57 protein-coding genes, 1 pseudogene and 1 riboswitch (1 of these 59 cut by a window edge) are annotated in these 54562 nt (G+C 73.0%); of the genes and pseudogenes, 34 read left to right on the top strand and 24 right to left on the bottom strand.

The window, feature by feature from the left end:
- The 3 genes from KBY32_RS33550 to KBY32_RS33540 form a co-directional block, all read left to right on the top strand.
- Positions 1 to 3, top strand: partial view of a DedA family protein gene (locus KBY32_RS33550; protein ID WP_079033663.1) — the end only. 630 nt of this gene lie to the left of the window's left edge; 3 of the gene's 633 nt are visible here — the last part of the coding sequence; its start codon lies beyond the left edge, outside the window; it ends in the stop codon at positions 1 to 3.
- Between the two features lie 56 nt (positions 4 to 59).
- Positions 60 to 422, top strand: a complete 363-nt coding sequence (locus KBY32_RS33545; protein ID WP_210982729.1) for a DUF779 domain-containing protein — start codon at positions 60 to 62, stop codon at positions 420 to 422.
- A 72-nt stretch (positions 423 to 494) separates the two neighbouring features.
- Positions 495 to 1733: a phosphodiester glycosidase family protein gene (locus KBY32_RS33540; RefSeq protein WP_210982728.1), complete on the top strand. Its 1239-nt coding sequence runs from the start codon at positions 495 to 497 to the stop codon at positions 1731 to 1733.
- A 3-nt stretch (positions 1734 to 1736) separates the two neighbouring features.
- On the opposite strand, the gene KBY32_RS33535 is transcribed toward KBY32_RS33540, so the two are convergent.
- The 6 genes from KBY32_RS33535 to KBY32_RS33510 all read right to left on the bottom strand — a co-directional run bounded on the left by KBY32_RS33535 (position 1737) and on the right by KBY32_RS33510 (position 7044).
- Positions 1737 to 1931 carry a hypothetical protein gene (locus tag KBY32_RS33535; protein WP_055622327.1) on the bottom strand — a complete coding sequence of 65 codons (195 nt, stop codon included), beginning with the start codon at positions 1929 to 1931 and terminating at the stop codon, positions 1737 to 1739.
- A gap of 125 nt (positions 1932 to 2056) precedes the next feature.
- Positions 2057 to 2920, bottom strand: a complete 864-nt coding sequence (locus KBY32_RS33530; RefSeq protein WP_210982727.1) for a phosphatidylinositol-specific phospholipase C/glycerophosphodiester phosphodiesterase family protein — start codon at positions 2918 to 2920, stop codon at positions 2057 to 2059.
- A 221-nt stretch (positions 2921 to 3141) separates the two neighbouring features.
- The gene (locus KBY32_RS33525) at positions 3142 to 4224 is read right to left on the bottom strand and encodes an acyl-CoA dehydrogenase family protein (RefSeq protein ID WP_210982726.1); all 1083 of its coding nucleotides are present in this window, start codon (positions 4222 to 4224) and stop codon (positions 3142 to 3144) included.
- Positions 4221 to 5405 carry an acyl-CoA dehydrogenase family protein gene (locus KBY32_RS33520; RefSeq protein ID WP_210982725.1) on the bottom strand — a complete coding sequence of 395 codons (1185 nt, stop codon included), beginning with the start codon at positions 5403 to 5405 and terminating at the stop codon, positions 4221 to 4223. The genes KBY32_RS33525 and KBY32_RS33520 overlap by 4 nt, the downstream gene beginning before the upstream one ends.
- A complete protein-coding gene (locus KBY32_RS33515) occupies positions 5402 to 6379 on the bottom strand; it encodes an NADPH:quinone oxidoreductase family protein (RefSeq protein ID WP_210982724.1) in 978 nt (325 codons plus the stop codon). The genes KBY32_RS33520 and KBY32_RS33515 overlap by 4 nt, the downstream gene beginning before the upstream one ends.
- A gap of 89 nt (positions 6380 to 6468) precedes the next feature.
- A complete protein-coding gene (locus KBY32_RS33510) occupies positions 6469 to 7044 on the bottom strand; it encodes a helix-turn-helix domain-containing protein (protein WP_210982744.1) in 576 nt (191 codons plus the stop codon).
- 92 nt (positions 7045 to 7136) lie between these two features.
- Here KBY32_RS33510 and KBY32_RS33505 point away from each other — a divergent pair, with 92 nt between their 5' ends.
- From KBY32_RS33505 to KBY32_RS33485, 5 genes are all read left to right on the top strand, one after another.
- Complete coding sequence (locus KBY32_RS33505) at positions 7137 to 8069, top strand: NAD(P)/FAD-dependent oxidoreductase (protein ID WP_210982723.1); 933 nt, start codon at positions 7137 to 7139, stop codon at positions 8067 to 8069.
- Between the two features lie 131 nt (positions 8070 to 8200).
- On the top strand, positions 8201 to 9739 hold the full coding sequence (locus tag KBY32_RS33500; RefSeq protein ID WP_210982722.1) for an ATP-dependent DNA ligase: 1539 nt from the start codon (positions 8201 to 8203) through the stop codon (positions 9737 to 9739).
- Positions 9736 to 10209, top strand: coding sequence for an NUDIX domain-containing protein (locus KBY32_RS33495; protein ID WP_210982721.1), 474 nt, complete (start codon positions 9736 to 9738; stop codon positions 10207 to 10209). The genes KBY32_RS33500 and KBY32_RS33495 overlap by 4 nt, the downstream gene beginning before the upstream one ends.
- 75 nt (positions 10210 to 10284) lie before the next feature.
- Positions 10285 to 11679: an NADP-dependent succinic semialdehyde dehydrogenase gene (locus tag KBY32_RS33490; RefSeq protein WP_210982720.1), complete on the top strand. Its 1395-nt coding sequence runs from the start codon at positions 10285 to 10287 to the stop codon at positions 11677 to 11679.
- A 25-nt stretch (positions 11680 to 11704) separates the two neighbouring features.
- Positions 11705 to 11941, top strand: a complete 237-nt coding sequence (locus KBY32_RS33485) for a DUF6213 family protein (RefSeq protein ID WP_055622335.1) — start codon at positions 11705 to 11707, stop codon at positions 11939 to 11941.
- Positions 11942 to 11978: 37 nt separating this feature from the next.
- On the opposite strand, the gene KBY32_RS33480 is transcribed toward KBY32_RS33485, so the two are convergent.
- Entirely contained in the window at positions 11979 to 13205 is a 1227-nt protein-coding gene (locus KBY32_RS33480; RefSeq protein WP_055622336.1) for an acyl-CoA dehydrogenase family protein, read from the bottom strand.
- Between the two features lie 184 nt (positions 13206 to 13389).
- Between KBY32_RS33480 and KBY32_RS33475 the strand changes: the two genes are divergently transcribed.
- Positions 13390 to 14034 (top strand): TetR family transcriptional regulator, encoded by a 645-nt coding sequence (locus tag KBY32_RS33475; protein ID WP_055622337.1) that lies wholly within the window; start codon positions 13390 to 13392, stop codon positions 14032 to 14034.
- Positions 14035 to 14056: 22 nt separating this feature from the next.
- On the opposite strand, the gene def is transcribed toward KBY32_RS33475, so the two are convergent.
- On the bottom strand, positions 14057 to 14602 hold the full coding sequence (def, locus tag KBY32_RS33470) for a peptide deformylase (protein WP_055622338.1): 546 nt from the start codon (positions 14600 to 14602) through the stop codon (positions 14057 to 14059).
- Between the two features lie 113 nt (positions 14603 to 14715).
- Here def and KBY32_RS33465 point away from each other — a divergent pair, with 113 nt between their 5' ends.
- The 5 genes from KBY32_RS33465 to KBY32_RS33445 all read left to right on the top strand — a co-directional run bounded on the left by KBY32_RS33465 (position 14716) and on the right by KBY32_RS33445 (position 19178).
- Positions 14716 to 15954: a MurT ligase domain-containing protein gene (locus KBY32_RS33465; protein WP_055622339.1), complete on the top strand. Its 1239-nt coding sequence runs from the start codon at positions 14716 to 14718 to the stop codon at positions 15952 to 15954.
- Positions 15955 to 15980: 26 nt separating this feature from the next.
- Positions 15981 to 16709 (top strand): type 1 glutamine amidotransferase, encoded by a 729-nt coding sequence (locus KBY32_RS33460; protein WP_210982719.1) that lies wholly within the window; start codon positions 15981 to 15983, stop codon positions 16707 to 16709.
- A gap of 165 nt (positions 16710 to 16874) precedes the next feature.
- Positions 16875 to 17900 (top strand): 6-phosphofructokinase, encoded by a 1026-nt coding sequence (locus KBY32_RS33455; RefSeq protein WP_115509102.1) that lies wholly within the window; start codon positions 16875 to 16877, stop codon positions 17898 to 17900.
- Positions 17901 to 18011: 111 nt separating this feature from the next.
- Positions 18012 to 18962 (top strand): cytochrome c oxidase assembly protein, encoded by a 951-nt coding sequence (locus KBY32_RS33450; RefSeq protein ID WP_055622342.1) that lies wholly within the window; start codon positions 18012 to 18014, stop codon positions 18960 to 18962.
- Positions 18963 to 19007: 45 nt separating this feature from the next.
- Positions 19008 to 19178 carry a hypothetical protein gene (locus KBY32_RS33445; protein WP_107096765.1) on the top strand — a complete coding sequence of 57 codons (171 nt, stop codon included), beginning with the start codon at positions 19008 to 19010 and terminating at the stop codon, positions 19176 to 19178.
- A 3-nt stretch (positions 19179 to 19181) separates the two neighbouring features.
- On the opposite strand, the gene KBY32_RS33440 is transcribed toward KBY32_RS33445, so the two are convergent.
- The 4 genes from KBY32_RS33440 to KBY32_RS33425 are packed head-to-tail and all read right to left on the bottom strand — an operon-like array spanning position 19182 to position 23282.
- Positions 19182 to 20402: a sensor histidine kinase gene (locus KBY32_RS33440; RefSeq protein ID WP_055622343.1), complete on the bottom strand. Its 1221-nt coding sequence runs from the start codon at positions 20400 to 20402 to the stop codon at positions 19182 to 19184.
- Positions 20399 to 22111 (bottom strand): cation acetate symporter, encoded by a 1713-nt coding sequence (locus tag KBY32_RS33435; RefSeq protein WP_055622344.1) that lies wholly within the window; start codon positions 22109 to 22111, stop codon positions 20399 to 20401. The genes KBY32_RS33440 and KBY32_RS33435 overlap by 4 nt, the downstream gene beginning before the upstream one ends.
- A gap of 53 nt (positions 22112 to 22164) precedes the next feature.
- The gene (locus KBY32_RS33430) at positions 22165 to 22530 is read right to left on the bottom strand and encodes a hypothetical protein (RefSeq protein WP_055622345.1); all 366 of its coding nucleotides are present in this window, start codon (positions 22528 to 22530) and stop codon (positions 22165 to 22167) included.
- A 2-nt stretch (positions 22531 to 22532) separates the two neighbouring features.
- A complete protein-coding gene (locus KBY32_RS33425; RefSeq protein ID WP_055622346.1) occupies positions 22533 to 23282 on the bottom strand; it encodes a LytTR family DNA-binding domain-containing protein in 750 nt (249 codons plus the stop codon).
- Between the two features lie 89 nt (positions 23283 to 23371).
- Here KBY32_RS33425 and KBY32_RS33420 point away from each other — a divergent pair, with 89 nt between their 5' ends.
- The 6 genes from KBY32_RS33420 to KBY32_RS33395 all read left to right on the top strand — a co-directional run bounded on the left by KBY32_RS33420 (position 23372) and on the right by KBY32_RS33395 (position 31001).
- Positions 23372 to 23884, top strand: coding sequence for an Lrp/AsnC family transcriptional regulator (locus tag KBY32_RS33420; protein WP_055622347.1), 513 nt, complete (start codon positions 23372 to 23374; stop codon positions 23882 to 23884).
- A 115-nt stretch (positions 23885 to 23999) separates the two neighbouring features.
- On the top strand, positions 24000 to 24812 hold the full coding sequence (gene ddaH / locus KBY32_RS33415; RefSeq protein ID WP_055622348.1) for a dimethylargininase: 813 nt from the start codon (positions 24000 to 24002) through the stop codon (positions 24810 to 24812).
- Entirely contained in the window at positions 24809 to 26026 is a 1218-nt protein-coding gene (gene rocD / locus KBY32_RS33410) for an ornithine--oxo-acid transaminase (RefSeq protein WP_210982718.1), read from the top strand. The genes ddaH and rocD overlap by 4 nt, the downstream gene beginning before the upstream one ends.
- A 154-nt stretch (positions 26027 to 26180) precedes the next feature.
- Entirely contained in the window at positions 26181 to 28640 is a 2460-nt protein-coding gene (locus KBY32_RS33405; RefSeq protein ID WP_210982717.1) for a SpoIIE family protein phosphatase, read from the top strand.
- 93 nt (positions 28641 to 28733) lie between these two features.
- A complete protein-coding gene (locus tag KBY32_RS33400) occupies positions 28734 to 29960 on the top strand; it encodes a PP2C family protein-serine/threonine phosphatase (RefSeq protein ID WP_210982716.1) in 1227 nt (408 codons plus the stop codon).
- A 315-nt stretch (positions 29961 to 30275) separates the two neighbouring features.
- Positions 30276 to 31001: a 1-acyl-sn-glycerol-3-phosphate acyltransferase gene (locus KBY32_RS33395; protein WP_210982715.1), complete on the top strand. Its 726-nt coding sequence runs from the start codon at positions 30276 to 30278 to the stop codon at positions 30999 to 31001.
- On the opposite strand, the gene KBY32_RS33390 is transcribed toward KBY32_RS33395, so the two are convergent.
- The 7 genes from KBY32_RS33390 to KBY32_RS33360 form a co-directional block, all read right to left on the bottom strand.
- Complete coding sequence (locus KBY32_RS33390) at positions 30994 to 31776, bottom strand: urease accessory protein UreD (RefSeq protein WP_210982714.1); 783 nt, start codon at positions 31774 to 31776, stop codon at positions 30994 to 30996. The two genes, KBY32_RS33395 and KBY32_RS33390, sit on opposite strands and share 8 nt — an antisense overlap.
- Complete coding sequence (gene ureG, locus KBY32_RS33385) at positions 31764 to 32441, bottom strand: urease accessory protein UreG (RefSeq protein WP_115509092.1); 678 nt, start codon at positions 32439 to 32441, stop codon at positions 31764 to 31766. Before ureG ends, KBY32_RS33390 begins: the two co-directional genes overlap by 13 nt.
- 66 nt (positions 32442 to 32507) lie before the next feature.
- The gene (locus KBY32_RS33380; protein WP_210982713.1) at positions 32508 to 33182 is read right to left on the bottom strand and encodes an urease accessory protein UreF; all 675 of its coding nucleotides are present in this window, start codon (positions 33180 to 33182) and stop codon (positions 32508 to 32510) included.
- A 13-nt stretch (positions 33183 to 33195) separates the two neighbouring features.
- A complete protein-coding gene (locus tag KBY32_RS33375) occupies positions 33196 to 34917 on the bottom strand; it encodes an urease subunit alpha (RefSeq protein ID WP_210982712.1) in 1722 nt (573 codons plus the stop codon).
- Positions 34910 to 35221 carry an urease subunit beta gene (locus KBY32_RS33370; RefSeq protein ID WP_151782871.1) on the bottom strand — a complete coding sequence of 104 codons (312 nt, stop codon included), beginning with the start codon at positions 35219 to 35221 and terminating at the stop codon, positions 34910 to 34912. The genes KBY32_RS33375 and KBY32_RS33370 overlap by 8 nt, the downstream gene beginning before the upstream one ends.
- A gap of 8 nt (positions 35222 to 35229) precedes the next feature.
- The gene (locus tag KBY32_RS33365) at positions 35230 to 35532 is read right to left on the bottom strand and encodes an urease subunit gamma (RefSeq protein ID WP_055622481.1); all 303 of its coding nucleotides are present in this window, start codon (positions 35530 to 35532) and stop codon (positions 35230 to 35232) included.
- Between the two features lie 114 nt (positions 35533 to 35646).
- Positions 35647 to 36294 (bottom strand): TetR/AcrR family transcriptional regulator, encoded by a 648-nt coding sequence (locus tag KBY32_RS33360; protein WP_210982711.1) that lies wholly within the window; start codon positions 36292 to 36294, stop codon positions 35647 to 35649.
- A gap of 108 nt (positions 36295 to 36402) precedes the next feature.
- Here KBY32_RS33360 and KBY32_RS33355 point away from each other — a divergent pair, with 108 nt between their 5' ends.
- Positions 36403 to 37419, top strand: a complete 1017-nt coding sequence (locus tag KBY32_RS33355) for an ABC transporter permease (protein WP_210982710.1) — start codon at positions 36403 to 36405, stop codon at positions 37417 to 37419.
- Positions 37420 to 38025: 606 nt separating this feature from the next.
- Positions 38026 to 38236: riboswitch (cyclic di-AMP (ydaO/yuaA leader) on the top strand.
- 3 nt (positions 38237 to 38239) lie between these two features.
- A complete protein-coding gene (locus KBY32_RS33350) occupies positions 38240 to 38713 on the top strand; it encodes a C40 family peptidase (protein ID WP_055622360.1) in 474 nt (157 codons plus the stop codon).
- 112 nt (positions 38714 to 38825) lie between these two features.
- Here the strand turns inward: KBY32_RS33350 and KBY32_RS33345 are convergent.
- Positions 38826 to 39281: pseudogene (locus KBY32_RS33345) on the bottom strand (ATP-binding protein); the annotation flags it as partial.
- Between the two features lie 213 nt (positions 39282 to 39494).
- Here KBY32_RS33345 and KBY32_RS33340 point away from each other — a divergent pair.
- On the top strand, positions 39495 to 40361 hold the full coding sequence (locus tag KBY32_RS33340; protein WP_055622362.1) for a helix-turn-helix transcriptional regulator: 867 nt from the start codon (positions 39495 to 39497) through the stop codon (positions 40359 to 40361).
- A gap of 9 nt (positions 40362 to 40370) precedes the next feature.
- Positions 40371 to 40598 carry a DUF397 domain-containing protein gene (locus KBY32_RS33335; RefSeq protein ID WP_055622363.1) on the top strand — a complete coding sequence of 76 codons (228 nt, stop codon included), beginning with the start codon at positions 40371 to 40373 and terminating at the stop codon, positions 40596 to 40598.
- A gap of 54 nt (positions 40599 to 40652) precedes the next feature.
- Here KBY32_RS33335 and KBY32_RS33330 read toward each other — a convergent pair whose 3' ends face one another.
- A complete protein-coding gene (locus KBY32_RS33330; protein WP_210982709.1) occupies positions 40653 to 41780 on the bottom strand; it encodes an 8-amino-7-oxononanoate synthase in 1128 nt (375 codons plus the stop codon).
- A gap of 146 nt (positions 41781 to 41926) precedes the next feature.
- Here KBY32_RS33330 and bioB point away from each other — a divergent pair, with 146 nt between their 5' ends.
- The 4 genes from bioB (at position 41927) to KBY32_RS33310 (ending at position 46191) form a co-directional block, all read left to right on the top strand.
- Positions 41927 to 43156 (top strand): biotin synthase BioB, encoded by a 1230-nt coding sequence (bioB, locus tag KBY32_RS33325; protein WP_055622365.1) that lies wholly within the window; start codon positions 41927 to 41929, stop codon positions 43154 to 43156.
- A 16-nt stretch (positions 43157 to 43172) separates the two neighbouring features.
- Entirely contained in the window at positions 43173 to 44453 is a 1281-nt protein-coding gene (locus tag KBY32_RS33320; RefSeq protein ID WP_210982743.1) for an adenosylmethionine--8-amino-7-oxononanoate transaminase, read from the top strand.
- A gap of 1 nt (position 44454) precedes the next feature.
- Positions 44455 to 45171, top strand: coding sequence for a dethiobiotin synthase (gene bioD, locus KBY32_RS33315; RefSeq protein ID WP_210982708.1), 717 nt, complete (start codon positions 44455 to 44457; stop codon positions 45169 to 45171).
- 318 nt (positions 45172 to 45489) lie between these two features.
- Positions 45490 to 46191, top strand: a complete 702-nt coding sequence (locus KBY32_RS33310; RefSeq protein ID WP_210982707.1) for a class I SAM-dependent methyltransferase — start codon at positions 45490 to 45492, stop codon at positions 46189 to 46191.
- Positions 46192 to 46196: 5 nt separating this feature from the next.
- On the opposite strand, the gene KBY32_RS33305 is transcribed toward KBY32_RS33310, so the two are convergent.
- A complete protein-coding gene (locus KBY32_RS33305; protein ID WP_055622368.1) occupies positions 46197 to 46571 on the bottom strand; it encodes a hypothetical protein in 375 nt (124 codons plus the stop codon).
- 4 nt (positions 46572 to 46575) lie between these two features.
- A complete protein-coding gene (locus KBY32_RS33300) occupies positions 46576 to 46815 on the bottom strand; it encodes a hypothetical protein (protein WP_055622369.1) in 240 nt (79 codons plus the stop codon).
- Positions 46816 to 47026: 211 nt separating this feature from the next.
- Between KBY32_RS33300 and KBY32_RS33295 the strand changes: the two genes are divergently transcribed.
- The 6 genes from KBY32_RS33295 (at position 47027) to KBY32_RS33270 (ending at position 54295) form a co-directional block, all read left to right on the top strand.
- Entirely contained in the window at positions 47027 to 47875 is an 849-nt protein-coding gene (locus tag KBY32_RS33295; RefSeq protein ID WP_055622483.1) for an ABC transporter ATP-binding protein, read from the top strand.
- Between the two features lie 3 nt (positions 47876 to 47878).
- Positions 47879 to 50452 (top strand): FtsX-like permease family protein, encoded by a 2574-nt coding sequence (locus KBY32_RS33290; RefSeq protein WP_210982706.1) that lies wholly within the window; start codon positions 47879 to 47881, stop codon positions 50450 to 50452.
- Between the two features lie 65 nt (positions 50453 to 50517).
- Entirely contained in the window at positions 50518 to 50943 is a 426-nt protein-coding gene (locus KBY32_RS33285) for a GNAT family N-acetyltransferase (protein ID WP_055622371.1), read from the top strand.
- Positions 50944 to 51086: 143 nt separating this feature from the next.
- The gene (locus tag KBY32_RS33280) at positions 51087 to 52430 is read left to right on the top strand and encodes a hemolysin family protein (RefSeq protein ID WP_210982705.1); all 1344 of its coding nucleotides are present in this window, start codon (positions 51087 to 51089) and stop codon (positions 52428 to 52430) included.
- Positions 52427 to 53440 (top strand): hemolysin family protein, encoded by a 1014-nt coding sequence (locus KBY32_RS33275; RefSeq protein WP_210982704.1) that lies wholly within the window; start codon positions 52427 to 52429, stop codon positions 53438 to 53440. Before KBY32_RS33280 ends, KBY32_RS33275 begins: the two co-directional genes overlap by 4 nt.
- Positions 53441 to 53512: 72 nt before the next feature.
- On the top strand, positions 53513 to 54295 hold the full coding sequence (locus KBY32_RS33270) for an SGNH/GDSL hydrolase family protein (RefSeq protein WP_115509077.1): 783 nt from the start codon (positions 53513 to 53515) through the stop codon (positions 54293 to 54295).
- A gap of 68 nt (positions 54296 to 54363) precedes the next feature.
- On the opposite strand, the gene KBY32_RS33265 is transcribed toward KBY32_RS33270, so the two are convergent.
- Positions 54364 to 54562, bottom strand: a 199-nt coding sequence (locus tag KBY32_RS33265; protein WP_210982703.1) for an LPXTG cell wall anchor domain-containing protein, incomplete at its 5' end; no start/stop codon positions are given.

The raw sequence follows: 54562 nt of genomic DNA, 5'->3' as shown, positions 1-54562 counted from the left end.
TGACCCCGGCGGGACGCGCCGCAACCCCCTCGCAACGTTGTGTGTGCTGCGCTGGGCGCATGTATGAGGAGACCCCGCGCGTCGAACTCACCCCCGCCGCCGCCGATCTGCTGCGGCGGCTGCACGCGGTCCACGGGCCGCTGATGTTCCACCAGTCCGGCGGCTGCTGCGACGGCAGCGCGCCCATGTGCTACCCGGAGGGCGAGTTCCGCACGGGCGGCTCCGACGTGCTCCTCGCCGAGCTGGACGTCGAGGGGGTGGCGGAGCCGGTCACGTTCTGGATGTCCCGGAGCCAGTACGAGGCGTGGCGGCACATCCGGCTGATCGTCGACGTGGTCGAGGGCCGGGGCAGCGGCTTCTCCCTGGAGGCACCCGAGGGAGTGCGTTTCCTCATCCGTTCCCGCGTCGTCGGCGCTCGCTGACGCCGCAGGTCGTCGCCGTCTGGTGCACTTCCCCTGAGTCCTGCCACATTTGACGTGACCTCAGGGGGGATCGTGACGCTTCGTCGGAGGAGATTCCGCACGGCCCGGGCGGCGCTCACGCTGCTCACGGCACTCGGCTCGCTGGCCGGCGCGGCCCTGACGGGGGCGGCACCGGCCGGCGCCGCGCAGCGGGGCACACCGATCGCGCCGGGCGTGGTCTACGACCAGTTCGACATCGCGGCGGCCAGGGGCACCGCGCACGCCCATGTCCTCACCGTCGACCTGCGCGACCGGCGGGTGCGCCTGGGCCTGCTGCACGCCGGTGCGGTGGCCGCCCGGGCGACCGTCTCCCGGCAGGCGGCGGCCCAGGGTGCCGTGGCCGGGGTGAACGGCGACTTCTTCAACATCAGCGAGACGCAGCACCCCGGCGTCCAGGCGACCGGTGCGAGCGTGGGCCCGGCGATCGCGCGGGGCCGGGCCCTGAAGGGCGCGGTGCCCGACGGGCAGCGCTTCGGACCGGCGCTGCCGCCCGGCACCAGCACCGAGGACGTCTTCGGGGTGGGCGCCGACCGCCGGGCCCGGCTGGACCGGCTGCGGCTCACCGGGTCCGTGCGCACCCCCGAGGGCGTCCTGGCGTTACGCGGCCTGAACCAGTACGCGCTGCCGGTCGGCTCGATCGGGGCGTTCACCCCGACCTGGGGCAGCGCGTCGCGGGTGCGGGCCACCTGCGGCACGGACACCGACCGGGCGGCCCCGTGCAGCACGGACACCTACGAGGTGACGGTCCGTCGCGGCCGGGTCGTGTCGGCCTCGGACACCCCCGGCAGCGGCCCCGTCACGGCGGGCACGACGGTTCTCGTGGGGCGCGAGGAGGGGGCGCGGCGGCTGCGGAAGCTCTTCGTGGGCGAGCGGGTGGCGGTACGGCACCGGCTGGTGGCGGCGACGTCCCGGGTGCCGTACCGCTTCGCGCTCGGCGGCTATCCGGTGCTGGCGGGCGGACGGCCGCTGCCCGGCCTGGACGACCGGACGTCGGCGGTGCGCACCGCCGTCGGCATCGCGGACGGCGGCCGGCGCGTGGTGCTGCTCGCGCTGGACGGCGCGCCGCGGTACCGCACCGGTCTGACGATCGCGGAAGTGGCGGGAATCATGCGGACGTTGGGGGCGACGGCCGCCTTCAGCCTGGACGGCGGCGGTTCCTCGACCCTGGTCGCGCGTGAGCCGGGCGCACCGGCCGTCTCCGTGCGCAACCATCCGTCCGACGGCACGGAGCGCCCGGTCGCCAACGGCATCGGCGTGTTCTCGACGTCCTGACGCTCAGGGCCTGAGGCCGCTGACGATGTCCGCCGTGGCGGTCAGGCCGCTGTGGATGGTCGGCGCCATGCTGGTGCTGGCCAGATAGAAGCCCAGCAGCAGGCACACCAGCGCGTGGGTGACTTTCAGCCCGCCGTTGCGGATGAAGATCACCGCCAGAATGAACAGCAGCAGCACCACCGAGATGGAAATGGCCATCGTCAACCTCCTCCGCCACGCCGTATCGCCCGGTTCACGGCGTTCGGCCGCAAGTGTGGCGTAGCGAAGGGTTCGTCCGGGCGGCTGACCTGTCCTCCGAACGTGTGATGTTCCGCGTCGAACGGCTAGATACGGCGGTGGCTGTCGAGGAAGGCCTCCAGGCCGGCGAGGTCGTCGGTGTTGAGGTGGTCGACGCCGGCGGCGAGCAGTTCGGTCCAGAGGGCCTCGCGGGCGGGGCCGGGCGTGTCGGGGGTGGCCCAGAAGCGGACGCGCTGACCGCGGGAATGGGCGGCGCCGGTGAGGGCGTGCAGCTTGCGGCGCTCGGCGTCCGGGAAGGGACCGGAACCGAGCCAGGTGAAGTTGAGCGTCCAGTTGTCGCTGATCAGTGGGATGAGGGAGGCGGGCGCCGCGGTGCCGAGGTCGCTGAGCCGGCCGTCGTAGAAGGCGCGGCGGAACGTCTGGGCCTCCATCGGGGGCCGGGCCGCGCGGTCCCCGGAGATCACGGCGGTGACCGGGCCCGGGTGCACCCGTCCGTGGGCGTACGTCGTGAACAGGTGCCGGTGACGGGCGAGCAGCCGGTCGAGGGCGAGGTACGTCGAGGAGCCCTCGGTCTTGAGGTCGATCAGCAACTGGAAGGAGCGGCGGGCACCGGCGTACACGCGGCCGTGGTGGGCGCGGACGCGGGCGGCGAGCGGGTCGAGATACAGGGCCTCCAGGGTACGGGCGGGGTCGAGGTCCTCGGGGTCGTGTGCCACGAGGAGCCGGCCGTCGACGAGGTGGACGTCGGCTTCGACGCTGCCGAAGCGGTGGTCGAGGGCGTCGAGGAGGGGCCGCGGGTGCTCGTAGTCGTTGTGGGCGTGGGCCCGCCACAACGGCCGGGGGTGGTGCGGGTGTTCACCGGCCTGCGCGCGGGCCGCGGGGAGGGCGGCCGCGCCGGCGAGGGCGGCGCCGAGGGTGGTGAGGGCTCTGCGACGGGTGGTGAGGGCCATGCTTCGCCTCCGTGTCGGGCCGGACGGGACCGCAGTGAGTATGCGGTCCCGCGGGGCCCGAACAGCAGGGGCCGGGGCGGGAATTGGCCGAACCGCCGCCCCTCGTTCACTTCACCGGCGCAGCGCGCACGGAGAAAGTCCGCACGGAAAGGGTGCGCACGGAGAAGCCGAGAAGCCCACCCGTGGCCGGGTGGGCTTCTCGCGGGGTCCGCTCCGTCGCGTCAGGGTGCGCGGAGGTCGACCAGTTCGGCCAGCGCCTCCCGGTGGGTGCCCGCCGTGCCGTAGGCGAGGGAGTCGGCCTTGGCCCGCTTCAGATAGAGGTGGACCGGGTGCTCCCAGGTCATGCCGATCCCGGCGTGCAGTTGCAGGGCCTCCTCGGCGGCGCGGACCGCGACCGGTGCGGCGTAGGACTGGGCGACGGCGACCGTCACATCGGTGTCCTCGCCGGTGGCCAGCGCGTCGGCGGCCGCGCGGGCGGCGGCGCGCAGGTTGACGACCTCCAGCCACAGCTGGGCGAGCCGGTGCTTGAGCGCCTGGAAACCGCCGACGGGGCGGTTGAACTGCTTGCGCTCCTTCAGATAGCGGACCGTCTCCGTCAACGTCCACTCGGCCAGGCCGAGTTGCTCGGAGGCGAGCAGTCCGGCGCCTGCGCGCAGGGCACGCCGGACGGCGGGTTCGGCGTCGCCCAGCAGCCGCCCGGGGGCGCCGTCGAGGGTGACCGTGGCGACGGGCCGGGTCAGGTCCAGGGAGGGGCGCGGTGTGACGGTCACGGCGTCGGCGTCGACCGCGTACAGCCCGCCGTCGTCGGCCGGCACCAGCAGGACGTCGGCGGCGACGGCGTCCGCGATGCCGGTCAACTCACCGTGCAGCGCGCCGTCCTCTTGGCGTACGACCTTGTAGGCGCCGCCCGCCGCGGTGTTCAGGGAGAGCGCGAGGGCGGCGACGGTCGTCGCGGACGCCAGCCGGCCGAGCAGCTCGTCGTCCCCGCACTCCAGCAGCGCCTCGGTGGCCACGACGGCGCTGGTCAGATACGGCACCGGGGCGACGGCCCGCCCCAGTTCCTCCAGGACGACGGCGGCCTCGCGGTGTGTGGCGCCCTGGCCGCCCAGCTCTTCGGGGATCAGCAGACCGGCGAGGCCCATGGTGCCGGCGAGCGCCTTCCAGGCCGCGATGTCGTGCGGCGCGTCGGACTCGGTGCGGGCGATGACGCCGGGGGCGTCGCAGTGGTCGGCGAGCAGGTCCCGTACGGCGGCCCGCAGCGCCTCTTCCTCCTCGGAGTACAGCAGGTCGGGCTGTGTGCTCATCGGGCGAGGTCCTTCCAGGCGACGTCCTTGTCGGTGCGCGGCTCGGCGGGCAGGCCCAGGACGCGCTCGGCGACGATGTTCAGCAGGACCTCGCTGGTCCCGCCCTCGATGCTGTTGCCCTTGGAGCGGAGGTAGCGGTATCCGGCGTCCCGGCCGGTGAAGTCGACCAGCTCGGGGCGGCGCATGGTCCAGTCGTCGTACAACAGGCCCTCCTCGCCGCGCAGTTCGACTTCCAGGCCGCTGATCTCCTGGTTGAGGCGGGCGAAGGCGAGCTTCATGCCGGCGCCCTCCGGGCCGGGCTGCCCGGCGACGAGCTGCTGCCGCAGCCGTTCGGCGGTGAGGCGGGACACCTCGGCGTCCACCCACAGCTTCAGCAGCCGCTGGTGCAGGTCGTGGGTGCGCAGTTCGGGGCGTTCGCGCCAGGTCTTGGCGACCGGGCCGATCATGCCGCCCTCGCGGGGCAGCCGCATACCGCCGATGGCGACGCGCTCGTTGTTGAGGGTGGTCTGGGCGACCCGCCAGCCGTCGCCGACCTCGCCGAGCCGGCGGCTGTCGGGGATGCGGACGTCGGTGAGGAACACCTCGTTGAACTCGGCCTCGCCGGTGATCTGCCGCAGCGGACGGACCTCGACACCGGGGTCGGTCATGTCGCACAGGAAGTAGGTGATGCCCGCGTGCTTGGGCACGTCCGGGTCGGTGCGGGCGATGAGGATGGCCCAGCGGGCGAGGTGGGCGCTGGACGTCCACACCTTCTGCCCGTTGACGACCCAGGTGTCGCCCTCACGGACCGCGCGCGTGCCGAGCGCCGCCAGGTCGGAGCCGGCGCCGGGCTCGCTGAAGAGCTGGCACCAGACCTCCTCGCCGGTCCACAGGGGCCGCAGGAAGCGCTGCTTCTGCTCTTCGGTGCCGTACTTGAGGATGGTCGGGGCGGCCATGCCGAGACCGATGCCGATGCGGCGCGGGTCGTTGTCGGGGGCGCCGGCGGCCTCCAGTTCGGCGTCCACGACGACCTGGAGGGAGCGGGGCGCGCCGAGGCCGCCCAGCCCCTCGGGGTAGTGCACCCAGGCGAGGCCCGCGTCGAAGCGGGCGCGCAGGAAGTCCAGGCGGCGGTCGGTCGTGGCCGGCGGGTGCGCGGCCAGCAATTCCTGGGTGCGCCGGCGCAGTTCGGCGGCGTCGGTCATGCCGCTCCTCCTTCGGTGAGTCCCGGGACCACGGTGACGCGGCCGGTGGTGACGCCGTCGGCGACCCGCTGCACGGCGGCCGCCGCCCCGCCGAGCGGGACGCGCTCGCTCACCAGCGGCTTGACGGCGCCCTGGGCGGCCAGCTCGGTGAGCCGTTCGTGGCAGTGCTGGACCAGCTTGGGATTCTTGGTGTTGTACAGGCCCCAGTGCAGGCCGAGGATCGAGTAGTTCTTCACCAGGGCGTGGTTGAGGGCGGGGCTCGGGATGGTGCCGCTCGCGAAGCCCACGACGACGATCCGGCCCTCGAAGGCGACGACCTTGGCGGACTGGGCGTAGGCCGCGCCGCCGACGGGGTCGTAGACGACGTCGGCGCCGCGTCCGCCGGTGGCCTCCTTGACGGCGGCGATGACGTCCTCGGCGTTCCGGTCGACCACCACGTCACAGCCGAGTTCCCGGGCCACGGCCGCCTTGGCGGCGCCCCCGACGACACCGATGACACGGGCGCCGGCCGCCTTGCCGAGCTGGACGGCGGCGCTGCCGACACCGCCCGCGGCGGCGTGGACCAGCAGGGTCTCGCCGGCTTCGAGGCGCGCGCGGCGGTGCAGGCCGAACCAGCCGGTCTGGTAGCCGATGTGCAGGGCGGCGGCCTCGGCGTCGTCGAGGGCGTCGGGCGCGGGCAGCAGGGCGGCGGCGTCCGCGACCGCGTACTCGGCGAACCCGCCGTGCGGCAGCGCGGGGGTGGCGAGGACGCGGCGGCCGTCCTCGGTCTCGCCGCAGATCTCCACACCGGGCGTGAAGGGCAGCGGGGGCCGCACCTGGTACTGGCCCCGGCACATCAGCGCGTCGGGGAAGTTGATGTTCGCGGCACGCACCTTGAGCAGGACCTGGCCGTCGCCGGGCGTGGGCGTCCCGACGTCCTCGAGCCGCATCACCTCGCTCGGCTCGCCGTTCTCGTGCACTTGCCATGCCTGCATGCGGTGCCTCCACGGGGGACTGCGTCGTCTGACCGGGGTCGGTTCGCATACTAAGCGGTCGCTTGCCGATCAGGGAACCGTCGGATGCATCACGCCTGACGCGGGCGCGCCCGTACGTGCATCCGCTCGCCCTGCGGCCCGAAGAGGCTCAGGAACTCCACAGGCCCCTCCCCCGTCGAGCCGAACCAGTGCGGAACCCGGGTGTCGAACTCGGCGGCCTCCCCGGCCGTGAGCACCACGTCGTGGTCGCCCAGCACGAGCCGCAGCCGGCCGGACAGGACGTACAGCCACTCGTAGCCCTCGTGGGTGCGCGGCTCCGGCGTGCAGCTGCGCTGCGGTTCGAGGACCTTGAACGCCTGCAGGCCGCCGGGCTGGCGGGTGAGCGGCCAGTGCTTGCGGCCGTAGCGCTCGATCGGCTCGGTGGCGCGCACCCTCGGGTCGCCGACGGCCGGATTGCCGACCAGTTCGTCCAGCGGCACCTGGTGGGCGCGGGCGATCGGCAGCAGCAGCTCCAGGCTGGGGCGGCGCAGGCCGGACTCCAGCCGGGAGAGCGTGCTCACCGAGATGCCGGTGGCCTCGGACAACGCGGCGAGCGTCACCTCGCGCTCCTTGCGCATCCGGCGCAACCTGGGTCCCACACCGGCAAGGACGTCGTCGTCGCTCATGCTGTCGTCCGTCATACGGCCATTGCAGTTTCGGCAAACTTGTTTGTCAATCCCGCACCGCGCGCCGCACGGTGCGGGTGGAGGTGGTCATCGTGACCGAGACATACGAAGTGATCGTGATCGGCGGGGGCGCGGCCGGGCTGTCCGCCGCGCTCGTCGTGGGCCGCGCCCGGCGCCACACCCTGGTCGTCGACGCCGGGGAGCCGCGCAACGCGCCCGCCGCCCATATGCAGGGCTATCTGACCCGGGACGGCATGCCGCCCGCCGAGTTCCTGGCAACGGGCCGGGAGGAGATCGCGCGGTACGGCGTGGAGCTGGTCCGGGACCGGGCGGTGGACGTCTCCCGGGAGCGGGGCGACGGCGACTTCGCGGTCGAACTGGCGAGCGGGCGGACCGTGCGCGCCCGGCGGCTGATCGTCGCCACCGGCCTCAGGGACGAGATGCCGGACGTCCCGGGCGTCGCCGAGCGCTTCGGCACGGACGTGCTGCACTGCCCGTACTGCCATGGCTGGGAGGTCCGCGACCGGGCCTTCGGCGTGCTGGCGACCACGCCGCTGAGCGCCCACCAGGCGATCATGGTGTCGCAGTGGTCGAAGGACGTGACCTTCTTCCTGCACGAGGTCGCCGAGTCCGACCTCACGGACGACGATGTGCGCCGGCTCGCTGCGGCCGGTGTGAAGGTGGTCCCCGGCCGGGTGGCCGAACTGACGGTCGAGGACGACCGGCTCACCGGCCTCCGGCTGGCCGACGGCACGCCGCACGCGCGCGAGGTGCTGTTCGTCGCCCCGCGCCCGGTCCCGCAGACCGGCCTGCTGGAGAAGCTCGGCGCCGAGCTCCACGAGACCCCGTTCGGCTCCTACCCCGTGGTCGACGCCACCGGCCTCACCTCGGTGCCGGGCGTCTGGGCGGCGGGCAACGCGATGGGCTTCTCCGAGCAGGTGATCAACGCGGCGTCGGCCGGCTACCGCGCGGCGGCCACCCTCAACGGAGAGCTCCTCTTCACGGACCTGGACGCCGGATCATAGGAACGCCGCGCGCAGAAACACCCTGAAGGGGTGCGGGGAACCGCGCGACAAACCCCGACGGCGCCGCACCGAACCGACACACCGCAACCGCGCAGGTGTGAACCGGCGCCGAAAACCCCAGGATGGTTCGCATGCTGCTGACCCGTCTGGCCACCGTGTCCCAAGAGGTCGCCGCGACATCGGCGCGGTCCCGGAAGATCGCTCTGCTCGCGGAGCTCTTCCGGGACGCCGAGGCGGACGACGTCCCCCTCGTCATCCCGTATCTGGCGGGCCGGCTGCCCCAGGGGCGGCTCGGCGTCGGCTGGAAGGTGCTGAGCCGCCCGGTGCCCCCGGCCGCCGAACCGACCCTGACCGTGCGCGAGGTCGACGCCCGCCTCACCGCGCTCGGCAAGGTGTCCGGCGCCGGTTCGCAGGCCGAACGGACGCGTCTGGTCGGCGAGTTGATGGGCGCGGCGACCGAGGAGGAGCAGCGCTTCCTGCTCGGCCTCATCACCGGCGAGGTCCGCCAGGGCGCCCTGGACGCCGTGGCCGTGGAAGGGCTCGCGCAGGCCACCGGGGCGCCGCCCGCGGACGTACGGCGGGCGGTCATGCTCGCCGGTTCCCTGCAGAGCGTCGCGCAGGCGCTGCTCGCCGACGGCCCGGAGGCGCTGGCCGGCTTCCGGCTCACCGTCGGCCGGCCGGTGCTGCCGATGCTGGCGCACACCGCGTCCACCGTGTCCGAGGCGGTCGGCAAGCTGGGCGACTGCGCGGTGGAGGAGAAGCTGGACGGCATCCGCGTCCAGCTGCACCGCGACGGCGACACCGTACGGGCGTACACCCGCACCCTGGACGACATCACCGACCGCCTCCCCGAAGTCGTCGCGGCCGCACGGGAGTTGCGGGGCGAGCGGTTCATCCTCGACGGCGAGGTCATCGCGTTCGACGCCACCGGGCGGCCCCGCTCCTTCCAGGAGACGGCGGGCCGCGTCGGCTCCCGGGTGGACGTGGCGACGGCCGCCCGCGAGGTCCCCGTCTCCCCCGTCTTCTTCGACGCCCTGTCCGTCGACGGCCGCGATCTGCTCGACCTGCCGTTCACCGAGCGGCACGCGGAGCTGGCCCGGCTGGTCCCGGAGCCGATGCGGGTGCGCCGCGCCCTGGTGTCGGGGCCCGACGATCTGCCGCGCGCCGAGGAGTTCCTCGCCGAGACCCTGGAGCGCGGCCACGAGGGCGTGGTCGTCAAGGCGCTCGACGCCGCCTACAGCGCGGGCCGGCGCGGCGCGTCCTGGCTGAAGGTGAAGCCCGTGCACACCCTGGACCTGGTGGTGCTGGCCGCCGAGTGGGGGCACGGCCGCAGGACCGGCAAGCTGTCCAACCTCCACCTCGGGGCACGCACGGCGGACGGCGGGTTCGCGATGCTCGGCAAGACGTTCAAGGGCATGACGGACGCGCTGCTGGCCTGGCAGACCGAACGGCTCCAGGACCTCGCCGTGAGCACGCACCCGTGGGGGGTGACCGTGCGCCCCGAGCTGGTCGTGGAGATCGCGTACGACGGACTCCAGCGCTCCTCCCGCTACCCGGCCGGGGTGACGCTCCGCTTCGCGCGCGTGCTGCGCTACCGCGACGACAAGCGCCCCGAGGACGCGGACACCGTCGAGGCGCTGCTGGCCGCCCATCCGGGGGTCCGGCCGTGAGCCCGGCCCGCGAGCGGCGCAGCGCCGGGCTGCTGCTGTTCCGCCGCACGGACGCCGGACCGGAGGTGCTGCTCGGCCATATGGGTGGCCCGTACTTCGCACGGCGGGACGCCGGGGCGTGGACGGTCCCGAAGGGCGAGTACGCGCCGGACGAGCCCGCATGGGACGCGGCCCGCCGCGAGTTCCAGGAGGAGCTGGGGCTGCCGCCGCCGGACGGCGAGGCCGTCCCCCTGGGCGAGGTCAAGCAGGCGGGCGGCAAGACCGTCACCGTCTGGGCGGTCGAGGCCGACCTGGACCCGGCGGCCGTCGTACCGGGCACGTTCACCATGGAGTGGCCGCCGCGCTCGGGCCGTACGCAGGAGTTCCCGGAGCTGGACCGGGTGGCCTGGCTCCCCCTCGACCGGGCGCGTGAGCTGATCGTCAAGGCGCAGGCCGCGTTTCTCGACCGGCTCGCGGAGCACTCGTCCTGAGCAGCAGCACGCGTTGCGGGACCCACCGCGGCGCGGGAAGGTCGAAGCAACAGGTCGCTCCCCAGGAGGTCGGTCATGCCCATCGCGACGGTCAATCCGGCGAACGGCGAGACGCTCAAGACGTACGAGGCCATGGGCGAGGAGGAGGTCGAGCGCCGGCTCCAGCTCGCCGAGGCCACGTTCCGCACGTACCGGACGACGAGCTTCGCCGACCGGGCGCGTCTGCTGAACCGCGCCGCGGACCTCCTCGACGAGGACCAGAGCGACGTCGCCCGGATGATGACCACCGAGATGGGCAAGCCCGTCGCCCAGGCCCGCGCCGAGGCCGCCAAGTGCGCGAAGGCGATGCGCTGGTACGCCGAGCGCGCCGAGGGGCTGCTGGCCGACGAGGAGCCCGCCGAGTCGGACGTGAAGGACTCGGGCGCCTCCCGGGTGCGGGTCCGCTACCGCCCGCTGGGCCCGGTGCTGGCCGTGATGCCGTGGAATTTCCCGCTGTGGCAGGTGGTCCGGTTCGCCGCGCCCGCGCTGATGGCGGGCAACGTGGGTCTGCTCAAGCACGCGTCCAACGTCCCCCAGACGGCCCTGTACCTGGAGGATCTGTTCCATCGTGCGGGCTATCCGGAGGGCTGTTTCCAGACGCTGCTCATCGGCTCCGCCCAGGTGGACGACATCCTGCGCGACGACCGCGTCAAGGCGGCCACCCTCACCGGCAGTGAGCCGGCGGGACGCGCGGTCGCCTCCACCGCCGGCGAGATGATCAAGAAGACGGTGCTGGAGCTGGGCGGCAGCGACCCGTACGTCGTGATGCCGTCGGCCGACCTGGACCGGGCCGCGAAGGTCGCGGTGACGGCGCGGGTGCAGAACAACGGGCAGTCCTGTATCGCCGCGAAGCGGTTCATCGTGCACACGGACGTCCACGACGCCTTCGCCGAACGGTTCGTGGCGGGTATGAAGGCGCTCGTGGTCGGCGACCCGATGCAGGAGAACACGGACGTCGGTCCGCTCGCCAGCGAACAGGGACGCACGGACCTGGAGGAACTCGTCGACGACGCCACCCGCAGCGGGGCGACCGCGCTGTGCGGCGGGCACGCGCTGCGCCGGCCCGAACTGCCGGGCTGGTACTACCCGCCGACCGTCCTCACGGGCATCACCCGCGAGATGCGCATCCACCGCGAGGAGGCGTTCGGGCCGGTCGCGACGCTGTACCGGGCGGCGGACCTGGACGAGGCGGTGCTGATCGCCAACGACTCGCCGTTCGGCCTGAGTTCGAACGTCTGGACGCGCGACGACGCCGAGGTGGAGCGCTTCGTACGGGATCTGGAGGCCGGCAGCGTGTACGTCAACGGCATGACGGCGTCCCATCCGGCGTTCCCGTTCGGCGGGGTGAAGCGGTCCGGGTTCGGCCGTGAGCTGTCCGGGCACGGAATCCGGGAGTTCTGCAACATCACTACGGTTTGGCAGGGCGCGTGAGCGCAGCGCGACTACGATCCCAGCTGTGAACCGCGAAGTTACTCTGCCGCTGATCGTCGACGACCGGGGGACCTTGCAGGTGGCCGCCGCCGACGTGAGCAAGCTGCTGCGCACGGTGGGCGGCCGGTGGCTGCACCTCGTGGAGGCCGGCGCGGACGGGCTCGACGAGGACACGGTCGCGGCGCTGACCATCGAGCTGGCCAAGCTCGCGGACCGCATCGACGTGGCCTGCATCGCCCACAGCAGCGGCACCACGCCGTAGGGGCCCGCGCCACCCGCGCGGGCCCCCGTCAACCCCTCTAGCGGATCGGCATGCCCGACAGCGTGCGGGCGATCACCAGCCGCTGGATCTCGCTCGTCCCCTCGAAGATCGTGTAGATCGCCGAGTCCCGGTGCATGCGCTCCACCGGGTACTCCCGGGTGTAGCCGTTGCCGCCCAGGATCTGGATGGCCTGCGCGGTGACCTTCTTCGCCGTCTCGCTCGCGAACAGCTTCGACATCGACCCCTCGGCCGCCGTGAACGGCTTGCCGTTGATCGCCATCCACGAGGCCCGCCACACCAGCAGCCGCGCCGCGTCGACCTGGGTGCGCATGTCGGCGAGCTGGAAGGCGACGCCCTGGTTGTCGATGATCGGGCGCCCGAACTGCTCACGCGTCGTCGCGTAGTCCAGGGCGACCTCGTAGGCGGCGCGGGCGGTGCCGACGGCCATCGCGCCGACCGCCGGCCGGGACGCCTCGAAGGTGGCCATCGCGGCGTTCTTCACCCGCTCGCCGCCCGTCCTGGCCCGCTCACGGGCCCGCGCGAGGCGCTCGTCGAGCTTCTCCTTGCCGCCGAGCAGGCAGGAGCCGGGCACGCGCACGTTGTCGAGGATGACCTCGGCGGTGTGCGAGGCGCGGATGCCGTGCTTCTTGAACTTCTGCCCCTGGGACAGGCCCGGCGTGTTCGGCGGGACGATGAAGGAGGCGTGGCCCTTGGAGCCGAGCTCGGGGTCGACGACGGCGACGACGACGTGGACGTTGGCGATGCCGCCGTTGGTCGCCCAGGTCTTGGTGCCGTTGATCACCCACTCGTCCTTGGCCTCGTCGTACACCGCGCGGGTGCGCATGGACGCGACGTCGGAGCCGGCGTCGGGCTCGGAGGAGCAGAACGCCGCGAGCTTGACATCGTTGGCGTCGCCGTACATCTGGGGCACCCAGGTGCCGATCTGTTCCTCGGTGCCGTTGGCGAGGACGCCGACGGCCGCGAGGCCGGTGCCGACGATCGACAGGGCGATGCCCGCGTCGCCCCAGAACAGCTCCTCCATCGCCATGGGGATGCCGAGGCCGGTCTGGTCGAAGTACTGCTGGGCGTAGAAGTCGAGCGAGTAGATGCCGACCTTCGCGGCCTCCTGGATGACCGGCCAGGGAGTCTCCTCACGCTCGTCCCATTCGGCGGCCGCGGGGCGGATCACATCGGCCGCGAAGCCGTGCAGCCAGTCCCGGACCTCCTTCTGTTCGTCGTTGAGCTCCATGGTGAACTCGGCCATGACCCCTCCAGCGGCGTACGCGCATGCCCGCTGCATGCTTGTTACTAGCGGTAACATTAGTTTGTTACCCGTCGGTAGGTAAAGTCAACCCGTGATGCGCCCTCGGCAGCCCGTTCGAGGGTCATGCCTGGTTGAGTGTTACTTTGCGCAGGCGTCACCGAACCAGTACGGGTGGGGAGAGCTCATGGACACCACGCAGCGGACGGATCAGCAGCGGTCCGCCGACCGACGTCGGCGCGAGCTGCTGGAGGCCGCCGACAGAGTGGTGCTGCGGGACGGCCCGCAGGCCTCGATGAACGCCATCGCGGCGGAGGCGGGCATCACCAAGCCGATCCTGTACCGGCACTTCGGCGACAAGGGCGGCCTCTACGCGGCCCTGGCCAAGCGGCACACGGACGCCCTGCTGGACTCGCTGCGGGCCGCCCTGGACGCGCCCGCCGACCGGCGCGAGCGGGTCGAGTCCACGCTCGACACCTATCTGGCCGCCATCGAGGCCCGCCCCCAGGTCTACCGGTTCCTGATGCATCCGGCGGAGGGCGGCCACACCGGCGACCAGGGCTTCGACGTCGGCAAGCACTCCGCCCCGCTGCTGCGGCGGATGGGCGAGGAACTGGCCACCGTCATCGAGGAGCGTCTCGACCTCGGCCCCGGCAGCCAGCAGCTGGCCCGGGTCTGGGGCCACGGCATCGTCGGCATGATGCACGCCGCCGGGGACTGGTGGCTCGGCGAGCGCCCGTGCTCCCGCGCGGAGTTGGTGCGCAGCCTGGCCGACCTGCTGTGGGGGCGGCTCGCCGCGGCGGGCGACAAGATCGGCGGACCCGGCTTCTGACGCCGAGGCCGCCCGCGGACGGTCAGCCGGACCGGTGCCAGGGGGCCCGTGCCACCTGGCGCATCAGCCGCCGGTGGCGCAGCCCGCTCAGCCGGTCCGCGTACACCCGGCCCTCCAGGTGGTCGCACTCGTGCTGGAGGCAGCGGGCGAAGAACCCGGTGCCGTGCACGGTGACCGGCTCGCCCGTCATCGTGAACCCCTCGACCACCGCGTGGTCGTACCGCTCGGTGCCCGCCTCCAGGCCCGGCAGGGACAGACAGCCCTCCGGGCCCCGGACGACCACGCCGTCCGCCTCGACCAGCCGCGGGTTCACCACATGGCCGAGATGGCGGACGTCCTCGTCGTCGGGGCAGTCGTAGACGAAGACCCGCAGGGACTCCCCCACCTGGTTCGCCGCGAGGCCCACGCCCTGCGCGGCGTACATCGTCGCGAACAAGTCCTCCACGAGATCCGCGAGTTCCGGTCCGAATGCGGTGACCTCCGCACAGGGTGTGTGCAGGACGGGGTCGCCGAGCAGGGTGAGGGGCCGGACTCGCCCACGGGTGCCCGGAATGGAGCTGTTGCGCATGGCCGCAAGGGTACGGCGATTCGGGAGTGCGATTGGATCTCGAATAGGCTGACCACCACCACGTTGCCGTTGGGCTTCAGGCGCGGCGCGTACGCAAGGAGGATCGAGATCTGATGGCAGGCAACTCGGACCCGCTCTCGCCGCGGGCCAAGCTGGCCGTGACCGCGGGCAAGGCGGTCGCGGCTGCATCACGCGCCGCAGGGCGCGGCAGCGGTTCGGTGATCGGCGGCCGGGTGGCGCTCAAGCTCGACCCCGACCTCCTCGCCCGGCTGGCGCAGAACCTGGACGTGGTCCTGGTGTCCGCCACCAACGGCAAGACCACGACCACCCGGCTGATCGCGGAGGCGCTGCGGGCCGCCGGGCCGGTCGTCTCCAACGCGCTCGGCGCCAATATGCCGGCCGGCATCACCTCGGCGCTCGCCGGCGGCTCGGACTCGCGCTACGGCGTCATCGAGGTCGACGAGAAGTACCTCGCCGGAGTCGCCCGCGACACCGACCCGAAGTGCATCGCGCTGCTCAACCTCTCGCGCGACCAGCTGGACCGGGCCGCCGAGACCCGGATGCTCGCCGAGAACTGGCGTGAGGGCCTGGCCGGTTCGAAGGCCGTGGTCGTGGCCAACGCCGACGACCCGCTGGTCGTGTGGGCCGCGTCCTCCTCCCCCAACGTGATCTGGGTCGCCGCCGGGCAGATGTGGAAGGACGACGCCTGGTCCTGCCCGTCCTGCGGCGGTGTGATGCAGCGGCCGGGCGACGACTGGTTCTGCGGCGAGTGCGGCTTCCGCCGGCCGACGCCGAGCTGGGCGCTCTCCGGCGACCATGTGCTCGACCCGCACGGTTCGGCGTGGCCCATCCGGCTGCAGCTGCCCGGCCGGGCCAACAAGGCCAACGCCGCCTCCTCGGCCGCCGTCGCCGCCGTCTTCGGGGTGCCCCCGCAGGTCGCCCTGGAGCGGATGTACAGCGTGCAGGCCGTCGCCGGACGGTACGACGTGGTGCAGTTCATGGAGCGGGACCTGCGTCTGCTGCTGGCGAAGAACCCGGCGGGCTGGCTGGAGACGTTCTCCCTGATCGACCCGCCGCCGACCCCGGTGATCCTCTCGGTGAACGCGCGCGGCGCCGACGGCACCGACACCTCCTGGCTGTGGGACGTCGACTACACGCGGCTGTCCGGCCACCCGATCTGCGTCGTCGGTGACCGCCGGCTCGACCTCGCGGTGCGTCTGGAGGTGGCGAACCAGCAGTTCCAGGTGTTCGACACCCTCGACGAGGCCGTGCGGGCCTGCCCGCCGGGCCGGATCGAGGTCATCGCCAACTACACCGCGTTCCAGGACCTGCGCCGCCGCGTCGGCAACTGAGCCAAGAGACTTTCAGGGGACTTCAAGTGAGCGACAACCAACTGCGGGTCGTCTGGATCTACCCGGACCTGCTCAGCACCTACGGCGACCAGGGCAACGTCCTCGTGGTGGAGCGCCGGGCGCGGCAGCGCGGCCTCGACGTGGCCCGTCTCGACGTGCGCAGCGACCAGCCGATCCCGACGTCCGGCGACATCTATCTGATCGGCGGCGGTGAGGACCGCCCGCAGCGACTGGCGGCCGAGCGGCTGCGCCGGGACGGCGGTCTGACCAGGGCCGTGGAGAACGGCGCCATCGTGTTCTCCGTCTGCGCCGGCTACCAGATCCTCGGCCACGAGTTCATCAACGACCTCGGTCAGCGCGAGCCCGGCCTCGGACTGATCGACGTCGTGTCCGTGCGCGGCGAGGGCGCGCGGTGCGTCGGTGACGTGCTCGCCGACATCGACCCGCGCCTCGGTCTGCCCCCGCTGACCGGCTTCGAGAACCACCAGGGCGTCACCCACCTCGGCCCGACCGCCCGCCCGTTCGCCCAGGTCCGCTTCGGCAACGGCAACGGCACGGGCGACGGCACCGAGGGCGCGTACAACGACACCGTCTTCGGCACGTACATGCACGGCCCGGTCCTCGCGCGCAACCCGCAGATCGCCGATCTGCTGCTGAAGCTGGCGCTCGACGTGAACGCGCTGCCCCCGACCGACGACCGCTGGTACGAGGCGCTGCGCGACGAGCGCATCGCGGCCGCGCAGCAACCCGCCTGACCGGGGCGCGGCAGCCCGTCTGACGGCCTCTCCGCACAGGTGAGCGGGGCCGTCCAGCAGGCGGACGCACGGTTCGGCCCCGCCCCCCTGTGCCGCTAGGGTGGCGGGGATTCGAGCCGGACAGCGTGGTCCGGTCCCGGCCCACGTGGAGAAGGTTTTCGGGCTATGCGCATTGGTGTCCTCACGTCCGGCGGCGACTGCCCCGGCCTGAACGCCGTCATCCGGTCCGTCGTGCACCGCGCCGTCGTCGACCACGGCGACGAGGTCATCGGCTTCCGGGACGGCTGGAAGGGCCTCCTGGAGTGCGACTACCTCAAGCTCGACCTCGACGCGGTGGGCGGCATCCTCGCCCGCGGCGGCACCATCCTCGGCTCCTCCCGGGTCCAGCCCTCCCATCTGCGGGACGGCGTGGAGCGGGCCAAGGGCCATGTCGAGGAGCTGGGCCTGGACGCGATCATCCCGATCGGCGGCGAGGGCACCCTCAAGGCGGCCCGGCTGATGTCGGACAGCGGTCTGCCGGTCGTCGGGGTGCCGAAGACCATCGACAACGACATCGCGGTCACCGACGTCACCTTCGGTTTCGACACCGCCGTGACCGTGGCCACCGAGGCCCTGGACCGGCTGAAGACCACCGCCGAGTCCCACCAGCGCGTCCTGGTCGTCGAGGTCATGGGCCGGCACACCGGCTGGATCGCGCTCCACTCCGGCATGGCGGCCGGCGCGCACGCCATCGTCGTCCCGGAGCGCCCCTTCGACATCGACGAGCTGACCCGGCGGGTCGGCGCCCGGTTCGAGGCGGGCAAGCGGTTCGCGATCGTCGTCGCCGCGGAGGGGGCCAAGCCGGCGCCCGGCACGATGGCCTTCGACGAGGGCGGCAAGGACGTCTACGGCCATGAGCGCTTCGCCGGGATCGCCCGCCAGCTGTCGATCGAGCTGGAGCACCGCCTCGGCAAGGAGGCGCGTCCGGTGATCCTCGGGCATGTGCAGCGCGGCGGCACCCCGACCGCGTACGACCGGGTGCTGGCGACGCGGTTCGGCTGGCACGCGGTGGAGGCCGTGCACCGCGGCGAGTTCGGGCACATGACGGCGCTGCGCGGCACGGACATCGAGATGGTGCCGCTGGCGGAGGCCGTGGAGACGCTGAAGACGGTCCCCGGGGACCGCTACGAGGAAGCCGAGTGCGTCCTGTAGGGACACCGCGCTGATCTGACGAGTCTGCCCCCGGCCGCGAGCGCGGCCGGGGGCAGTTCTAGTCTGTGTGCGGACAGAAATGCACAACCCCCACGAAACAGGAGCCGTCGGATGGATCACAGCGGCCACGGCACGATGTCGGATCTGCCGCCGTTCACGCTGGAGCGAGGGCTCGCGTGGTCCACGGACCCGTTCTTCCTCATCGCCTGCCTGGTGGGGCTCGGCCTGTACGCGTGGGGTGTCGTCCGGCTGCGGCGGCGCGGGGACGCCTGGCCGGTGACCCGGACCGTGTCGTACGTCGTCGGTGTGCTGACCGTGCTGCTGGTCATGTGCACCGGGCTGAACGACTACGGCATGGTCATGTTCAGCGTGCACATGGTGCAGCACATGGTGATCAGCATGCTGTCGCCGATCCTGATCCTGCTCGGCGCGCCCGTCACCCTGGCGCTGCGCGCGCTGCCGCCCGCGGCCCGGGGCAGCAAGGGGCCGCGCGAGCTGCTGCTCGCGCTGCTGCACAGCCGGTACATGCGGATCGTGACGCACCCGGCGTTCACCATCCCGATCTTCGTCGCCAGCCTCTACGCGCTGTACTTCACGCCGCTGTTCGACACCCTGATGGGCTCGAAGACGGGGCACACCGCGATGATGGTGCACTTCCTCGCGGTGGGCGTGGTGTTCTTCTGGCCGATCATCGGCGTGGACCCCGGACCGCACCGGCCGGGCCATCTGATGCGGATGCTGGAGCTGTTCGCGGGCATGCCGTTCCACGCGTTCTTCGGCATCGCGCTGATGATGGGGTCTGTCCCCATGGTGGAGACGTTCAAGAACCCGCCGGCCTCCCTCGGTATCGACGCGCTCTCCGACCAGGGCGCGGCCGGCGGTATCGCCTGGGCCTTCAGTGAGATCCCGTCCGTGCTCGTGCTGATCGCGCTGCTGTTCCAGTGGTACCGCTCCGAGCAGCGTCAGGCCCGCCGCAAGGACCGCGCCGCCGACCGGGACGGCGACAAGGAACTGGAGGCGTACAACGCCTATCTCGCCTCATTGAACGCACGCGGGAACTGATATCGGGGCACCATGGAGGGAACCGAACCTTAGGAGGGTGTCGCGATGCCCGGTTCCGCGGACGGTTCCACCAAGGCGATGGGGGCGCTGACGGTAGGCGCCCTGGTGATGGTGACGGCGTACACGGTCGCCCTCGGGAGCAACGGCTGGCTGTGGTTCGGGTGGGTGGTGCTGGGCCTGATCACGCTGGGGATGGTCGTCAGCCGCAGCACCTGAGTCTCAGGGGGCGGTGAGCCGTCCGCCGGAGTGCACGCCCGGCTGGTACTTCGGGAGCCGGGCGGTGATCTTCATGCCCGCGCCCGGGGCGGTCTCGATGACGAGCCCGTACTCGTCGCCGTAGACCTGCCGCAGCCGGTCGTCGACGTTGGACAGCCCGATGCCCCCGGACGGGCTGACCTCGCCGGCGAGGATGCGGCGCAGCGCGTCGGGGTCCATCCCGGCGCCGTCGTCCTCGATGACGACGAGGGCCTCGGCGCCGGCGTCCTGGGCGGTGATGCCGATCCGGCACTTCGCGGACGCCGACGACGCCCCCTTGCCCTCCAGGCCGTGCTTGACGGCGTTCTCCACGAGCGGCTGGAGGCACAGGAAGGGCAGGGCCACCGGCAGGACCTCGGGGGCGATCTGGAGGGTGACGTCGAGGCGGTCGCCGAAGCGTGCCCGCACCAGCGCCAGATAGTGGTCGATGGCGTGCAGCTCGTCGGCGAGGGTGGTGAAGTCGCCGTGCCGGCGGAACGAGTAGCGGGTGAAGTCGGCGAACTCGAGCAGCAGCTCGCGGGCGCGCTCGGGGTCGGTGCGCACGAAGCTGGCGATCACGGCGAGCGAGTTGAAGATGAAGTGCGGGGAGATCTGGGCGCGCAGTGCCTTGATCTCGGCCTCGATGAGCCGGGTGCGGGACCGGTCGAGGTCGGCCAGCTCCAGCTGTACCGACACCCAGCGGGCGACCTCGCCGGCCGCGCGTACCAGGACGGCGGACTCGCGGGGCGCGCAGGCGACGAGGGCGCCGTGCACCCGGTCGTCGACGGTGAGCGGGGCGACGACCGCCCAGCGCACCGGGCAGTCGGGGCTGTCGCAGTCGAGCGGCAGCGCCTCGCCTCGCCCCGACTCCAGGGGCCCGGCGAGCAGCTCCATGATCTGGGTGCGGTGGTGCTGGCCGACGCCGTCCCAGACCAGGACGTCGGTGCGGTCGGTCAGGCACAGCGCGTCGGTGCCGAGCAGGGAGCGCAGCCGGCGGGCGGACTTGCGGGCGGTCTCCTCGGTGAGTCCGGCGCGCAGCGGGGGCGCGGCGAGGGACGCGGTGTGCAGGGTCTCGAAGGTGGCGTGCTCGACCGGGGTGCCGAGGTCGCCGAGGCTCTGCGGGCGGGCGGTGCGCCGGCCCAGCCAGAAGCCCGCGGCGAGCAGCGGCAGGATGGCCACGCACAGGCCCGCGACGAAGCCGCTCATGCCTTGACCTCCGCTCTCAGTTCCTCGGGCAGATGGAAGCGGGCGAGGATCGCCGCGGTGCCGGGCGGCACCCGGCCCGGGGTGGCCAGGGACACCAGGATCATGGTGAGGAAGCCGAGCGGCACCGACCAGAGGGCGGGCCAGGCGAGCAGCGCGTGCAGCGCCCCGGCCTTGGGGAAGCCGGCCATGGTGGCGGCGACGGCGAGCAGGGCGGAGCCGCCGCCGACGAGCATCCCGGCGGCCGCGCCGGGCGGGGTCAGCCGGTGCCACCAGATGCCGAGGACGAGCAGCGGGCAGAAGGAGGACGCCGACACGGCGAAGGCCAGGCCGACGGCGTCGGCGACGGGCAGCCCGCCGACCAGGGCGCTCGCGGCGAGCGGGACGACCATGGCGAGGACGGTCCCGAGCCGGAAGTGCCGTACGCCCCGGGAGGGCAGGACGTCCTGGGTGAGGACTCCGGCGACGGCCATGGTGAGACCGGACGCGGTGGACAGGAACGCGGCGAAGGCGCCGCCCGCGACGAGCGCGCCCAGCAGTTCCCCGCCGACACCGCCGATCATGCGTCCGGGCAGCAGCAGCGCGGCGGCGTCCGCGTCGCCGGTGAGGGTGAGCTCGGGGGCGTAGAGCCGGCCCAGGGCGCCGTAGACCGGGGGCAGCAGGTAGAAGGCGCCGATCAGGCCGAGCACGGCGACCGTGGTGCGGCGGGCGGCGACGCCGTGGGGGCTGGTGTAGAAGCGGACGACGACGTGCGGCAGCCCCATGGTGCCGAGGAAGGTGGCGAGGATCAGCCCGTACGTGGCGTACAGCGGGCGTTCGCCGCGGCTCTCGGCCTGCGAGGGGGACAGTCCGCCGCCGGTGCCGTGGTCGCGGGCGGGGACCTCGTCGCCGCGGGCGAAGGTCAGCCGGGTGCCGTTCTTGACGCGGTGGGCCCCGGCGTCGAGCCGTACCCGGCGGTCGTCGTGGACGCGGCCGTCGACGGTGCCGTCCACGGTGACCGTCAGCGGGCTGTGCAGTCTGATCGTGATGGTGTCGTCGACGCGGACGACGCGCTGCTCGCGGAAGGCGGCGGGCTCGTCGAACGCGTGCCGGGGCGCGCCGTCGCCCTGCCAGGCGAGGATCAGGAAGAGGGCGGGGACGAGCAGCGCGGTGAGCTTGAGCCAGTACTGGAAGGCCTGCACGAACGTGATGCTGCGCATGCCGCCGGCGGCGACGATGGCGACGACCACGACGGCGACGACGAGCCCGCCGAGCCAGTCGGGTGCCCCGGTGAACACGGTGAGGGTCAGCCCGGCGCCCTGGAGCTGGGGCAGCAGGTAGAGCCAGCCGGTGCCGACGACGAAGGCGCCCGCGAGCCGCCGTACCGCCTGGGAGGAGAGCCGGGCCTCGGCGAAGTCGGGCAGCGTGTAGGCGCCGGAGCGGCGCAGCGGGGCGGCGACGAACAGCAGCAGGACGAGATAGCCGGCGGTGTAGCCGACCGGGTACCAGAGCATGTCGGGGCCCTGGACGAGGACCAGCCCGGCGATGCCGAGGAAGGAGGCGGCGGAGAGGTACTCGCCGCTGATCGCGGCGGCGTTGAGGCGGGGCCCCACGGTGCGCGAGGCGACGTAGAAGTCGGAGGTGGTGCGGGATATGCGCAGGCCGAAGGCGCCGACGAGCACGGTCGCCAGGGCCACGAGGGCGACGGCGGGGACGGCGTAGCTGGAGTTCACGGCCGGATCGGTTCCTGGTCTCGGGTCTCGGGTCGACGGGCTGGTGCGCCGGGCTAGCGGTCCTCGACGAGCCGTACGAAGTCCCGTTCGTTGCGTTCGGCGCGGCGGACGAACCAGCGGGCCAGCAGCACGAGCGGCGCGTACAGGCCGAAGCCGAGGATCGCCCAGACCAGGTGGCGGGCGTGCGGCATCGCCGCGAAGAGCAGCGGCAACGGGCCGACGAGCAGGCCGAGGACGGCGAGCACGGCGAGGGCGGTGCGCAGTTGGGTGCGCATCAGGGAGCGGACGTAGGTGTGGCCGAGGGTGGTCTGCTCGTCGATCTCGGTGCGGGGCCGGTAGTAGCCGGAGACACGGCGGGTCCGGGCGCGCCGGGGCGGGCCGGTGACGACGACACGGCGGTCGGCGGGGCTGCTGGGCATCGTCACGGCCTCCGCATCAGCAGGTCGCGCAGTTCGCGGGCGTGGCGGCGGCTGACCTGGAGTTCCTCGGAGCCGACGACGACGCTCACGCTGCCCGCGTCGAGCCGGAGTTCGCCGATGTGCCGCAGGGCGACGAGATGACGGCGGTGGATGCGGACGAACCCGCGGGAGCGCCAGCGCTCCTCCAGGGTGGACAGGGGGATGCGCACGAGGTGGCTGCCCCTGCCGGTGTGCAGGCGGGCGTAGTCGCCCTGGGCCTCGACATGGGTGATGTCGTCGACGGGGACGAAGCGGGTCACCCCGCCGAGCTCGACCGGCAGATGGTCGGGGTCGGGTTCGCTGACGGGTATCCGGGGGGTGGCGCCGCGCTGTTCGGCGGCCCGGCGGACGGCTTCGGCGAGGCGTTCCTTGCGGACGGGTTTGAGGACGTAGTCGACGGCCTTGAGGTCGAAGGCCTGGACGGCGAAGTCCTCGTGGGCGGTGACGAACACGACGAGCGGCGGTTCGGCGAAGCCGGTGAGCAGCCGGGCCAGGTCGAGGCCGTCGAGGCCGGGCATGTTGATGTCGAGGAAGACGACGTCGATGGCCTCCGCTCCGCCGGGGCCCGACTCCAGCGCGCGGTTGATGCGGCGCAGCGCCTCGGTGGCGTCGCCGGCGCCCTCCGCGCTGCCGATCCGCGGGTCGGCGTTGAGGAGGTACAGCAGTTCCTCCAGCGAGGGGCGTTCGTCGTCGACAGCCAGCGCGCGCAACATGGAACGGGAGTGTAGGAGCAACGAGCGCCGCTGGACATGTGCCGGGAGGCGACGTTCGCGCTGGGTGCCCGGGCGCTTACAGTGCCCTCATGAACAGCGGCGCGGCTTCTTTCGACGATCTCGACCGGAAGATCATCACCGCTCTGATGGCGAACGCCAGGACGAGTTTCGCCGAGATCGGCATGAGCGTCGGGCTGTCGGCGACGGCCGTCAAGCGGCGCGTGGACCGGCTCCGGGAGACGGGCGTGATCACCGGGTTCACGGCCACGGTCCGCCCGTCGGCGCTGGGCTGGCGCACGGAGGCGTACGTCGAGGTGTACTGCGAGGGCGCGGCGCCGCCGCGGCGGCTGGCGGAGGTGGTCCGCAACCATCCGGAGATCACCGCGGCGATGACGGTGACGGGCGGCGCTGACGCGCTGCTGCATGTGCGGGCGCGGGACGTGGAGCACTTCGAGGAGGTGCTGGAGCGCATCCGTGTGGAGCCGTTCATCCGCAAGACGATCAGCGTGATGGTGCTGTCCCATCTGATCCCGGAGAGTCCGGAGGCGGGCGCGAGCCAGCCGGCACCCTCCGACGCAGCACTCCTGCGTGAACCGCAATAAATGCGCAGCATCGCTGCGTGGACACGCAATTCCCGTTTCTTGTCGCTCGTCGGCGTCGGTTTCTACCGTTGGAGTCAATCCTCATCGACACCGTAGGAAGCGGAGGAACCCCTTCGTGCCCGAGACCCGTGTGCCGCGCCGGCGGCGCTTCCTCGTCTGCGAACCCAGACACTTCGCCGTGCAGTACGCGATCAACCCCTGGATGCGGCCGGATGTCCGCGTCGACGTCGACCTGGCGCGGGAGCAGTGGCACACACTGATCAGCGCCTACCGTTCGCACGGTCACGCGGTGGACGTCGTGGAGCCGGTCGCCGGTCTCCCCGACATGGTCTTCGCCGCGAACTCTGCGGTCGTCGTCGGCGGCCGTGTCTTCGGCTCCCTCTTCCACGCGCCCGAGCGGCGCCCCGAGTCCACGCACTACGACATGTGGTTCAAGGCGGCGGGCTTCGACGTCCACCGTCCGGAGTCGGTGTGCGAGGGCGAGGGCGACCTGGTCTGGACGGGCCGGTACGTGCTCGCCGGGACCGGTTTCCGCACCACCCGGGAGGCGCACCGCGAGGTGCAGGAGTTCTTCGGCCACCCGGTGATCAGCCTGACGCTGGTGGACCCGTACTTCTACCATTTGGACACGGCGCTGTTCGTGCTGGACGACGACAACATCGTCTACTACCCGGAGGCGTTCTCGGCCGGCAGCCGCGAGGTGCTCGAGCGGCTCTACCCGGACGCGGTGCTCGCCACCCGGGAGGACGCGTCCGCGTTCGGGCTGAACTCCGTGTCCGACGGCCGTCACGTCTTCATCGCGCCGCAGGCCGAGGCCCTGGCGGCCCGGCTGGACGACCGCGGCTATGTCCCCGTCCCCGTCGACCTGTCGGAGTTCCGCAAGGCCGGCGGTGGCATCAAATGCTGCACTCAGGAGATCCGCTCATGACCGCGCCCGCGCAGACCCGTTCGTCCGCCGATCTGATCCGCGCCGAGGAGCCGGTCCTGGCGCACAACTACCATCCGCTGCCGGTGGTCGTCACCCGTGCCGAGGGCAGCTGGGTCGAGGACGTGGAGGGCCGCCGCTACCTCGACATGCTGGCCGGCTACTCGGCGCTGAACTTCGGCCACCGCCATCCGGCGCTGACCGAGGCCGCCCACCGCCAGCTCGACCGGCTGACGCTGACCTCCCGCGCCTTCCACAACGACCGGCTCGCCTCCTTCGCCGAGCGGCTGGCGGCGCTGACGGGCCAGGACATGGTGCTGCCGATGAACACGGGCGCCGAGGCCGTGGAGAGCGGCATCAAGGTGGCCCGCAAGTGGGCGTACGAGGTGAAGGGCGTCCCCGCCGACCGGGCGACGATCGTGGTCGCGGCGGACAACTTCCACGGCCGGACGACGACGATCGTGTCGTTCTCCACGGACGAGACCGCGCGGGCGGGCTTCGGGCCGTTCACGCCGGGCTTCCGGATCGTGCCGTACAACGATCTGCCGGCGCTGGAGGCGGCGGTGGACGAGACGACGGCGGCGGTGCTGATCGAGCCCATCCAGGGCGAGGCCGGGGTCGTCATCCCGGACGAGGGCTATCTGGCCGGGGTGCGCGAGCTGACCAGCAGGAAGGGCTGTCTGTTCATCGCCGACGAGATCCAGTCGGGTCTCGGCCGCACCGGGCGCACGCTGGCCGTGGAGCACGAGTCGGTCGTGCCGGACCTGGTGCTGCTGGGCAAGGCGCTGGGGGGTGGCATCGTGCCGGTCTCGGCGGTCGTCGGGCGCCGGGACGTGCTCGGCGTGCTGCGGCCGGGTGAGCACGGCTCGACGTTCGGCGGCAACCCGCTGGCGGCCGCGGTCGGCACGGCGGTGGTGGAACTGCTGGAGACCGGTGAGTTCCAGCGCCGGGCCACCGAGCTCGGCGTGGTCCTGCGGGGCGGTCTCGCGGCGCTCGTCGGCAAGGGTGTCGTCGGCTACCGTGCCCGCGGCCTGTGGGCGGGTGTCGACATCGACCCGGCGTTCGGCACCGGCCGGGAGATCGGTGAGCGGCTGATGGCCGAGGGCGTCCTGGTCAAGGACACCCACGGCTCCACGATCCGGCTGGCCCCGCCGCTGACGATCACGGCGGACGAGCTGAGCGGCGCGCTGGGCGCCCTGGAGAAGGTGCTCGCCTAGCCCTCCCCCGTACGGCTGCCCGGGTGGTCCCGCCCGGGCGGCCGTGCGGCGTCGTTCCCACACGCACGGCCCCCGCGAAGAGGCACGGGTGCGGGGAAGGGCGAAGATGGGGACAAGTGGTGGTAGACCGCTCTCAGCGACAGAGAGGTCGGCCGTGGGTTCGGATGACGAGCGGAGCGTGGCCCGGCAGGGGTTCGACGTGGCGGACGCCGTGCCTGTACTGCTCGACGCCCGGGGCGTGGTCACCGGGTGGACCCGGGAGGCCGAGCGGCTGCTGGGGTACAGCGCCGAACGGATCGTGGGCCGCGATGTCGCCTCGGTGCTCGCAGCGCCGGACGCGGACCGGGTGCCGGAGCTGATGGAGCGGTGCCGCCGGGAAGGCGGCTGGGCGGGGCTGCTCTCGGCGGTGCGCGCCGACGGGACACGGCTGCGGCTCATGGCCCGCGTCACGCAGGCCCTGGACGCCGGCGGTTCCACACGCCGGCTCATGCTCCTGTCGGAGCTCGCGGAGGCGCCGGGCTGGGACATGAGCCGGCAGGTGCTGGAGCAGATGGTCACCCGCTCCCCCGTCGGGGTGGCCGTCGTCGACACCGACCTGCGGTTCGTCTGGTCGAACCCCGCCCTCACCCAGTTCGGCGGCGGGCCCCCGAGCACCCGGCTCGGGCTGCGGCTGGGGGACATCCAGCCCGGCCTGGACGCCGAGAACATCGAGACGCAGATCCGCCGGGTGCTGCTCACCGGCGAGCCCGTCGTCGGCTACGAGCACGTCGGGCAGGTCCGTTCGGCGCCGCTGCGGGAGACCGCGCACATGATGTCGTTCACCCGGCTCGACGACGGCAACGGCAACCCGATGGGCGTGTACTACACGGTCGAGGACGTCACCGACCGGCACCGCACCCGCCAGCGTCTGGCCCTGCTCGACCGGGCGGGAGAGCGCATCGGCCTTACGCTCGACGTCACGCGCACCGCGCAGGAGCTGGCCGACGTGGCCGTGCCCGGGCTCGCCGACGTGGTCGCGGTGGACCTGCTGGAGTCGGTGCTCAGCGGCGGCGAGCCGTCGGACGAGCCTGCGGGCGAGGCGGGCCGGGTGCCGCTGCGGCGCGCCGGGTACCGCTCGGTCAGCCGGCGCGCGCCGGAGGCCGTCGTCGACATCGGCGAGGTGGTCACCTATCCGGCCGGGTCGCCGCCGATCCGCACCCTCAGGACGGAGCGGTCCTGGCGGGAGCCGAAGCTGGACCCGCTGGGCGAGGCGTGGGCGGAGCACGCCCAGGGCGGCGGGACCGCCATCTTCCTGGAGCTCGGGCTGCAGAGCGCGATGATCGTGCCGATCCGCGCGCGGGGCGTCACCCTCGGCCTGACCACGTTCTTCCGGCGCCACCGTCAGGAGCCCTTCGAGGAGGGCGACCTCAGCCTGGCCGAGGACCTGGTGTCCCGGGCGGCCGTCTGCATCGACAACGCCCGGCGCTACACCCGGGAGCGGGACGCGGCGCTGGTCCTGCAGCGCAGTCTGCTGCCGCACCGGCTGCCGGAGCAGGACGCCCTGGAGGTGTCCGCCTGCTACCGCCCGGCCGACGAGCTGACCGGCCTCGGCGGCGACTGGTACGACGTGATCCCCCTGTCGGGCGCGCGCGTGGCCCTCGTCGTGGGCGAGGTGCCGGGGCACGGCATCGACGCCGCGGCGGCCATGGGGCGGCTGCGGACGGCCGTACGGACGCTGGCCGCGCTGGACCTGCCGCCCGACGAGGTGCTGGCCCATCTCGACGACCTGGTGGCGCGGGCGGCACGGGAGGAGGGCGTGGAGTCGCGGACGGCGGAGGCCGACAACACGCTGGGGGTCGGCTCCGGGTGCGTCTACGTGGTGTACGACCCGGTGGACGGGACGTGCACGATGGCCGCCGCGGGGCATCCGGCACCCGCGGTGGTGATGCCGGACGGGCATGTCGCCTTCGTGGACCTGCCGCAGGGTCCGCCGCTCGGGGTGGGCGGCTCGCCCTTCGAGTCGGTGGAGCTGGCGCTGGCGGCGGGCAGCACCCTGGCCCTGCACACGGACGGGCTGCTGGCCGCCGGGGCGCGCTGGACCGTGGACGCCGACCGGCAGCGGCTGCGGCAGGCCCTGGAGAAACGGGCCGACTCCCTGGAGCTGCAGTGCAGGACCGTCGTGGACGCGCTGGTCCCGGACCGGCCGTACGACGACGTGGCCCTGCTGATGGCGCGCACCCGGGTGCTCGGCGACGGGCAGGTCGCCGAGTGGGATCTGCCCGCGGACCCGGCCGGGGTGGCCGACGCCCGCCGGACGGCGTCCCGGCAGCTGGCGGAGTGGGGCCTGGACGACCTGGCGTTCACGACGGAGCTGGTGGTCAGCGAGCTGGTCACCAACGCCATCCGGTATGCCACGGGCCCCATCCGGCTGCGCCTGATCAAGGAGCGCGCGCTGTTCTGCGAGGTCTACGACGGGGGTGCGACCGCGCCGCATCTGCGTCATCCGCGCACCACGGACGAAGGGGGGCGCGGGCTGCTGCTGGTGTCGCAGTTCACCCAGCAGTGGGGGACCCGGTTCGTCCCCGAGGGGAAGATCATCTGGGCCGAGCAGTCGCTGACGGACGCCCCGCCCTGACCTGCCGGACCGGACCGGACCGGATACGGAACATCGGCACATATGGCGTATGACGTGCGAAACTGGTCTGATCACGGCGGTGAGGCGGGTGCCATGGACGAGGTCGACTACAAGGCGGTCTTCCAGGCGCTGCCCGGCATGGTGGCCCTGCTGGACACCGATCTGATCTACGTCGACGCCAACGACGACTTCCAGCGGCTGTCCGGGCGCAGCAGGGAGCAGCTCGTCGGCCGCTACATCTTCGATGTGTTCCCGGACAACCCCGACAACCCCGCCGCGACCGGGATGAGCAACGTGCGGGCGTCCATGCTGCGCGTGACGGAGACCGGCGAGCGCGACGCCATGGCGCTCCAGCGCTACGACGTGGAGGACGCGGGCAACCCGGGGCACTGGGAGGAGCGGTACTGGAGCCCCGTCAACGCGCCCGTCGCCGGCCCGGACGGAAAGGTCGCGTACATCCTGCACCGGGTGGAGGAGGTCACCGAGCTCATCCGGGTGCGGGGCGGCGCGGGCGGCGACAGCCGGGCGCGGATCCTGGAGGCCGAGCTGTACACGCGCGCCCGGGAGCTCCAGGAGCTCAACGAACGGCTGCGGCAGGCCCACGCCCGTGAGCGCGAGGTGGCGCTGGCCCTCCAGGAGGCGATGCTGCCCGCCGGCCGGCAGGTGGGCGACCACCGCACGGCCGTCCGCTACCGGCCCGCGGTCGGCGCGCTCAACGTGTGCGGCGACTGGTACGACCTGGTGGACCTGGTCGGCGGCAACCGCATCGGGGTCTCGGTGGGCGACGTCGTCGGGCACGGACTGCGGGCGGCGGGCGTCATGGGGCAGCTGCGCAGCGCGCTGAGCGCCTCGTCGCGGGTGGCCGACGGCCCGGCGCAGGCGCTGGACGTGCTCGGACGGTACGCGCACGTCGTGGACGGGGCCGAATCGGCCACCGCCGTCACGACGTTCATCGACTTCGACGCCCGGACGATCGCCTACAGCAGCGCCGGCCACCCCCCGCCCGTCCTGGTGCACGCCGACGGCCGGGTGGAGTTCCTCGACCAGGCCACCGACACCCCGCTGGACGCCCGGCCCGACCCGATCCGGCGTCCGCAGGCCGCGACGGCGTACGGGGACGGCGCGACGCTGGCGCTCTACACGGACGGTCTGATCGAGCGCCGGCGGGAGGACATCGACGTCGGACTCGGCCGGCTCGCCGACGCGCTGGTCGAGCACCGCACCGACACCCCCGAGGAACTGGCCGACGCCGTCCTGCTGGAGCTGCTGCCGCCGGGCGGCGCCACGGACGACACGGCCCTGGTCATCGTGCGGCTGTGATGCGGGTCGGGCGGCTCCGGTACGGCCGGGCGGGTCCGCCGCTCAGACACCCCCCGGCCGCCGTGATCACGCCAAAGCCCAGGATCGGCTTGCCGCGCGCGGGCCCCGGGGACGAGGCTGGTCCGGCGGTCCTCCCCACCCGCGACACCCGCCGTCCGTCCGCCTGCTGACGTGCCGTCATGTGCCGGGACGCCGCCGGTCCGCGCCGGTTCCGGCGGTCCGGCCCGGCGCCTACACTGACACCCCCACGGCACGCTGGCTGACCTGCCAGTACATGGCGGCCCGAGCTGATCCACCCGAGTGAGGAGCGCCCCTTTGTTCTACTACGTCCTCAAATACGTGTTGCTGGGCCCGTTGCTGCGACTGGTGTTCCGGCCTCGTATCGAGGGTCTGGAGCATGTGCCGAGCACGGGCGCGGCCATCGTCGCCGGTAACCATCTGTCCTTCTCGGACCACTTCCTGATGCCTGCGATCCTCAAGCGGCGCATCACGTTCCTCGCCAAGAAGGAGTACTTCACCGGCCCCGGCATCAAGGGCCGGCTGACGGCGGCCTTCTTCCGCAGCGCCGGGCAGATCCCGGTCGACCGCACCGGCAAGGAGGCCGGCCAGGCCGCGATCCGCGAGGGTCTCGGGGTGCTGCGGAAGGACGAACTGCTCGGCATCTACCCCGAGGGCACCCGCTCGCACGACGGCCGTCTCTACAAGGGCAAGGTCGGCGTCGCCGTGATGGCGCTGAAGGCCGGGGTGCCGGTGATCCCGTGCGCGATGATCGGCACGTTCGAGGCCCAGCCGCCGGGCAAGGTCATCCCGAACATCCACCCCGTCACCATCCGCTTCGGCGAGCCGCTCGACTTCTCCCGCTACGCCGGGATGGAGAACGAGAAGGCGATCCTGCGGGCCGTCACCGACGAGATCATGTACGCCATCCTGTCGCTCTCCGAGCAGGAGTACGTCGACCAGTACGCCGCCGTCGCGAAGGCCGAGGAGACCGCCGCCAAGGCCGAGCAGGGCCGGCGCTTCCCCCGGCTGCCCCTCAGATGACCGGGGGCGCCTGACCGAGCAGGGCCAGGGCCTCGTCGAGCGTCCCGCGCAGCCGCAGCGCGTCCGGCGCGACCGCGCTGACCAGGACCGCCGGTCCGGCCAGCGGCAGGACGGCGGCGCTCTCCCCCAGCACCCGGGGCGCGACCGGAGAGGCGGCGAACTCGGGCCGTACGACGATGAGTTGCCCGGCCGCGCGGTGGCCGCCGAGACCGGCGGGCCCGTCCCAGCCGCTCGGAGCGGCGGGGCCGCACTCCAGCTCCTGGTCGAGGACGACCCGCCCCGCGACCCGCACCCGGATCCGGCTCGCCAGGCGCCCCGGCTCCTCCCCCACCCGTCCGAGCACCTGCTCCTCGCGCAGCACGAGCCGTCCCGTGGCACCGACGTCGACCTCGGTCGTCACGGTCAGGTCGCTGCCGCGTGCGCAGATCAACTGTTCCGGCAGCCACCGCAGTTCGGCGTCGTCGGCCACCGAGAGACGGACGTCGTAGCGGGCGCCGCCCTTGCCCTGCCCCGGCAGTGCGAGGGTGGCGGCCGCCGAACCGACACGGAGGCTCGCCCCGGCCAGTACCTCCGCGCCGACGGTGAAGTGGTCGCCGCCGAGCGGCCCGCTCATCGCGCCGACGATCAGCACGCGCGCCTCGCCGCCTGCGCCCCGCGTCCGCCGCGGCGCGAGCGGCCCGTCGCCGTCGAGGACCGGCAGGGCGGTGCCGCCCCGTCCGTCCGGCCGGGCGACGATCCGGGCGCGGGCCCGTACCCCGGCGCTCACGCCGTCCACGCGGCGAGCCGCGCCCGCACCCAGTCGGCGACGTCCCGGACCCCCGGCTCGCTCCTCAACGACTGGAACACGACGGGGAGTTCGGCCCGCTGCGCCTTGGCGTCCGCCGCCATCCGCGCCAGGTCGGAGCCGACGTACGGGGCGAGGTCCGTCTTGTTGACGACGAGCAGGTCGGCCGTGGTGACGCCGGGGCCGCCCTTGCGGGGGATGTCGTCGCCGCCCGCCACGTCGATCACGAAGATCTGGGCGTCCACGAGCCCCTTGGAGAAGGTCGCGGTGAGGTTGTCCCCGCCGGACTCCACGAGGATCAGGTCGAGCGGACCGACCTCGTCCTCCAGGTCCTCCACGGCCTCCAGGTTCGCGGAGATGTCGTCCCGGATGGCGGTGTGCGGGCAGGCACCCGTCTCGACGGCGGTGATCCGCTCCGGCGGCAGAACGGCCTCGCGCAGCAGGAACTCGGCGTCCTCGCGGGTGTAGATGTCGTTGGTGACGACGGCGAGGGACAGCTCCTCGCGCAGCTCCCGGCACAGGGCGGCGACCGTGGCGGTCTTGCCCGAGCCGACGGGACCGCCGAGACCGAGGCGCAGGGCGCGGCGGGAGCCGTCGGGGCGGCGCGCGTCGGCGCTGAGGGCGGCGGGGCCGTCGTGAGTGTGGTCGAGGTGCATGGATCACGGCTCCTGTGGGTGGGGCGGCCCGGGTGCGGAAGGGCCGTCGGGTCGGGAACGGTCGGGTCAGGAGGCGAAGAGGCGGACCGGCCAGGCCGCGTGGGCCTCCGCCGCGATCTCCAGCAGGGGCGCGGAGGCCGCGGGCAGGGCGTCGACGCCTTCGTCCGCCGCGCGCCGGGCCGCCTCCACGGCCCGGTCCGCGACGCGGTCCAGCTCCGGGGCGAGCCGCGCCAGCACGGCCGTGGCCTCGAAGGGGTCGAGGCTGAGCAGCCGTACGACCGCCGTGGCGGCCCCGCTCACGCCCTCGTACGCCGCGCAGTACGCCGCGTCGGGCGCGTCGAGACCCGCGGCGCGGGCGACGGTGCCGAGGACCACGGGCTGGTGCGCGCCCTTGGGGAACCGGGCGGCGAGCGCGTCGAGTTCGGGTGACGGCCAGGTCGCGCGGCCGGCCCGCAGCAGTTGCCGGCCGAGCCTGCGCGCGGCGGTCCGCAGCGCCGGTGACGGCGTACGGGCGTCGGCCGCCGCGTCCAGCTCCACCGGGTCCAGTCCGGCCGCGGCGGCCGCCGCGAGCGCGGCCGAGACGAACCCGGCCGTGTGCAGCCGGCCCTGGCAGAAGTCCTCCAGGCTCGCGGCGCCGGTGATCCGCCCGGCGCGGACGGCCGCCTCGGCACCGCCGGAGTGGGCGTGTCCCCCGGCGGGGAAGCGGCCGTCGGCCAGGACGAGAAGCGTGGCGCGTGTCATCGTCGGCCGGCCCTCAGAAGAGGAAGTAACGCTGGGCCATGGGCAGTTCGGCGGCGGGCGCGGCCTCCACCAGCTCGCCGTCGATGTGCACGGCGAAGCTGTCCGGGTCGATGCGGACGTCGGGCCGGGCGTCGTTCTCGCGCATGTCGGCCTTGGTGACGCCGCGCGTCGACTCGATGCCCATGAACCGCTTGCCGAGCGCGAGGCGTTCGGGGAGCCCGTCCTCGAGGGCGAGCGGGGCCACGAAGTTGACCGAGTTCGCGGCCGGTGCCCGGCCGGTCGCGCCGAACATCGGTCGGGGCAGGATCGGCTGCGGCGTCGGGATGGAGGCGTTGGCGTCGCCCATCTGCGCGTAGGCGATCTGCCCGCCCTTGATGACGAGGAGCGGCTTGACGCCGAAGAAGGCGGGTTCCCAGAGCACGAGGTCGGCGAGCTTGTCGGTCTCGACGGAGCCGATCTCGCGGGCGAGGCCCTGCGCGAGCGCGGGGTTGATCGTGTACTTGGCGACATACCGGCGTACGCGGTGGTTGTCGGCGCGGCCGTCGCCGGGCAGGGCGCCCCGCCGTCGCTTCATCACATGCGCGGTCTGCCAGGTGCGCAGGACGACCTCGCCGACGCGGCCCATGGCCTGGGAGTCGGAGGAGATGATCGAGATGGCGCCGAGGTCGTGCAGGACGTCCTCGGCCCCGATCGTGGACGGCCGGATGCGGGACTCGGCGAAGGCCAGGTCCTCGGGCACGGCCGCGTTCAGGTGGTGGCACACCATCAGCATGTCGAGGTGTTCCTCGGCGGTGTTGACGGTGTAGGGGCGGGTCGGGTTGGTGGAGCTGGGCAGGACGTGCGGCTCGGAGACCACGGTCATGATGTCCGGCGCGTGCCCGCCGCCCGCGCCCTCGGTGTGGTACGCGTGGATGCCGCGTCCGCCGATGGCGGCGAGGGTGTCGCCGACGAAACCGGCCTCGTTCAGGGTGTCCGTGTGGATGGCGATCTGGACGCCGGTCCGGTCGGCGACGGTGAGGGACGCGTCGACGACGGCCGGGGTCGAGCCCCAGTCCTCGTGGAGTTTCAGCCCGACGGCGCCGCCCCGGATCTGGGAGAGCATCGCCTCGTGCGAGACGGTGTTGCCCTTGCCCAGCAGACCGATGTTGAGCGGGTACTGCTCCATCGCCTCCAGCATCCGGGCCAGATGCCAGGGGCCCGGCGTGACGGTCGTCGCCTTGGAGCCCTCGGCGGGGCCGGTGCCGCCGCCGACGAGGGTGGTGATGCCGGAGGCGAGCGCCTCGTCGGCGATCTGCGGGCAGATGAAGTGGACGTGCGCGTCGATGGCGCCGGCGGTGAGGATCCGGCCGTTGCCCGCGATGATCTCGGTCTCGGGACCGATGACGAGGTCCGGGTGGACGCCGTCCATGGTGTCGGGGTTGCCGGCCTTGCCGATGCCGGTGATCCGGCCGTCGCGGATGCCGAGGTCGGCCTTGACGATCCCCCAGTGGTCGACGATCACCACTCCTGTGATCACCGTGTCCGGGGTGCCGTCCGCGCGGGTGGCCCGGGACTGGCCCATGGACTCGCGGACGACCTTGCCGCCGCCGAACACGGCCTCGTCACCGGCGCGTCCGGGGCCGCCGGAACGATCCTCCTCGATCTCGATCAGCAGATCGGTGTCGGCTAGCCGGATGCGGTCACCGGTGGTCGGCCCGAACAGGTCGGCGTAGGCGGCGCGGGAGATCTCAGGCATCGAGGGCACCTCCGGTCTCCCCGCGCAGTCCGGGCACCACACGGGCGCCGGCGAGGGGGACGAGTTCGACGTCGACGGGGATGCCGGGCTCGAAGCGCACGGCGGTGCCGGCCGCGACGTTCAGCCGCTTGCCGCGGGCCGCGGCGCGGTCGAAGCGCAGGCCGGGGTTGGCCTCGGCGAAGTGGTAGTGGGAGCCGACCTGGACGGGCCGGTCGGCGGCGTTGAGGACGGTCAGCCGGGTGATCTCGCGGCCCTCGTTGTATGCGATCGGGCCCTCGGCGAACAGGACTTCCCCAGGAATCATGGCCGCCCTCAGACGATCGGGTCGTGGACGGTGACGAGCTTGGTCCCGTCGGGGAACGTCGCCTCGACCTGGACGTCGTGGATCATCTCGGGGATGCCCTCCATGACGTCGTCCCTGGTGAGCAGGGTCCGGCCGGAGGACATCAGCTCGGCGACCGTACGGCCGTCGCGGGCGCCCTCCAGGATGTGCGCCGTGATGAGGGCGACGGCCTCGGGGTGGTTCAGCCGGAGCCCGCGGGCCCGGCGCCTCTCGGCGACGTCGGCCGCCACATGGATGAGCAGCCTCTCCTGCTCGTGCGGGGTCAGTTGCACGGCGTCCCACCTCACAGTCCTCGCTCCGGACCTGCGGGGTCCGGTTGCCGACGCCCTCGGGCGGGGGCCCGACGACGTGGGTCGGCAGGCTAGTTGGACCGCGTTTCGGGCGCGTTAACCCCGCGCGGGGCCGGAGGGGGCGGCGTCGTCGTACCGCATGCTCATCAGGGCGCGCAGACCCTGCTGCAGGACGTCCACGGGCGCGGGCCCGAACAGGGACTGCTGGGCGATGAAGCCGAGCACGGAGGCGATCATCGTGCGGGCGACATGGTCCGGGTCCACGTCCTTCCGCATCAGCCCGGCCTCCTGGTAGCCCTCGACGATCCGGGCCCAGGCGGCGCGCACCGAGCCGTAGCCCTCGCGCAGGATGGCGGCGAGTTCGTCGTTGCGCAGGGTCTCCGTCCACACCTGGACGACGAGCCGGGGGAAGGCGGGCCTGCCGTCGACGACCAGGGACTCGCGGGCGGCGAGGGTGTGGCCGAGGACATAGGCGACGAGCTCGTCCGGCGGTGGGGGCGGGCTCTGCCGGGCGGCCTCCTCGAACGCCGCGCGGACCGAGCCGAGCACCTCGGCGACGATCGCGCCGATCAGCTCCTCCTTGCCCTTGAAGTAGCGGTAGACGGCCCCCGCCGAGAGGTCGGCCTCCTTGAGCACGTCCTGCATCGAGGTGGCGTGGAAGCCGTTGCGGGCGAAGCAGAGGGCGGCGCCGTCGAGGATCTGGCGGCGGCGTGCGTCGAGGTGTTCCTGGGATACGCGGGCCATGTCCTCAAGCTAAAACGAACATTCCTTCTTGACAAGCGCCGACATCGGGGAGCACGGTGGGATCACCAAAAACGAACGATCCTTCTTTTTGAGATCACGGGAGATCCCATGTCCTCGCCGTCCGCCACACCGCCCAGGAAGCCCGCACCCCGGCGCCTGGTCGCGGTGGTCGTGCTCGTCCCCGTACTGGCCGCCCTCGCGCTGTGGGCGTTCGCCTGGCCGGCCGCCCGCACCGCGCCGCGCGACCTCCCGCTCGGCGTGGCGGGGCCCGCCGCGGCCGTGACGCAGGTGGAGCGGCAGCTGTCCGCCCACGACGGCGCGTTCGACGTGCACCGCTACGCCGACGAGCCGGCCGCCCGCGAGGCCATCGAGGACCGGGACGTGTACGGCGCGGTCGTGGTGACGCCCCAGGGGCCGAAGCTGCTGACCGCGTCCGCCGCGAGCCCGGCCGTGGCCCAGCTGCTGCAGCAGGCGGTGGCCGGACAGGCGGCCGCCGAGGGGACGCAGGTGGAGACCGTCGACGTGGTGCCCGCGCCCGAGAAGGACCCGCGCGGCGCGGCCCTGAACTCCAGCGTGCTGCCGCTCGCCCTCGCCGGCCTGGCGGCGGGGGCCGCCGTCACCCTGCTGGGGCTGCGCGGTCCGGGCGCCGCGGGCGCTCTCGTGGGCGTGGCCGCCCTGATCGGCCTGATCGCCGCCGCGCTGGCGCACAGCTGGCTGGGCGTGATCACCGGTGACTGGTGGGCGGAGGCCGGGGTGTTCGCGCTGATGGCCCTCGCCGTGAGCGCCGCCGTCGCCGGGCTCGCCGCCCTCCTCGGCCCGGCGGGCATCGGCTTGATGGCCGCCACCGTCATGCTGATCGGCAACCCGTTCTCCGGGGCGGCGTCGGCGCCCCAGATGCTGCCGGAGCCGGTCGGCACGATCGGCCAGTGGCTGCCGCCGGGCGCGGGCACGACCCTGCTCCGGTCGGTGTCCTTCTTCGACGGCGCCGCGGCGGTCGGCCCCGCCCTCACCCTGACCTGGTGGGCCGCCCTCGGCCTCGGCGCGGTCCTCCTCGGAGCCCGTCTGAAGGCCGACGCCACCAGCCCGGAGCCGGCCCCCGCCCGGGAACCGGCCACCGCCGCCTGACCCGGCCCCGCGAACCGGCCGTGCGCCCCCGCTGTAGCGGACGGGGGCGCACGGCCTCGGCGTTTCCCGCGGCGTGACCACGCGAACGGCCGTACGTCCCGGTTCCGGCGGACGAGTTGATCGGCCGTCACCCGGGGGGCGCGCCGGCGCTGACGCGCCGTCGGGCGGGACGGGACCGTGCGCACGGGCGCTGGAGCGTGCGCCGCGCGTCCCGGACGGGCGGCGCCGCGCGGCTCGTGCCACGCCGGTGCCGCGCTCCGACAGTTGACGGCGCCACAGCCGCGTCCGGGACACGCCGCCCGGCTCCGAACGTCCGCCGACACGCCGAAACGGACCGAATGGCGTACCCCCCATCGGCGTATTCCGCACTCCGTCCACGCGCTCGAACGGCTTGCGTCAGGGACGGGACGCGCAGCCCGGGTTGAGCCTTCCGCCGCTGGTCCGGGGCTCATCGGGTATCCGTCGCCGTCCTCGAACGCAGTAGCGTCCACCCGAACGGGTGAGTGGTGAGTAACACCACAAATCCCCGGTTCCGTTGGGATTTTCGTTCTTCCGTGCGCCAAGATCCCTGACTGACGACAAGACCCCGCCGCAGCGGCGGGGCGATCCGGGCGGACGCCGAGTCCTGCCGCCGCCCGGATGACCGGTCGACAGGAGTGGATCGGCAGGAGTGGAGGACCCGAGCAAGACGGGTCGCCGGTACGGACGTTCGTTCGAACCGAGCAACCCTTGGGGTGAAGCCGCGACATTGCGGCCGGGCAACTTCGCCAGCCCGAATCCGACAGGTCATCCTTCACAGGCGGCTGACGAAGGGTTGCGCATGACTGCGCTCAATCGTGTCCCGTCGCTCATGGCCAGGGCCGGTACGGCCTCGGCCCTCACTCTCGCCGCGGTGGGCGGCTCGATCGTGACGCCCGGTCTCGCCTCGGAGGCGGAGGCCGCCACACCGGCGACGAAGGCACTTCAGATCGCGGCCTCGAAGAAGGGCTCCCCGTACAAGTGGGGCGCCACGGGGCCGAACCGGTTCGACTGCTCCGGGCTCACGCTGTACTCGTTCAAGAAGGCCGGCAAGAAGCTGCCCCGCACGGCGGCCCAGCAGTACAACAAGACCCGCCACATCTCCGCCTCGAACCGCAAGGCGGGGGACCTGGTGTTCTTCCACTCGGGGTCGTACGTCTACCACGTGGGCATCTACGCGGGTAAGGGCAAGATCTGGCACTCCCCCAAGAGCGGTGACGTGGTCCGGCTGCAGAAGATCTGGACCAGGAGCGTCTGGTACGGCCGGGTCAAGTGACCCTCGTGGGGGCGCCGACGGCGCCCCCACCCCCGCCGGCACCCTCCCGGGGCCGACGGGGGCGGAGCGGGCCGCGGGGCGCCCGGTGGGGCGCCCCGCGGGGCTGTGAGGGGGGGTCCTGCGGCGTCGCGACCGTGACCGGCGAGGCCGGTACGGTCCACGGCAGCTCGATGGAGACCGTCTTGCCGCCCTCACGGGTCGGCCACACCCGGAGCCGGCCGCCGCACTCGGCGGTCAGCCAGCGAATGATCACCATGCCCCGGCCGTTGTCCTGCTGGACGGCGGCCGGAAGCCGTTTGGGGAACCGGGGATGACTGTCGGTCACCCCGATGCGCAGCTGCTCGTCACGGTCGAGCTCGAGGTCCACCGTGAAGGTGGGCGACTGCCCGAGGGTGTGCTGTACCGCGTTGGTGGTGAGTTCGGAGACGATGAGCCGGATGGTGTCCGCCGTGTCCGTGTCCGACGGCAGTCCCCACTCGGCGAGTGTGGTGACCACATAGGACCGGGCCGCGGAGACCGAGGCGGGATCGCTCGGCAGAGTGACGGATGCTTCCAGATGGTCTGCCATGGCGACGTCGTCCCTTTCCCACGGGACCGCAGTCCGACACGGAGCGGAGGGTTCGAGTACGGTCCCGGACTGGTGCTTCGCCGCCAGACTGCCATCACCGCGGCGGTCACGGGTGGCGATCCGCCAAGATATGCATATATCTGTCGCTCGAAGCGGTGAACTCTGCGACGGCAGACCGTATTTGGGCGGCCCGGTCGGAGTAAGGAGTTGCCCATGCAGCACGGCCCGGCGGTACGCCGCCGGAAACTGGGCGCGGAACTGCGTGCGTTACGCACCGGGACCGGGCTCACCAGTGGGGAGGCGGCCCGCCTGGTGGGCTGGCACCAGTCCAAGGTGAGCCGTATCGAGACCGGTGCCAGCGGGGTGAAACCGGCCGATGTGCGCTTGCTGCTCGACGCCTACGGTGTCCGGGACGCGCGGCTGCGGGAGGTGCTGCTGGCGCTGGCCGGCTCCGACGCCGCCGGGCGGCACCACTGGTGGCACGCCTACCGGGGCGTCCTGCCGCCGGCGTACCGGGATTTCATCAGTCTGGAGTCCCAGGCGAGCGCGATGCGCACGCTGGAGACGTCCGTGGTGCCCGGCCTGTTGCAGACGCCCGAGTACGCGCGGGCGGTGACCCGGGCGGCGACGGGCGGGACGGACGACGGCACCGACGACCGGATCGACGCGCTGGTCGCGGTGCGGCTGGCCAGGCAGGAGGTGCTGCGGGCCGATCCGCCGCTGCGGTTCAGCGCGGTGCTGGACGAGGCGGTGCTGCGCCGGGAGGTCGGCGGTCCCGAGGTGATGCGGCGGCAACTGGAGCGGCTGGTGGAGGCGGCGCGGCTGCCCCAAGTCACCCTGCAGGTGCTGCCGTTCACGGCCGGTGAGCATGTCGGCGTCACCGGGCCTTTCGTTATCTTCTCATTTTCGAGCACTTCTGATCTGGATGTGGTTGTTCTCGACCACTTGACGAGTAGCCTCTATCTCGAACGGAAAGAAGACCTCCAGGCCTACACGGAGGCCTTCGACACCCTTCGGCTCCACGCCCTTTCGCCCGAGGAATCGCTGGATCACATCGCCGCGATAGGTGGCGGCGCGTAAGGAGGCACCATGACCGCACTGCCTCGGAACCTCAGGTCGAGCACCGAACTCCCGGACGCACGGTGGCTGCGCAGCAGCTACAGCACCGGGGCGAACAACTGTGTCGAGACGGCCCGGCCGCACGCGGGCCCCTGGACCGGCCTGCTGGCCGTGCGCGACTCCAAGGATCCGGCCGGCCCCGCGCTGCTCTTCTCCCCCGAGAGCTGGGCGGGCTTCACGGCCGCACTCCAGTCCTGACCGTTTCTGATCGTTTCTGCCCGTCCCGGTTCCGCCCGGCCGTGTCACGCCGACTCATGGTCGTGTCGTACCGATGACCTGTACAGCGCGTTCGATCTGCCCCTCGGAGAGGTCCGCGCGGGCGGTCAGCCGCAGCCGTGAGACGCCGTCAGGCACGGAAGGCGGACGGAAGCAGCCCACGGCGAGACCCGCCGCACGGCACTCGGCGGCCCACCGCACGGCCCCCTCCGGGGACGGCGCCCGCACGGAGACGACCGCGGCGTCCGGACGCACCGCTTCCAGACCCGCGGCCGTCAGCCGGGTGTGCAGCTCGCCCGCCACCGCCCGCGCCCGCGCGGCCCGTTCGGGCTCCCGGTCCAGCAGCCGCAGCGCCGCCAGGGCCGCGCCCGCCGCCGCCGGGGCGAGACCGGTGTCGAAGATGAACGTCCGCGCCGCGTTGACCAGATGGTCGATCACCCGGGCGGGGCCCAGCACGGCACCGCCCTGGCTGCCGAGCGACTTGGAGAGCGTGACGGTCGCGACGACGTCCGGCGCGCCCGCGAGCCCCGCCGCGTACGGGGCGCCCCGGCCTCCGTCGCCGAGGACCCCGAGACCGTGCGCGTCGTCCACGACCAGCCCGGCGCCGTGCTCCCGGCACACATCGGCGTAGGCGGCCAGCGGGGCGGCGTCGCCGTCGACCGAGAAGACGGTGTCGGAGACGACCACGGCGCGGCCGTCGTGCGTGCGCAGCGCCTTGCGGACGGCGTCCGGGTCGGCGTGGGCGGCGACCTGCGTGCTGCCCCGGGACAGCCGGCAGCCGTCGATGAGCGAGGCGTGGTTGCCCGCGTCCGACACGATCAGTGAGCCGTGCGGCGCGAGCGCGGTGACCGCGCCGAGGTTGGCCGCGTAGCCGGAGGAGAAGACGAGGGCCGCCTCGAAGCCGCAGAAGCGGGCCAGCTCGTGCTCCAGCTCCGTGTGCAGTTCCGTCGTGCCGGTGACGAGCCGGGAGCCGGTCGCGCCGCCGCCCCAGGTGCGCGCGGCGCGCGCGGCGCCCTCGACGACCTCGGGGTGCCGGGCCAGGCCCAGGTAGTCGTTGCTCGCGAGGTCGAGGAGCGGGGAGTCGGCGGGGCGGGGCCGCAGGGTCCGTACCAGTCCGGCGCGGCGGCGCTGGTCCGCCTGTCCGTCGATCCAGCCGAACGCCATGGCTCCTCCGGGCTTTTGTAGGCAGTGCACAGACACTAGCGGCCGGGACCGCCGCCCACGGTGTGGCAATACCCACACATCGAATCGACAGGGTTGTGCAAACTCACCTTGGCTCCGGCCCCCTCCGTACGTCAGGATCAGCTCCCATGGACCTGCTGAACACGCTGGTGGACAAGGGGCTTCGGCGCGAACTGCCGACCCGCGAGGAAGCGCTCGCCGTACTCGCCACTTCCGACGACGACCTGCTCGACGTGGTGGCCGCGGCCGGCAAGGTGCGCCGGAAGTGGTTCGGCCGGCGGGTGAAGCTGAACTATCTCGTCAACCTCAAGTCGGGCCTGTGCCCGGAGGACTGCTCCTACTGTTCGCAGCGGCTCGGCTCCACCGCCGGGATCCTCAAGTACACCTGGCTGAAGCCGGACGAGGCCTCGCAGGCCGCGGCCGCCGGGTTGGCGGGTGGCGCCAAGCGGGTGTGTCTCGTGGCGTCCGGGCGCGGCCCGACCGACCGGGACGTGGACCGGGTCTCGGAGACCATCAAGGCCATCAAGGACGGCAACGAGGGCGTCGAGGTGTGCGCCTGTCTCGGGCTGCTCTCGGACGGGCAGGCGGAGCGGCTGCGCGAGGCCGGCGCGGACGCCTACAACCACAACCTGAACACCTCGGAGTCCACGTACGGGGAGATCACGACCACCCACACGTACGCCGATCGGGTGGACACCGTGAACAAGGCGCACGCGGCCGGTCTGTCCGCCTGCTCCGGGCTGATCGCGGGCATGGGCGAGAGCGACGAGGACCTGGTCGACGTCGTCTACGCGCTGCGCGAGCTGGACCCCGACTCCGTGCCGGTCAACTTCTTGATCCCGTTCGAGGGCACCCCGCTCGCCAAGGAGTGGAACCTCACCCCGCAGCGCTGTCTGCGGATCCTCGCGATGGTCCGGTTCGTGTGCCCGGACGTCGAGGTGCGCATCGCGGGCGGCCGTGAGGTGCACCTGCGCACCCTGCAGCCCCTCGCGCTGCACCTGGCCAACTCGATCTTCCTCGGCGACTATCTCACCAGCGAGGGCCAGGCCGGCAAGGCCGACCTGGAGATGATCGCGGACGCCGGCTTCGAGGTGGAGGGCGCCGGCGAGGTCACCCTTCCGGAGCACCGGGCGACCGCGGGCGGTGGCGGCTGCGGCTCGCACGCGGGCGGGGGCTGCGGATCCCACGAGGGCGGCGGATGCGGGTCCCACGAGGGCGCCGGTTGCGGTTCGCACGCGGACGGCGGGGTGTGCGGTACGGCCGCCGCCGAGCCCGCCGCGCCGGCCGCCGAGCCGCGCACCGATCTGGTCGCCGTACGGCGGCGGGGCGCCGGGACGGACCTCGCGCCCAATGCCTGATCTGCCCGGCCTGAGCATGTCCGCTCTGAGCGTGCCCGAGCTGCTGGACCTCGACCGGCGGCACGTCTGGCATCCGTACGGCCCGATGCCCGGCCGCGCCGAACCGCTCGTCGTGGAGTCGGCGAGCGGGGTGCGGCTGCGGCTCGCCGACGGCTCGGGCGAGCTGGTCGACGGCATGTCGTCCTGGTGGTCGGCCATCCACGGCTACAACCACCCGGTGCTCAACGAGGCGGCGCACGAGCAGCTGGCGCGGATGAGCCATGTGATGTTCGGCGGACTCACGCACGAGCCCGCCGTACGCCTGGCGAAGCACCTTGTCGACATGTCTCCCGAGGGTCTGGAGCATGTCTTCCTGGCCGACTCCGGGTCGGTCTCCGTCGAGGTCGCCGTCAAGATGTGCCTGCAGTACTGGCGTTCGCTGGGCCGGCCCGGCAAGCGGCGGCTGCTGACCTGGCGCGGCGGCTACCACGGCGACACCTGGCAGCCGATGTCGGTGTGCGACCCCGAGGGCGGGATGCACGAGCTGTGGTCGGGCGTGCTCCCGCGCCAGCTGTTCGCGGACGCGCCCCCGGCCGAGTACGACGAGGCGTACGCCGAACGGCTGCGGTCGCTGATCGAGCGGCACGCGGACGAACTGGCGGCGGTGATCGTGGAGCCCGTGGTGCAGGGCGCGGGCGGGATGCGGTTCCACTCCCCCGCGTATCTGCGCGTGCTGCGCGAGGCGTGCGACGCGCACGGCGTGCTGCTCGTGTTCGACGAGATCGCGACCGGTTTCGGGCGCACGGGCGCGCTGTTCGCGGCGGACCACGCGGCGGTGACGCCGGATGTGATGTGTGTGGGCAAGGCCCTGACCGGCGGCTATATGACGATGGCGGCGACGCTGTGCACATCCCGCGTCGCCGACGGCATCTCGCGCGGCGAGGTCCCGGTGCTCGCCCACGGCCCGACGTTCATGGGCAACCCGCTGGCGGCCGCCGTGGCCTGCGCGTCCATCGAGCTGCTGCTCGGCCAGGACTGGCAGGCCGAGGTCCGGCGCGTCGAGGCGGGCCTGCGGGCCGGTCTGGCGCCCGCGGCTGACCTGCCGGGCGTCAAGGACGTACGGGTCCTCGGCGCGATCGGCGTCGTCCAGCTGGACCACGAGGTGGACATGCGGGCGGCGACGGCGGCCGCCGTGCGCGAGGGCGTGTGGCTGCGCCCGTTCCGCGACCTCGTCTACACGATGCCGCCGTACGTCACGGGCGACGCGGACGTCGCACGGATCGCCCGCGCTGTGTGCGCGGCCGCGGGAGAGGGCTGACATGCCGGTACTGATGGTCACGGGCACGGGCACGGAGGTCGGCAAGACGGTCACGACCGCCGCGGTGGCCGCGGCGGCGCTGGCCTCGGGCCGTACGGTCGCGGTGCTCAAGGCCGCGCAGACGGGCGTCGGACCGGACGAGGACGGTGACGCGGCCGAGGTCGCGCGGCTGGCCGGTCCGGTGACGACGGCCGAACTCGCCCGCTATCCCGAGCCGTTGGCTCCGGCGACGGCGGCGCGGCGGGCGGGCCGTGCACCGGTCCGTCCGGCGGAGATCGCCGAGGCCGCCGCGAAGCTGGCCGCCGCGCACGATCTGGTGCTGGTGGAGGGGGCCGGCGGGCTGCTCGTCCGCTTCGACGAGGCGGGCGGCACCCTGGCGGACGCGGCCGAGCTGCTGGCGGCACCCGTCCTGGTGGTGGCGTCGGCCGGCCTGGGCACCCTGAACACGACCGAGCTGACGGCCCGTGAGCTGCGGCGCCGGGGGCTGGACCTGCTCGGTGTGGTCATCGGCAGCTGGCCAGGCGAACCGGATCTGGCGTCGCGGTGCAATGTGGCCGACCTGCCGGAGGTGTCGGGGGCGCCGCTGCTCGGCGCGGTGCCCGCGGGCGCGGGCGGGCTGCCGTCCGCCGGCTTCCGCGCCTGCGCACCGGAGTGGCTGGCCCCCCGGCTGCTCGGCCGATGGGACGCGGACGCGTTCCGGGAGCGGACGGGGCTGTGAGCGGCGCTTGAGGCGGCGGGGGGACGGGCTCTGACCGGGCAGGGAGGCGCGGATGCGCGAACCGGACGGGATGCTGAGCGGGCCCTGACACGACGGGGGCGCACAGCAACGGGGCTCTGAGCGGGGCTTTACTCAGCGGAGGCGCACACTGGACGGGCCCTGACGCAGCGGACGGGCTCTGAGCGGGCAGGGACGCGCGGATGCGCGAAGCGGGCGGGGCTCTGAGCGGGCAGGGGCGCGGCGGATGCGTGAAGCGGGGGTGCGTCCGCCGCGTTCGGGGGAGAATCGGGAGTGAGTCCCGTTCTCCCGGGAGGTCCCATGGCCCTGCGCTCCGCCCGTGCGGGCACCCGTCCACGCGACGCCGTGCACCATCCGGTGTTCGCCCGCTACTACGCCCGGGCGAGCGTCGGCGCCGAGACCCGGATGGGCCTGGCCCGGATCCGGGAGCGGCTGCTGGGCGGGCTGTCGGGCCGGGTGCTGGAGATCGGCGCCGGGAACGGCCTGAACTTCACCCACTATCCGAGCACCGTCTCCGAGGTCGTCGCCATCGAACCGGAGCGCATGCTGCGGCGGTTGGCCGTGGAGGCCGCGCTGCGCGCCGAGGTGCCCGTGGACGTGGTGCCGGGCACGGCGGAGGCGCTGCCGGTCAAGAGCGAGGGCTTCGACGCGGTGGTGCTGTCGCTGGTGCTGTGCAGTGTGCGGGACGTGCCGCGGGCCCTCGCGGAGGTGCGCAGGGTGCTGCGGCCCGGCGGAGCCGTACGGTTCTTCGAGCACGGCCGGGGCGGCGGGCCCGCGATGCTGCGCACCCAGCGGGTCCTGGACCGGACGGTGTGGCCGCTGGTCAGCGGCGGCTGCCATCTCTCGCGCGACCCGGTGGCGGCGCTGCGGCAGGCCGGCTTCGAACTCGGCCCGTACCGGCGGCTGATGGTCCCGGAGAACGGGCCGGTCCTTCCGGCGTCGTACTGCACGCTGGGCACGGCGTGGCGGCCACCGGCCGACGAGGCGTCAGCCGGGCGGTAGGACCATCACAGGCTCCAGCTCTCCAGTTCCCGCGCGATGTCCTGGACCGACGCCTCGCCGCTGTGCACCAGACGGGCGAGGTCGCGCACCTGCTCGGGTGAGGTGACGACCTTCAGGCCGCTGGCCACGAGGTAGGCGTAGGCGACCGCGGAGGCGAACATCGCGTTGGAGCGCTCCAGGGCGGGGACGTGGACGAGGAGTTGCAGCAGTGAGGCCGCGCGGGCCTGCGGGCTGTCGTACACGGGGACGTCGAATATCTCGGCCTGATGGCGGGCGACGGCGGCGACGAGGGCACCCCAGTCGGTGACCCGGGGGTCGCCCGGTGTGCGCTTCTCGGCGACCATGAGCAGCCAGGCGAGATCGATGGTCAGCTGGCTCAACGGATCAGTGGCGCCCTTCGCGCGGGCCCTCGCGGTCGGCCCCGAACTCGTCGGCGAACACCGACTCGTACTGCTTCATGAAGTCCGCGGCGGCCTCCACGAACGTATGACCGACCTCGCCGGTGTCCTGGCGGACCAGCTCCTCGATATAGCGGTTCACGCTCATCCCGCGGGCCAGGGCGCGTTCGCGGGCGGCGCGGGCCGTGCCCTCGTCCACTCTCACGTTCAGCTGGGTCTTCGCCATACTTCGAAGCTAGCGCGCGGGTGCTAGCACGGCAAGCGTCCCCGGGCGGCGGAGTGTGCCCCTTACACCGGTCTCGGGGCCCCCACCTGGGTCGGAGACGGCGCGGCACCGCAGGAGGATACCCGGTGTGCGGTGGATCACATTAGGCTCGGCGGCGACGAGAAGGAGCGGCGTCCCGGCGGCCGTCGTGGCGTCCCATGAGGAGGCGGCCTTGTCCACAGCAGCTGCGCAGTACGTCCCGGGTCCCGCGCCGGCCGGCGGGGTGGCGGCCCGCGCCCGCGATCTGACCAAGGCGTACGGCTCGGGCGAGACCACCGTGCTCGCCCTCGACGCGGTGGACGTCGACATCGCGCGCGGCCGGTTCACCGCGGTGATGGGGCCCTCGGGGTCCGGGAAGTCCACGCTGATGCACTGCCTGGCCGGTCTGGACGACGTCTCGGCGGGCCGGGTCTGGCTCGGCGACACCGAGATCACGGGGCTGAAGGACCGTGAGCTGACCCGGCTGCGGCGGGACCGGATCGGGTTCATGTTCCAGTCGTTCAACCTCATCCCGACGCTGACGGCGGCGGAGAACATCACCCTGCCCATGGACATCGCCGGCCGCAGACCGGACGAGGCGTGGCTGGACCAGGTCATCGACACGCTCGGGCTGCGTGACCGGCTGCGGCACCGGCCCTCCCAGCTGTCCGGTGGCCAGCAGCAGCGTGTCGCCTGCGCCCGCGCGCTCGCCTCGCGCCCGGAGCTGATCTTCGCCGACGAGCCCACCGGAAACCTGGACTCGCGGGCGGGCCTGGAGGTGCTCGGGTTCCTGCGCGAGGCCGTCGACCGGCTGGGGCAGACGGTCGTCATGGTCACCCATGACCCGGGCGCCGCCGCCCACGCCGACCTGGTGCTCTTCCTCGGCGACGGGCGGATCGTCGACGAGATGCCGCAGCCCACGGCGGAGGCCGTGCTGGAGCGGATGAAGCGGTTCGACGTGATCCGCGGCGCGTCCGAGGACGGCGGGCGCGCTCCGGGCGGCGTCGAGGCCGGGGAGGGCCCGGCTCTCGGAAAGGGCTGACCGGTGCTCAAGGCGACGCTCAGGAGCTTCCTCGCCCACAAGGGGCGGCTGGCGCTGTCCGCGCTGGCGGTGCTCCTGTCAGTGGCGTTCGTCGTGGGCAGCCTGATCTTCTCGGACACCGTCGGCCGTACCTTTGACCGCCTGTTCGCATCGACGGCCGCGGACGTCACCGTCACCCCGAAGGAGTCCTTCGACGAGACGATCCCCTCCGGGCGCACCCCGACGCTGCCGGCCGCGCTCGCCGGCCACCTCGCCCGGGTGGACGGTGTCGCGGCGGCCCGCGCAGAGGTCGACGTGGACGGCATCACCGTCGTCGACGCGGACCGCGAGCGGGTCAGCCCGACGTCGGGCGCGCCGACCCTGGCCGCCGTCTGGAACCCGACGGACCGCAGCCCCGTGGAACTCACCTCCGGGCACGCGCCGCGCGGCGACGGACAGGTGATGCTCGACGCCGACACCGCCGATCGGACGGACGTGCGGGTCGGCGACCGGCTCACGGTCATCGGGCCGCGGGGCTCCTTCCCGGTGCGGGTCGTCGGCATCGCGACCTTCACCACCACCAACCCCGGTGCGGCCCTGGTCTTCTTCGACACGGCGACCGCCCAGAAGCGGCTGCTCGGCGACCCGGACGCGGCCACCTCCGTCTCCGTGGACGCGGCCGACGGCGTCCCGGACCCGGAGCTGAAGCGGCGGGTCGTGCAGGCCCTCGGCGCCGACGCCGACGCCTACGAGCTGCGCACCGCCGACGAGCAGGCCAAGTCGGACGTCGAGCGGCTCGGCACGTTCCTCGACGTCATCAAGTACGTGATGCTGGGTTTCGCCGGGGTCGCCGTCCTGGTGGGCGTGTTCCTGATCGTCAACACGTTCTCCATGCTGATCGCCCAGCGCACCCGGGAGCTGGGGCTGCTGCGCGCGCTCGGCGCGGACCGCCGCCAGGTGCGGCGCTCGGTCCTCACCGAGGCCCTGCTGCTGGGGCTCTTCGGCTCGACGGCGGGGCTGGCGGCCGGCATCGGCCTCGCGATCGGTCTGATCGAGCTGATGGGCCTGCTCGGCATGCGCATCAGGACCGGCGAGATGGTGATCGGCTGGGGCACCCCGGTGGCCGCGTACGTCGTCGGGCTGGGCGTCACGTTCGTCGCCGCGTATCTCCCGGCCCGGCGGGCGGCCGGGGTGTCGCCGATGGCGGCCCTGGCGGACGCGGAGATCGCGGACGTGGGGCGGCCGCTGCGGCTGCGCGCGGTGGCGGGCTCGGTGGTCGGGGCGGCGGGGGCGGCCGCGCTGGTGGGTGCCGCCGTGTCCTCGGAGACGTCGACGGCCGCGTCCCTGCTGGGCCTCGGCATCCTGCTCACGCTGGTCGCCGCGGTCGTCGCGGGTCCGCTGCTGGTGCGTCCCGTCATCCGGGTGCTCGGCGGCGCCTTCCCGGCGCTGTTCGGGCCGGTCGGCCGGATGAGCCAGCGCAACGCCCTGCGCAACCCGCGCCGTACGGGGGCCACCGCGGCGGCGCTCATGATTGGGCTCGCCCTGGTCGGCGGGATGTCGGTGGCCAGCGCCTCGATGACACAGTCGTTCGACCAGCAGATCGACAAGACGCTCGGCGCCGACTTCGTCGTGCAGGACGGCAACTTCGTGCCCTTCCCCCGGGAGATCACCGACCGGATCCGCGGCACGGAGGGCGTGGGGCTGGTCGTCCGCTCGCAGGTCACGACGATCGCGCTGCGGCTGCCCGACGGCGACCGGGTGCGGACCACCGCCGCCGGGTACGAGCCCGAACTCGACGAGGTCGCCCATCTCACCTACGCGCGCGGGGACACGGCCGCCGCGCTCGCGGACGGGCATCTCGGGATGGACCGGGAGTTCGCCGAGGAGCACGGGGTACGGGTCGGCAGCGCGGTGCCCGTCGAGTTCCAGGGCGGCCGTCAGGCGCGCCTCACGGTCAGCGCCCTCACCGACCAGGAGTCCACCGAGGGGTTCGGCACCCAGGGCGGTGTGTTCTTCGGCCTGGCCACGCTGGAGAAGTACGCGCCGGGCGGCCAGGACGCGGCCGTGTACGTGAACGGCGCCCCCGGCACGGACGCGGACGCGCTGCGGGCCGCTCTGGAGAAGGCCCTCGAGCCGTATCCGCAGGTGCAGGTCAGGGACGTCGCCGACTACAAGGAGCTGGTGCACGACCAGATCGCCGTCCTGCTGTACCTCGTGTACGCCCTGCTCGGCCTCGCGATCGTCATCGCGGTGCTCGGCGTCGTGAACACGCTCGCCCTGTCGGTGGTGGAACGGACCCGGGAGATCGGGCTGCTGCGGGCCATCGGGCTGGCCCGGCGCCAGTTGCGCCGGATGATCCGGCTGGAGTCGGTGGTGATCGCCGTGTTCGGCGCCGTCCTCGGGCTCGCGCTGGGGCTGGTGTGGGGCGTGTGCGCCCAGCAGGTGCTGGCCCTGCAGGGCATGACGGCGCTGGCGATCCCCTGGGGCACGATCGTCGCGGTGGTGATCGGCTCGGCGGTGGTGGGGGTCGTGGCGGCGCTGTTGCCCGCACTGCGCGCCTCACGGATGAACGTGCTGGACGCGATCGCGCACGAGTGACCGCGTACGGCGTCCACATACCGGAAACTCCTGCGGCGCCCCGGGCCCGATGGTGGGATCGGACCATGGATGATCTTCGTATGCGTCCGGCCACGGCCGGCGACCTGGACACCGTGCTGGCCTTCTGGAAGACGGCGGCCGAGGGCACCAGCATCAGCGACGACCGGGACGGCGTGGAGCGCCTGGTCGCCCGCGACCCCGAGGCGCTGATCCTGGCGGAGCGGGACGGCGAGCTGGTCGGCACGGTGATCGCGGGCTTCGACGGCTGGCGCTGCCATCTGTACCGGCTGGCGGTGCACCCGGACCGGCGCCGGCAGGGCATCGGCTCGGCGCTGCTGGCCGCCGCCGAGGACAGGTTCGTGACGCTGGGCGGCCGGCGCGGCGACGCGATGGTGCTGGAACGGAACGCGCGTGCGCATCATGCCTGGCGCGCAGCGGGGTACACGCCCGAGGACCAGTGGCGGCGGTGGGTGAAGCACTTCACCGACTGACCGCTTTGCCGATCCTTTACTATTGGAGCGCCACTTCGGTCCTCCAGTGAAAGGTGTGAGCCTCCGCCCATGGGCGAGCCTCCCAGTTTTAGATATCGCGCGTTCGTTCCCTCCCTGTCCGACCATGGGACGGAGGTGACCCGATGACCGAAGTGCTCCTCCTTCTGGTGGCGATCCTGCTCTCGCTCGCGTGCGGCGCGTTCGTCGCGGCGGAGTTCTCCCTGACGACCGTCGAACGCAGCGAGCTGGAACGCGCGGCGGAGCGCGGCGAGCGGGGCGCCGCGGGCGCCCTCAAAGCCGTACGGAATTTGACGTTCCAGCTCTCCGGCGCGCAGCTCGGCATCACCGTCACCAACCTGGTCGTCGGCATGCTCGCCGAGCCGTCCATCGCCGCCCTGCTGGCGGGCCCGCTGAAGTCCATGGGGGCCTCCCCCTCGACGGCCAGCTCGATCGCGCTGGTCATCGGTACGGCCCTGTCGACGGTCGTCCTGATGGTGGTCGGCGAACTCGTCCCGAAGAACTGGGCGATCTCCTCCCCGCTGGCGGTCGCCAAGCGGGTGGGCAGCGCGCAGCGCTGGTTCAGCGCCGTCTTCCGTCCCTTCATCACGCATCTGAACAACACGGCGAACCGCATAGTGCGCCGGATGGGCGTGGAGCCCACCGAGGAACTGGCCGCCGCGCGCGGCCCGCAGGAACTGGCCGCGCTGGCCCGGCACTCCGCCCGCGAGGGCGCGCTGGAGCCGGACACCGCCGAACTGTTCGTGCGGACCCTGAACCTGGCCGATCTGACCGCCGAGAACGTGATGACCCCGCGTGTCCAGGTCGTCGCCCTAGACGCCCAGGCGACCTGCGAGGACGTGGCGAACGCGACCCGGGCGACCGGCCTGTCCCGCTTCCCGGTCTACCGCGACACCCTGGACTCGGTGGTGGGCACCGCCCACATCAAGGACATCCTCACGGTGCCCGCCGAGGAGCGGCCGCGCACCCCGGTCTCCGAGCTGATGCGCGAGCCCCTGCTCGTCCCGGCCACCCTCACCGTCGACCGGCTGCTCGACCGGCTCTCCGGCAAGCGCACCATGGCCGTCGTCATCGACGAGTACGGCGGCACCGCGGGCGTGGCCACGCTGGAGGACATCGTCGAGGAGGTCGTCGGCGAGGTCCGCGACGAGCACGACCCGCACGAGACCCCCGACATCGCGCCCGCCGGCACCGACCCGCAGGGACGGCCGCTGTACTCGGCCGACGGCTCGGCGCGCACCGATCAGCTCGCGCGCGTCGGCCTGAAGGTGCCCGAGGGGCCCTACGAGACCCTGGCCGGCCTGGTCGCCACCGAGCTGGGCCGGATCCCCACCGTCGGTGACACGGTCGAGGTCGCCGGATGGCGGCTGGACGTGGTGGGCGCCGCGGGCCGCCGGGCCGCGCGGGTGCTGCTGCACGCCCCGCTCGAGACACCCTCGGAGCACGAGACGCAGGAGGACGGGCGATGACCGCCGTACAGCTGTTCATCGGCCTGCTGACGCTGGTCGTCAACGCCTTCTTCGTGGGCGCCGAGTTCGCGCTGATCTCGGTGCGCCGCTCGCAGATCGAGCCCTACGCCGAGCAGGGGGACCGCCGCGCCAAGAGCGTGATGTGGGGGCTGCGGCACGTGTCCGCGCTGCTGGCCGCCGCACAGCTCGGCATCACCCTGTGCACCCTGGTGCTCGGCATCGTCGCCGAGCCCGCCATCGCGCATCTGCTGGAGCCCGTGTTCCACGCGATGGGTGTCCCCGCCGGCGCCGGTCACGCGGTCTCCTTCGTGATCGCGCTGACCCTGGCCACGTATCTGCACATGCTGCTCGGCGAGATGGTGCCGAAGAACATCGCCCTGGCCGAGCCGGTCCGCAGCGCCCTGCTGCTGGGCCCGCCGCTGGTCACGCTGTCGCGGGCGCTGCGCCCGGTGATCTTCACGATCAACGCGTTCGCCAACGCGCTGCTGCGGCTGCTGCGCGTCGAGACGAAGGACGAGGTCACCGCGACCTTCTCGGACTCGGAGCTGGCCCAGATGGTGCGGGACTCGGGCGAGGCCGGTCTCATCGACGAGCGTGCGCGCGAGCGCCTGCACGACGCGCTGGAGCTGGGCCGCCGTCCGGTCCGCGACGTGGCGCTGCCGCTGGAGCGGGTCGTCTACGCGCACGTCGGCATCACCCCGCAGGAGCTGGAGGAGCTGTCGGCGCGGTCGGGTTTCTCGCGCTTCCCGGTGGTCGACTCGGGCCGCCGTATCGTCGGCTACCTCCACGTCAAGGACGCGCTCGACGCCTCCCCGCGGGACGCGCCGTTCCAGATCCGGGACATGCGGCCCATCGCCCGCGTCCGGGAGAGCACACCGCTGGACGACGTGCTCACCGCCATGCGGGGCAGCCGTACCCACCTCGCGGCCGTCCTCGGCGCCGACGGACGGCTCGCCGGCCTGGTGACCATGGAGGACGTGCTGCGGGAGCTGTTCGGGCAGCGCGCCTGACGGCGCTGACGGAAGGGATTCCCGGGCCGACCGACCGCTGGGTATGGAGCCCGGGATACCATTTCCGTCGCCATGCAGACGAATCCCACTCACAGCAGCCTTGTCGCCGTCGGCGACTCCTTCACCGAGGGCATGTCGGACCTTCTTCCGGACGGTTCGTACCGGGGCTGGGCCGATCTCCTCGCCGGCCGGATGGCCGCCCAGACGCCCGGCTTCCGGTACGCGAACCTCGCCGTGCGCGGGAAGCTGATCGGGCAGATCGTCGACGAGCAGGTCGATGTGGCGGCCGCGATGGGCGCCGACGTGATCACGCTCGTCGGCGGACTGAACGACACGCTGCGCCCGAAGTGCGACATGGGCCGGGTGCGCGGCCTGCTCGAGGAGGCCGTGGAGAAGCTCGCCCCGGCCTGCCGGCAGCTGGTGCTCATGCGCAGCCCCGGCCGGCAGGGGCCGGTCCTGGAGCGGTTCCGGCCCCGTATGGAGGAGCTGTTCGCCTGCGTGGACCAGCTGGCGGAGCGGCACGGCGCGATCGTCGTCGACCTGTACGGGGCACCGTCGCTGAGCGACCCGCGCATGTGGGACGTCGACCGGCTGCATCTCACGGCCGAGGGACACCGCCGGGTCGCGGAGGCCGTGTGGCAGGAGCTCGGCTACGACCCGGACGACACCGAGTGGCGTACGCCGCTGCCGGCCACGGTGCCACCGCGCTGGGTGGCGCGCCGGATCGCGGACGCGCGCTTCGCCCGCCGGCATCTGCTGCCCTGGATAGGACGGCGCCTGACCGGGCGGTCCTCGGGCGACGGACTGCCGGCGAAGCGGCCGGAGCTGCTGCCGTACGAGGGGCCTTCCGCGTAGGGAGTCCCTGTGGTCGTGACGACGCCCCTGCCGTGCCTCTCGGGCGTGGCAGGGGCGTCGGGGGCTTTCTAGCGGCGGGCGGTGGCCCGGTTGCGGCGGTACAGGGCCGTGCCGGTGATCAGCAGGGCGCCGCTGGCTGCGATGCCTCCGACGATGCCGCCGGAGCCGGTCTCGGGCAGGTGCGGGCGCTCCGGCCCGGCGGGCGGGGTCCGCGAGGGCGCGGGGCTGGGCTCGTGGGGCGTGGGCGTCGGGGAGGCGGGGTGGGTG

Source organism: Streptomyces sp. RK62, assembly GCF_018070255.1.
Lineage (GTDB): Bacteria > Actinomycetota > Actinomycetes > Streptomycetales > Streptomycetaceae > Streptomyces > Streptomyces nigra.
This window is presented reverse-complemented; position numbering and strand designations above follow the sequence as displayed.

Bases quoted from the DNA above. Each gene is read 5' to 3' on its own strand.
- KBY32_RS33285 (WP_055622371.1), top strand. From the start codon at position 50,518: ATGGATGATCTTCGTATGCGTCCGGCCACGGCCGGCGACCTGGACACC.
- KBY32_RS33335 (WP_055622363.1), top strand. From the start codon at position 40,371: ATGACCGCACTGCCTCGGAACCTCAGGTCGAGCACCGAACTCCCGGAC.
- KBY32_RS33515 (WP_210982724.1), bottom strand. From the start codon at position 6,379: ATGCAGGCATGGCAAGTGCACGAGAACGGCGAGCCGAGCGAGGTGATG.
- KBY32_RS33370 (WP_151782871.1), bottom strand. From the start codon at position 35,221: ATGATTCCTGGGGAAGTCCTGTTCGCCGAGGGCCCGATCGCATACAAC.
- KBY32_RS33530 (WP_210982727.1), bottom strand. From the start codon at position 2,920: ATGGCCCTCACCACCCGTCGCAGAGCCCTCACCACCCTCGGCGCCGCC.
- KBY32_RS33545 (WP_210982729.1), top strand. From the start codon at position 60: ATGTATGAGGAGACCCCGCGCGTCGAACTCACCCCCGCCGCCGCCGAT.
- KBY32_RS33455 (WP_115509102.1), top strand. From the start codon at position 16,875: ATGCGCATTGGTGTCCTCACGTCCGGCGGCGACTGCCCCGGCCTGAAC.
- KBY32_RS33420 (WP_055622347.1), top strand. From the start codon at position 23,372: ATGAACAGCGGCGCGGCTTCTTTCGACGATCTCGACCGGAAGATCATC.
- rocD (WP_210982718.1), top strand. From the start codon at position 24,809: ATGACCGCGCCCGCGCAGACCCGTTCGTCCGCCGATCTGATCCGCGCC.
- KBY32_RS33535 (WP_055622327.1), bottom strand. From the start codon at position 1,931: ATGGCCATTTCCATCTCGGTGGTGCTGCTGCTGTTCATTCTGGCGGTG.
- KBY32_RS33510 (WP_210982744.1), bottom strand. From the start codon at position 7,044: ATGAGCGACGACGACGTCCTTGCCGGTGTGGGACCCAGGTTGCGCCGG.
- KBY32_RS33475 (WP_055622337.1), top strand. From the start codon at position 13,390: ATGGACACCACGCAGCGGACGGATCAGCAGCGGTCCGCCGACCGACGT.
- bioB (WP_055622365.1), top strand. From the start codon at position 41,927: ATGGACCTGCTGAACACGCTGGTGGACAAGGGGCTTCGGCGCGAACTG.
- KBY32_RS33320 (WP_210982743.1), top strand. From the start codon at position 43,173: ATGTCCGCTCTGAGCGTGCCCGAGCTGCTGGACCTCGACCGGCGGCAC.
- KBY32_RS33330 (WP_210982709.1), bottom strand. From the start codon at position 41,780: ATGGCGTTCGGCTGGATCGACGGACAGGCGGACCAGCGCCGCCGCGCC.
- KBY32_RS33275 (WP_210982704.1), top strand. From the start codon at position 52,427: ATGACCGCCGTACAGCTGTTCATCGGCCTGCTGACGCTGGTCGTCAAC.
- KBY32_RS33350 (WP_055622360.1), top strand. From the start codon at position 38,240: ATGACTGCGCTCAATCGTGTCCCGTCGCTCATGGCCAGGGCCGGTACG.
- KBY32_RS33400 (WP_210982716.1), top strand. From the start codon at position 28,734: ATGGACGAGGTCGACTACAAGGCGGTCTTCCAGGCGCTGCCCGGCATG.
- KBY32_RS33500 (WP_210982722.1), top strand. From the start codon at position 8,201: ATGCTGCTGACCCGTCTGGCCACCGTGTCCCAAGAGGTCGCCGCGACA.
- KBY32_RS33280 (WP_210982705.1), top strand. From the start codon at position 51,087: ATGACCGAAGTGCTCCTCCTTCTGGTGGCGATCCTGCTCTCGCTCGCG.
- KBY32_RS33375 (WP_210982712.1), bottom strand. From the start codon at position 34,917: ATGCCTGAGATCTCCCGCGCCGCCTACGCCGACCTGTTCGGGCCGACC.
- KBY32_RS33310 (WP_210982707.1), top strand. From the start codon at position 45,490: ATGGCCCTGCGCTCCGCCCGTGCGGGCACCCGTCCACGCGACGCCGTG.
- KBY32_RS33380 (WP_210982713.1), bottom strand. From the start codon at position 33,182: ATGACACGCGCCACGCTTCTCGTCCTGGCCGACGGCCGCTTCCCCGCC.
- def (WP_055622338.1), bottom strand. From the start codon at position 14,602: ATGCGCAACAGCTCCATTCCGGGCACCCGTGGGCGAGTCCGGCCCCTC.
- KBY32_RS33425 (WP_055622346.1), bottom strand. From the start codon at position 23,282: ATGTTGCGCGCGCTGGCTGTCGACGACGAACGCCCCTCGCTGGAGGAA.
- bioD (WP_210982708.1), top strand. From the start codon at position 44,455: ATGCCGGTACTGATGGTCACGGGCACGGGCACGGAGGTCGGCAAGACG.
- KBY32_RS33360 (WP_210982711.1), bottom strand. From the start codon at position 36,294: ATGGCCCGCGTATCCCAGGAACACCTCGACGCACGCCGCCGCCAGATC.
- KBY32_RS33520 (WP_210982725.1), bottom strand. From the start codon at position 5,405: ATGACCGACGCCGCCGAACTGCGCCGGCGCACCCAGGAATTGCTGGCC.
- KBY32_RS33300 (WP_055622369.1), bottom strand. From the start codon at position 46,815: ATGGCGAAGACCCAGCTGAACGTGAGAGTGGACGAGGGCACGGCCCGC.
- KBY32_RS33450 (WP_055622342.1), top strand. From the start codon at position 18,012: ATGGATCACAGCGGCCACGGCACGATGTCGGATCTGCCGCCGTTCACG.
- KBY32_RS33430 (WP_055622345.1), bottom strand. From the start codon at position 22,530: ATGCCCAGCAGCCCCGCCGACCGCCGTGTCGTCGTCACCGGCCCGCCC.
- ureG (WP_115509092.1), bottom strand. From the start codon at position 32,441: ATGCACCTCGACCACACTCACGACGGCCCCGCCGCCCTCAGCGCCGAC.
- KBY32_RS33340 (WP_055622362.1), top strand. From the start codon at position 39,495: ATGCAGCACGGCCCGGCGGTACGCCGCCGGAAACTGGGCGCGGAACTG.
- KBY32_RS33440 (WP_055622343.1), bottom strand. From the start codon at position 20,402: ATGAGCGGCTTCGTCGCGGGCCTGTGCGTGGCCATCCTGCCGCTGCTC.
- KBY32_RS33270 (WP_115509077.1), top strand. From the start codon at position 53,513: ATGCAGACGAATCCCACTCACAGCAGCCTTGTCGCCGTCGGCGACTCC.
- KBY32_RS33355 (WP_210982710.1), top strand. From the start codon at position 36,403: ATGTCCTCGCCGTCCGCCACACCGCCCAGGAAGCCCGCACCCCGGCGC.
- KBY32_RS33465 (WP_055622339.1), top strand. From the start codon at position 14,716: ATGGCAGGCAACTCGGACCCGCTCTCGCCGCGGGCCAAGCTGGCCGTG.
- KBY32_RS33445 (WP_107096765.1), top strand. From the start codon at position 19,008: ATGCCCGGTTCCGCGGACGGTTCCACCAAGGCGATGGGGGCGCTGACG.
- KBY32_RS33490 (WP_210982720.1), top strand. From the start codon at position 10,285: ATGCCCATCGCGACGGTCAATCCGGCGAACGGCGAGACGCTCAAGACG.
- KBY32_RS33480 (WP_055622336.1), bottom strand. From the start codon at position 13,205: ATGGCCGAGTTCACCATGGAGCTCAACGACGAACAGAAGGAGGTCCGG.
- KBY32_RS33525 (WP_210982726.1), bottom strand. From the start codon at position 4,224: ATGAGCACACAGCCCGACCTGCTGTACTCCGAGGAGGAAGAGGCGCTG.